Here is a 57,671-nt window from a genome sequence, read left to right as displayed (position 1 = left end):
AGCATCAGTATTCAAACTATGTCTTTTAGCCGATTTTCGTATCGAAACCGGATTGAAGTAAGCACTTTCCAGGAAAATGGTATTCGTCGTTTCGGTAACCCCCGACGATTTTCCGCCAAAAACACCCGCCAAACACAATGGTCCTTTTTCGTCGCAAATCATCAAATCTTCCTCGTGTAAAGTTCTTTCTACATCGTCTAAAGTGGTAAACTTGGTGCCGGCTGCTACCGTTTTCACAATGATTTTGCCATTGATTTTAGCAGCATCAAAAGCGTGTAACGGTTGTCCTAAGTCGTGTAAAATATAATTGGTGACGTCAACAATATTATTTTTCGGCGTAAGCCCAATGGCTTTCAAACGGTTTTTCAACCATTCCGGAGATTCTTTAACGGTAATGCCCGACAAGGTAACACCGCAATATCTCGGAGCCAACTTGCTGTCTTTAACATCCACGTCAATTTTTAATGTTCTTTTGTCAATGCGAAACGTACTTACCGATGGCGTAATCAATTCGATGTTGCTGTTTTTTTGCAACAAACTGGCACGCAAATCACGAGCCACACCCATGTGCGACATCGCATCGGCGCGATTGGGAGTTAACCCTATTTCGAACACTTCATCATTTTCAATATTGAAAACTTTCGCACACGGCGTTCCCGGTTTTAGTTTCTCATCCAAAATCATAATCCCGTCATGACTGTTGCCCAAGCCCAATTCGTCTTCAGCGCAAATCATACCATGACTTTCTTGCCCGCGGATTTTTCCTTTTTTAATTTCAAACTCTTGGCCGTCTTTGTCAAACAATTGGGTACCGATGGTGGCCACAGGTACTTTTTGTCCGGCTGCCACGTTATTAGCACCGCAAACAATCTGCACCGGCGCTCCGTCTCCTAAATCAACCGTAGTAATTTTTAATCTGTCGGCATCGGGATGTTTTTCACAAGTCAGCACATGACCCACAACCACACCTTCCAAACCGCCGCGCACCGATTGGTATTTTTCGACTACTTCCACTTCCAACCCCAAATCGGTGAGTAGGGCTGCCGTTTCTTCTGATTTTAAATCGGTTTTAATGAATTGTTTTAACCAGTTGTATGAAATCTTCATGAGTGTAAATTAAGGCTGCAAATATAAGTATTGCAGATGAGAGATAAAACAAAATTGTGTCGTTTGTCGATAGGTTTATGAGGAGCGGCACATCCTGCGTGTTTACAAAACAGACTCCCGCTTTCCGCAGTGCACGGCACTTGCTGCAATCGGGGCTAGCGATAGCGTTGGTATGCTTTTTACAGGTTGCCCCATAGGCAGTACATTACAGGATTTCTTCCACGTGTCGCTTAATGTTTTCGGCAATTTTCGCTGTGGGCAAATCGTTTTCATCATTCCCGAACGGATCTTCAATCTCCTCGGCAATCAATTCCAAAGAAGCCAAAACATAAAAAATAAACACCACGACCGGAACCACATAATAGCCCAAATTGAATACGTAGCCAAAAGGCAATGTCATGACGTAAAAGAAAATAAACTTCTTAATAAAGGCGCTGTAGGAGTAGGGAATAGGCGTGTTTTTGATACGTTCACAGGCACCACACACTTCGGTAAACGATTGCACTTCGGCATTCAAAATAATCAATTGGTCCCCCGAAATTTTTCCGGCTTGATGCAGGTCGTGTATCTTTTGAAACAACACTTGTGCCACCTGATTGGGTTTGTGTTTTTCCAAATTAATTTTCAGCGCCACATTTTCAAACAAAAGTTGCCCGACTTCTTCGTTGCTCAAATGCTTGGATAGGATGGAAGCGTAGGTTGGAATCAAAAAGCGCAGGTATTTTTTGTCGTGTTCGTCTTTTAAAATGGCCGATAGTTTAATCGCTAAATTCCGACTGTTATTGACCAACGAGCCCCAGAGTTTTCGGCCTTCCCACCAACGATCGTAGGCAGTGTTGGTTCGGTAAGCTAATAACAACGAAATCACAAAACCCAACATGCCGTGCATGATGGAAATGTTTTTCACATGACTGGTATCTGACAGTTTCCAATATTCGACTTCCAAATAGCAAATGGCTGCCGAATACAATCCGATAAAAATCATCATCGGGAATAATTGACGGAAGGTATCGGCTTTGTGAAATCGGAAAATAAAGGTAATCCAGTCTTTCGGGTTGTATTTTACCATGGGTGTCGTTGATTTGAGTTCAAAAATACATTAAAAACTCAAATTCCCGGCCAATTCTTTTAGAGTGATTTCGTGAATTTTGGTTAAATATACCGCATTACTGTAGCGTACTTTAGCATCCAAAAAATTCTGCTGTGCGGTGCGGAACTCAATAGGTGTTATGGTTCCGATTTTGAATTTAGCCATCGTAATGGTTAAGTTTTGCCCTGCGATTTCCAGATTTTTGGCTTCCACTTTGGTCAGTTCCAAATTGGTAGTATAACTGGCAAAGGCTGCATTCAATTGGCTTTCCAAACTTCTTTTTTGCTGTTCCAAAGTAACGATGGCGTTTTCCACTTGTACTTTGGCAATTTTTTCGTTGCGGTTTTGCAGATTGCCGTTAAAAATAGGCAGCGTAGCATTGAAACCATAGGAGAAGCCACGGTTGGAAGATTGAGTAATAAACCCTAACGAGGCTTCCGAGCGCGAAAAATTATAGCCCGAAGTAATACGTATCGTAGGATAACGACCGGCTTTCACTTGCTTCAACTGTTGTTCGGCACTGTTCTTGGCGAGCATTTGGGCTTGCAATTGCGGATTCTGACTTTCGGCAGCCGATTTCAACTCGTCGTATTTCAGTTGCTCGTCCACCGAAATCGCGTCGGCCACTGCAAACTCGGTTTGTACATCGCGCGCTAAAATTTCGTTTAGTCGAATCTTGGTGTTTTTTAAGGTTTCCAGTTGTTGGAGTTGCAAACTTTTATCGGTATTCAAATCGACTTGCGCATTCAACACCTCTAGTTTAGAAGCCTTACCGATACTGAAACGATTTTGCGCCATAGTGACTCTTTCTTGTGAAATCACAATGGCTGTATCAATCGCCGCCAATTGTTGCTGCTGTTGCACCAAGTCAAAATAGTTCAAATACACGTCGCTGATTTTAGTGAGTATGGCCAATTTCAATTCGGCTTCCCCTTGTTTTTGCAGAATGTTGAGTTGCTCTTTTCGGGCAAACATGCGCAATCCGTCGAAAACCGTCCAATCCAAACCTACACCGTAGGTCAGGTTCATATTTCGCGCACCGTCTAAAGTTCTCTCCGAGCCATCGGCTTGGGTTTGTTTGGTGTTGGTGATACTGTTGTTATCGGTCACTAAGGCATTGATGGTGGGCAACATACCGGCATTGCCGACACTATTGTTGAGTTCATCCATCTTAAGTTCGTTTTTAGCCAACTTAATGTCGTAGTTGTTTTCCAACGCTATTTTAACGGCATCTTCCAGTTTCAAAAGTTCCTGCGCTTGTATTTTTGGCATAAGAGCCAAGATCAAAGTGAGGATATGTATCGATTTGATTTTCATAATTACTTCTCTAAAGCTTCTAAATTATCAAACTCCGGACGGTGTTTTTTGGCTCTCGACCACATTAAATAGAAGGCCGGAATCACAAACAAGGTCAGAATTAAAGAGAAAATGGTTCCGCCTACAATCACAACGCCCATTCCGATGCGGCTGGTAGAAGCCGCTCCCAGCGATAATGCAATCGGTAACGCACCCAAAGCAATGGCTAAACTGGTCATTAAAATCGGGCGCAAACGCGCTTCCGAGGCTTGGATAATCGCTTCGTATTTCGGTAATCCTTGTTCCCGAAGTTGGTTAGCAAATTCTACAATCAGAATCCCGTTTTTCGTCACCAGCCCTATCAGCATTACCGTTCCGATTTGACTGAAAATGTTCCAAGTTTGACCAAACAACCACAGTGAAAATAATGCTCCGGCTACCGCCATAGGTACGGTTAAAATGATAATGAACGGATCGATAAAACTTTCAAATTGGGCCGCTAAAATCAAATAAATCAGCAATAATGCCAAGCCGAAAGCAAACGAAGTATTCGAACTACTCTCCACAAAATCGCGCGATTCTCCACCCAAATCGGTAGTGAAGGTATCGTCTAACACTTTGGCTTTGATTTCATCCATAGCTTCAATACCATCACCCATACTTTTGCCCGGGGCTAAACCGGCCGAAACGGTAGCCGACATATAGCGGTTATTGTGGAATAACTGTGGCGGGTTGCTTTGCTCTTCAACTTGTACCACATTGTCTAACTGAATCAGTTCACCTTTGTTATTTTTGACAAACATGGAGGTCAAATCCAAGGGTTCATCGCGGTCTTTTTCGTCAAATTGGCCAATCACTTGGTATTGCTTGCCGTTTTGCATATAATAGCCGAAACGTTGTCCGCTCAAGGATAATTGAAGCGTTTGCGCCACATCTAAAACGGAGATCCCTAAGCTCTCCGCCTTTTCACGATCGATGGTTACGTTGATTTCGGGTTTGTTGAATTTTAAATTCACATCCACGGTGGAAAATACCTCGCTTTTGTTGGCTTCTTCCATAAACTGCGGAATCTTTTCGCGCAATTTCTCAAAGTTCGGAGCCTGAATGATGTACTGTATCGGCAACCCGCCACGACGGTTTACAGCAATGGTAGGCTGTTCTGATATGGTTACTTTGGCTTCGGTATATTTTTTAGTCCATTTCGAAAAATCGTCGGCGATTTCTTTTTGAGAGCGTTCTCTTTCCTCCGGATTTTTAAGAGCCAAACGAATTCGACCCGTATTCACAGATGACGATAGAAACCCCGGCGATGTAATCACCAAAGCGATTTTTTTCTCCGGTATGCTGTCATTCATCAATTTTGACATGTCTTCCATAAATCGGTCGGTATAGTCGAATGTGGCGCCTTCCGGAGTAGTAACCCCAACAATTACCAAACTTCTGTCGTCATAAGGAGCCGTTTCTTTGGGTAAAATTTTGAAGAACAACGCAATCAACCCGAAACAAATGATAACAATAGGAAAGCTCAGCCATTTTTTTTGCATAAAACGTTCTAAAGCCGAGGCATATCCCTTGTTTAAGCCCTCAAAATACGGTTCGGTAAACGTATAGAATTTGGTTTTCTTTTGCTCGCCGCCTTTCATCAAATAGGCGTTCAACATGGGTGTTAGGGTAAGCGACACAAAGGCCGAAACCAAAACGGCCGCACCAATGACGACCCCGAATTCTCGGAACAGTCGCCCCACGAAACCTTCCAAAAAGATAATCGGTAAAAACACGGCCGCCAACGTGATGGAAATTGAGATTACGGCGAAGAAAATTTCATTAGAACCTTTGATCGCGGCTTCTATAGGCGACATGCCTTCTTCGACTTTTTTGAAGATGTTTTCGGTGACTACAATTCCGTCGTCTACCACCAAACCGGTGGCTAAAACAATCGCCAATAGCGTCAGCACGTTCACCGAAAAGCCACACAAGTACATGATGAAGAACGTAGCAATCAACGATACCGGAATATCAATAAGCGGACGGAAAGCAATAGACCAGTCGCGGAAAAACAAAAAGATAATCAAAATCACCAAGATTACCGAAATCAATAGCGTTTCGGCTACTTCCACTATCGATTTCTTAATAAAAACCGTATTGTCTAAAGCCACATTCAACTTGATGTCTTTCGGCAAATCTTTCTGGAATCCTTCGTATTGTTTGTAAAACTCTTCGGCTATCGCCAAATAATTGGTTCCCGGTTGTGGTACGATGGCCAAAGCTACCATTGATTGGTCGTTGGCTTTAAATTGGGTTTCCAGGTTTTCCGGACCTAATTCGGCGCGCCCCACATCACTTAAGCGTACAATTTTGTCGTTGTTGGCTACAATGATAATGTTGTTGAATTCGGTTTCGTTGGATAAATTTCCCAGTGTTTTTACGGTTAGTTCGGTATTGGCACCGGTTAATTTCCCGGATGGCAATTCGACGTTTTGTTTGTCTAAGGCCGTTCTGACATCGGAGACCGTTACACCGTATGCGTTTAGTTTTACAGGATCGAGCCAAATGCGCATGGCGTAACGCTTTTGTCCCCAAATTTGTACTCCGCTCACGCCCGGTATGGTTTGCAAGCGTTCGGCTATGACATTTTCGGCATAATCACTCAGCTCCAATACGCTTTTAGTATCGCTTTGAACGGTCATGGAAATAATGGCATCCGAATCGGCATCGGCTTTCGAAACTACCGGCGGCGCATCGATGTCTTGCGGCAGACTCCGAATGGCTTGTGACACTTTATCGCGCACATCATTAGCGGCTTCTTCTAAGTTTTTTTCGAGTTTGAATTCGATGGTAATGTTACTCGAACCTTGGTTGCTGGAAGAGGTAATATTTCGAATACCATCGATGGAGTTGATGGCTTTTTCAAGCGGTTCGGTAATTTGCGATTCAATAATGTCGGCGTTGGCTCCGGTGTAATTGGTTCGCACGGAAATCTGCGCCGGATCGATCGAAGGAAATTCACGCACCCCTAAATAGCTGTAACCGATGATTCCGAAGAGAATAATCAACAAATTGATTACAATGGTAAAAACCGGTCGCTTGATACTTATAGTGGATAAACTCATTGTAATTTGAGATTTGAGATGGTTGAATTTACTTGACTTTTACTTTAATGTCAGCTTCCTCCTTTAATGACATGACACCGGAAGTCAACACCGTATCGCCGATTTTTAATCCGCTGGTAATGACTACATCTTTATCGGTTCGTGTTAAGGTCTCCACTTTTACTTCTTTGGCTTTACCGTTGTTGGCAATGAATACTTTTTTACCGTCCTGAATTGGTATAATCGCTTCTGTAGGAATAATGATGGCGTCTTTGATGTTTTTCAAGGGTAATTCGATGTTGGCAAAAGTACCCGGCAATAACTTCCCATTCGAATTATCGGTTAAGGCCCTGATTTGTAACGTACGAGTGGTCGCTTCGATGGCAGGCTCTAAAGCATAGATTTTCGCCGTAAAGGTTTCCTTTACATTGGGAACCGTAAACGTAATGGTGTTGTTTTTACTGATTTCAGTAGCGTATTTTTCCGGAATCGAAAACGTGATTTTGAGCGGATTGGTACTCACCAACTTGGCAATTAATGTGGCCGGGGTGACATAGGTTCCGGGAGAAATGCTGCGCAGCCCGATTTTTCCTGAAAACGGCGCTCGCACCGTCGTTTTACCGATTTGGGCCTGTATCAATTGCGTTTGTGCTTTGGCCGTGCGATAATCGGCGCTGGCGATGTCATATTCTTCTTGGCTGATGGCTTCTTTTTGTAGCAACAATTTGGCTCTTCTCTCATTCTCGGAAGCCAAGCTTTCTTTAGTTTTGGCTTGTGCTAATTGGGCGCGTAGCTCGATATCATTGACTTTAAACAACACTTGTCCTTTGTTTACCGAACTGCCTTCGGTGAAAGCAATAGTTTCTACAATACCCGAAACTTCGCTTCGGATGTCAATTTGCTCATTGGCTTCAATGGAACCGGAAAGCGAAATCGTATTGGAGAAATCTTGTCCCTTAACGACATAAGCACTAACTGAAGTAGTCGGTTTTTTACCGTTTTTATCCTTCCCTTTGTCGTTCTCGGCTTTGTTTTTAGTGATTCTGTAGGCTATCATTCCGCCCAAAGCAATAACAATAACGGCGATGACTATGTTTTTTATTTTCATGAAAGATGAAGCGTGTAAGTTAGATGATAGTTGCTATTGCAAAACTAATTCTTACCAATGAAAGCGGCAGTACAGTTAATTTTTATTTAACACTTGTAGGTACAACTATTGATTAGCTGATGTAATTCCAGATATTTTTCTTTTTGGTCAATTCGATGAAAACCGCTCGAAGCGTTTGATGTTCGGGCAGTGCCATGGAAGCATCTTTTTTGAGTAGTTTTAAAGCTTCGTGGCGGGCCAAAAGCAAAATTTCTTTGTCTTTCACCAAATCGGCTATTTGTAAATTCAACACACCGCTTTGCTGTTTGCCCATAATATCACCGGGCCCGCGCAATTTTAAATCGACTTCGGCAATCTCGAAACCATCGTTGGTTTTGCACATGGTTTCTAAGCGAATTTTACTCTCGTTGGAGAGTTTGAACGAAGTCATTAAAATGCAATAACTCTGTTCGGCACCTCGACCTACGCGACCGCGCAACTGATGGAGTTGTGATAAACCGAAACGCTCGGCACTTTCAATAATCATCACACTGGCATTGGGTACGTTAACGCCTACTTCAATGACGGTAGTGGCTACCATGATATTGGTTTTGCCTTCGGCGAAGCGCTTCATTTCGGCATCCTTGTCGGCGGGTTTCATTTTACCGTGCACCATCGAAATGCTGTATTTCGGTAACGGAAAATCGCGGGAAATACTCTCGTAACCATCCATCAAATCCTTGTAATCCATGGTTTCACTTTCTTTGATTAACGGATATACGATGTAGATTTGACGTCCTTTAGCAATTTCATCTTTAATGAATTTCCACACTTTTAAGCGATTGCTATCGTAACGATGTACGGTTTGTATGGGTTTTCGGCCCGGCGGTAATTCGTCGATAACCGAAATATCCAAATCGCCATACAAACTCATGGCCAAGGTACGCGGAATAGGCGTGGCTGTCATGACCAAAATATGTGGCGGGATAGGAGCCCCACCAACCTCCCCGGCGGGGAGGCTTTCCAATATTGCGCTGATTTTTTCAATTACTTTATCTGTATTTCCAATAACTTCTTCATTACTAAATCGTATAACCTTAAAGCCTAATTCATTGAGGATTTGTGTTCGCATTTCATCTGCTTCTTTTTGTTCGATAGTGTTGTGATAGCCACCATCAACTTCCACAATAAGTTTCTTCTCAATACAAACAAAGTCAACAATAAACAAGTCAATGATGTGTTGCTTCCTGAATTTATACCCCAAATTTTTATTTCGCAAACATTCCCATAAGGTTATTTCTGCTTGAGTGTTACTTTTTTTATTCTGATTTTTAAGTTCTTTTAATAGATTATAGGTTGAAGGTCGAGCCGTTTTATATTTTTGAATCACTTTTTCAACTTCCTTCCTTTGGAAGGATTGAGGAAGGCTTCCTTTTTGCCACAACTTCGACCGTTGTTCCACTCCGAAACGGTGTTGTTCATCAATAATAGCCAAACCCAGTTGGTGAAACTGTACTTTATCTTCCAATAAAGCGTGTGTGCCGATAAGAATGTGCAATGTTCCGTTTTCCAATTCTTCATGAATGATTTTGCGCTCGGCAGCTTTGGTCGAACCGGTCAATATCTTGATATTGAGGTTTAAATCTTTGGCTAATTCGGTTAATCCGTTATAATGTTGGGTTGCCAAAATTTCGGTCGGAGCCATCATGCAACTTTGAAATCCGTTATCTAAGGCAATCAGCATTGCCATCAATGCTACTATGGTTTTACCCGAACCCACATCGCCTTGTAATAAGCGGTTCATTTGGGCATTGCTGCCCATATCATTACGAATTTCTTTGAGCACTTTCTTTTGCGCATTCGTCAGTTCAAACGGCAAGTGATTTTGGTAGAAATTATTAAAGTTTTCGCCAACCACGGTAAACGGATGCCCTTTAATTTTGTGTTTACGGATGAGGTTTTTGGTGATGAGTTGCAGTTGTATAAAAAACAGTTCTTCAAACTTTAATCGGAATTGTGCCTTAGCCAACAACTCCGGACTTTTCGGAAAATGGATGTTAAACAGCGCCGCATTTTTGGGAATCAGCTTTAATTCATCTAACAAATAGTGCGGCAAAGTTTCGATAAACTTGGCTTGGGTTTCCAAAAAAAGTTGCTGCATCATTTTATTGATAACCCGATTCGAAACACCGCGATTGGTCAAGGTTTCGGTGGATGGATATACCGGCTGTAAGGCCGTGCGCAAGCTTTGTTCGTGCTCGGTAAACAATTCCATTTCCGGATGCGCCATGCTGTATTGCCCGTTGAATTGGGTTACTTTTCCGAAAATTACATAAGGTGTGTTGAGTTTCAAACTATCGCGAATCCATTTGATTCCCTGAAACCAGGTGAGTTCCATAATGCCGCTTTCATCGGTAAACGTCGCCACCAAACGTTTTTTGGCTTTGCCGAATTCTACTGTTTTGACATGAACAATCTTGCCGATAATTTGAACCTCGGCCGGATTGTTATGGAGTTCTCTGATTTTATAATAACGCGTTCTGTCGATGTACCGATTCGGGTAAAAATTCAACAGATCTTCGTACCGGTGAATGCCTAACTCTTTGCGTAACAATTCACCGCGTTGCGGGCCGACGCCTTTGAGGTATTCGATAGGGGTTTGGAGAAGATTGTTGGACATCTCAGATTGTTAAAAACTATAGCGAAGATAGTTTTTTAATTTAAAATTGGGATACGCATAAAGTGTAATTCTGTATATTCGTAACTACTAATTCACACGAAATGCGCCTACTGTTTTTCCTTTTCATTACGGCTTTTACCTTTGCACAGCAAATCCAAAAGGTGGATTTCAAAACCGCTCGTGGTAATATCGTGATTTCGGCACTCGAACGCAAAGTTACCGGGACTGTTACGTATGTTTTTGAGGTTAAAGAGACGATTGATACCATCAAGATAGATGCGCAAAAAATGACGTTCTCCGGAGTTAAAATCAACGGCAAACCGGTTCCATTTGCCAATTCGGGAAAGTCATTAAACCTTTTTGAAGGCTTTAAAAAAGGAAAAAATACGGTTACGTTTACGTATGAAGCGTTTCCCAAACAAACCCTGTACTTTATCGGAAATCCTGTGCGGCAGGTTTGGACGCAAGGCCAAGGCAAATATACCAGTCATTGGTTTCCGAGCTTTGACGATGTGAACGAGAAAGTGGTGTTTCATTTGAATGTGGAATTTTTTCCAAAACAGGAAAAGGCATCTAATGAGGTCATCATTGCCAACGGGGTTCTAAAAGACCGACTCCAATTCAACAATCGCGAAATTTGGAAATACGAAATGCAAAAGCCGATGAGTTCGTATTTGCTGGCGGTAGCTATAGGTGATTTCAGAAACAAAGTGGTTGCTTCCCAATCGGGGATTCCGTTGCAACTATTTATTCAGCCGAAAGATACTGCCAAATTTGAAGCCACCTACCGTCATTCGAAGCGATTATTCGATTATTTGGAAAAAGAAATCGGGTTTAGATATCCATGGCAAATTTACAAGCAAATTCCGGTAGAAGATTTTTTGTATGCCGGTATGGAAAATACCAGCTGTACCCTTTTTGCGCAAGATTTTGTGGTGGATGACATTGGTTTTAACGACCGAAATTACGTCAATGTGAATGCCCACGAGTTAGCACATCAGTGGTTTGGCGATTTAATTACGGCAAAATCCGGGAAACACCATTGGCTGCAGGAAGGTTTTGCTACCTATTATGCCTTGTTGGCGGAGCGCGCCGTTTTTGGCGATGATTATTTTTACCATCAGTTGTACCGAACCTCTTTGCAATTGCGCAATGCCGCCAAAACCGATACGATTCCGGTAATGCATGAAAAAGCCAGTTCGTTGTCGTTTTATCAAAAAGGCGCTTGGGCATTGCATACGATTCGCGAAGCCATCGGGCCCAAATTATTCCAAAAAGCGGTCAAATCGTATTTGAAAAAGTATCAATATAAAAATGTAGAGACCGATGATTTTTTGGCCGAAATCAAAAAAGCGGCGCCTGCTTTCGATACTGAAAAATTTAAAAAAACCTGGCTCGAAGATCACCGATTTCAAACCGAAGAAGCCAATACTTTGCTCAAGAAAAGCAAGTTTATGCAAACGCTTTTCGAAGTGCAGCAGTTGCGTAAAAAAACGTTGGCCGAAAACAGACAACGTTTTGCCGAGTTGTTACAGTCAGCTGTTTTTTATCCGGTGAAAACCGAAATTATTTATCAATTAAAGGATGTTCCGTTTGAAGACAAAAAAGACTACTTGCAGCTGGCCTTATTAACCAACGATGTCAAAGTCCGCCAGGCGGTGGCCGAATTTACCACCGAGATTCCGACAGTGTTTAAAGCGCAGTACGAATCGCTTTTGGATGATGCCTCTTATGAAACTAAAGAAATTGCCTTGATGAATTTGTGGAAGAACTTTCCTGAGAGTCGCGATTTTTATCTGGCGAAAGCCAAAAATTGGACAGGCGGCAATGATAAGAGTTTGCGAATTTTATTTTTGACGCTTTCCCTGTTACATGATGCCAAAGAAAGTGACGAGAGTATTCATTATTATAACGAATTACTTGAATACACGTCGCCGCTTTACGAAAGCTCGGTCCGTCAGAATGCCTTGAATAATATCGTTCAGGTGAAACAACCGGTTGATATTCCGATTTTAAAAAATGTAATCAATGCCACTACACATCACAAATGGCAATTCACCAAATTTGCCCGTGACTACATTCGACAACTTTTGACAGTTGACAGTTACCGAAAGACCTTTGAAGATTTGTTGCCGTCATTGCCCGAGAACGAGAAAAATCAGTTGCAAAAACTTTTATCCGAAAAACCATGAGAGCATTAGTGATTTCAGGTGGCGGGAGTAAAGGCGCGTTTGCCGGTGGCGTAGCGCAGTATTTGATGCAGGAAAATGGCTGTGCGTATGATATTTTAATCGGCAGTTCTACGGGAAGTTTACTGATACCGCATTTGGCTTTGGGTGAAGTGAATAAAATCTATACTATTTATTCCAATGTCAATATGCGCAGCATTTTTGATGTGAGTCCGTTTGTAGTTAAAAATAAGAATACGCCCAACGAAACGGTTTCCATCAATCACTGGAATGTCATCAAGCAATTTTTCAAAGGAAAACGCACTTTTGGGGAAAGTCACAAACTTTTAGCATACATCAAGGAAAATTTTACGCTGGCCGAATTTACACTATTAAAGTCAACCGGCTGTGAAGTCGTTGTTACGGTGACCAATCTTTCCAAGAACGAAGTCGAATACAAATCGATAAAAGACTTCGATTACGACGAGTTTTGCGAGTGGATTTGGATTTCCTGCAACTACATTCCGTTTATGTCTTTGGTGACCAAAAACGGTTACGAATACGGCGATGGCGGATTTTCCAGTTTGGTGCCTATCCGCGAAGCAATTAAGCGCGGTGCGACCGAAGTAGATGTGATTATCTTGGAAACGGAAGTCCAAATGCGTCCGAAAAAAATTGGACGAAATCCTTTTTCCTTAATGATTGATTTGTTTCAAACGTTGTTGACACAAGTAGAAAAACACGATATTACCATCGGAAAATTAGCGGCTAAAAATAAGGATGCCAAACTCAACTTGTACTACACACCTACACAACTTACCGATAATGCACTCATCTTTAACAAAGACAAAATGAAAGATTGGTGGCACAAAGGCTATGACTACGCCAGAAACAAAAGCGAGTTTATGAGTGATAATTTGCCTTGATTTAAGGTTTGAATTTGATAATAAATTCGGTTCCGACACCCAAAGTAGATTTTACACTAATTTCGCCATCAATTCTTTCCACTAAGTTTTTCACTGTCGAAAGACCAATACCGGTTCCTACGTTGTTAAATCGGTCTACTTTATCCAGTATGGTAAACATCTCAAAAATTTCATCTATTTTGTCATTTTCTATGCCCATACCATTGTCTTTGATACTCAAATGGCAGTAACCGTCTTGGATGTCAGCATCGATGATAATGACAACTTTGGACTTGTCGTTGTATTTTATGGCATTGCTGATTAGATTCAGAAGAATTTGTTCGAAGTATGACTTGTAATTAAAGATTTCAATGTTGTTGCTTAAGCTGATGTCGAATTCTTTGGTCGGATTGAGTAGTTTGTTACAGTTTCTTACAATGCTGTTGATGGTAAAGAATTCTTTTTCTTTGATTGAAGCGTTACCGTCCTTGTACGTTTTTAAAGTAGCATCGATATAGTCTTTTAATTTTAAGGAAGATTCTTTGATGTAATCTATGTATATTTTGTTATCATCATTATACCTCTTGCTATACTCCTGTTGCAACAAATCGGTCAAACTCAGAATGTTGTTTAGCGGAGATTTCATATCATGTGAAATCACACGAGAAAAATGTTCTAAATTCTTGTAATTGGTGTTCAGGATGTTATTTCTTAAATTTAACTGATAATTCAGTTTTCTGAGTTCCAACAGCCGGACTACCTGTCTGCCCAGTGTTTTGAGGGCATTAGTTTGAAATTCATTGAGTTTTTTAGCTTTATTGTCTATTACACACAACGTGCCTAACGAGAATCCTTCCGCATCTGTTAAAGGGATTCCGGCATAAAAAACAATACTGGGGTCGTTAACCACCAGAGGCGAATTTTTGAAGCGCTCATCATCTCTGGCGTTTTCAATCACAAAAAGAGAATCACCCTGAATGGTATGGGTACAAAAGGAAACATTTCGTGGTGTTTCTTTGATAGATAGTCCGTGAGTCGACTTAAACCATTGTCGATTACTATCAATAAATGAAATTAATGAAATAGGGGTATGACATATTTCAGAAGCCAATTTGGTTATTTCATCAAAGTCACTCTCGTTTTTAGTGTCAAGAATTTTGTAGTCCTCTAGCACTCTCAGACGTCTATTCTCACGAAGGATTTGCTTTTCCATTTTCATAAAAAAGAGATTTAAACAAAATTAAGGCTAAATTTTAAAGTAGTTTATTAAAATTATTTTAAACTTCTCAAAATAAATTTGTAAAACATTACTTATATTTGATTTTAATTTATAAGATTTTTCAATGCTTGTTAAAGTTTTCGGAAGCGCTGTTTTTGGAGTGGAAGCCACGACTATCACAATTGAAGTGAATATTGATAAAGGGGTAGGTTATCATTTGGTAGGTTTGCCCGACAATGCTGTAAAAGAAAGCAGTTATCGTATTGCGGCCGCTTTACAAAATAACGGCTACCAATTGCCGGTAAAAAAAATCATTATCAACATGGCTCCGGCCGATTTGCGAAAGGAAGGCTCCGCTTACGATTTATCGCTAGCCATAGGAATTTTGGCGGCTACCGGACAAATCAAAGCAGCCGAAATTGAAAAATATATCATAATGGGAGAATTGTCATTAGACGGCAGTTTGCAGCCCATAAAAGGCGCTCTGCCCATAGCTATTAAAGCCAAAGAAGAAGGATTCACCGGTTTTTTTCTGCCGAAACAAAATGTAAAAGAAGCGGCTATAGTAGCAGGATTGGACGTGTATGGTGTTGACAATGTGTTGGAAGTGATTGATTTTTTTGAGGGTAAGGGAACGTTAGCACCTACAGTTATCTCAGCACAACAAGAATTTACTGATGCAACGGAATTTCACGAGTTTGATTTTGCGGATGTGAAAGGACAAGAGAGTATCAAACGCTGTATGGAAATAGCAGCGGCAGGCGGACATAATATTATTTAAATGGGTGACAATTATATTTGCCCTATCAAGAAGTAATTGTTAAACATTATTTAACCAGCTTTTTGAAGAAGTAGAATAATTTTGTCACCCTAAATAAAGTAAGTATGAAAGCAATTCTATTGGTACGAGTTAGTACAAAGGTTCAAAACTATGAAGCACAAACACAAGATTTAATTCAATATGCCAAATCCAAAGGGTATACTGAATTTAAAATTATTGAAACCAAAGAAACTGGATTTGCAAATCTTGAAGTTAAACAAGGTACAAATGAAATGTTCAAATTCTATCAAGATAATCCAGATTACAATACAGTATTTGCAACCGAACTTTCAAGAATTTCAAGAAGGCAATCTGTATTGCATCAGATTAAAGAATGGTTTGTAAAAAATAAGGTTCAGTTTTATTTGAAAGATACCAACTATTCTTTGTTTGATGATAATGGCAACGTATCACCAGCTGGTGATATTATGTTTACACTTTATGGATTCTTTGCAGAACAAGAAATGGCACAAAAGAAAAACCGTTTCAAGCGTTCCAAAGAATTGCTTATGGAACAAGGTTATTCAATTGCTGGAAAAACACTTTTCGGTTATAAAAAAGTTATGGGTGAACTGAAAAAAAACACCCTATCAGAAGATGATTTCAATGCTGATATTGTCAGAACTATTTACAATTGGTATTTAAACGGAATTGAAAACAAGGTTAAGAACCCTTCAATTAAAACCATTACACTTGAATGTATCAAACGAGGTTTTCCAGCCTATACACATTCAAAACGCAACGTAAATAAACTACTTAAAGAAGAAGGTTATACTGGCTTTAAAATCTCCAATAACAAGCGTAAAAATCCAAACTATACTGGTGAAAAGAATGAAGAAAAGTACATTGTAACCAGTTTCAAAATCAAATACCCACAAATCATTGACCGAGATACATTTGATTTGGTTCAAAAGAAACTTCTATCAAATAATACCAATGTTGAAAAGAGTTCTAAACACACAACATTGTTGGCAAAGCTTATTAAATGTAATTATTGTGGTAGTCATTTCAACGCAAATTATCGAATTGTAAATGGTCAGAATAAATCAACCTACAGATGTAGTTCTCATTCGAGTGCTAAACCTTGTGGTAATACACAAACCATCAGTATGGCAATGATTGATTCAGCAATTTGGAACTTGATTAAAACTGATTTGGAACTCTTAGCTGAACAAATAAAAATCAATGACCCAGATGCTGCTGAAACCAATTACAAACAGCATCTTGAAGCTTTGCTGAATAAGAAGGATGAACTTCAAAACGAATATGATAATGAGTTAAAAAGTCTTGAAATCATTAAGAAAGCTAAGAATGCAAACGTTGGTGATTTCCTTTTAAGATTTGAACAAAACACAACAAAGATTGATAAGGAACTTGGCAAGATTGATAAGGAAATTTCAAAGGTTAAAATGCTTTTGAATGTACAACAAAAGGAAAATAACGATGTTGTAAATGTGATTAGCAAGAATCTTGATAAAATTGAATCTTCAAAGGAACTCTTAAAAGATTATATCAATTTGTTTGTTGATTACATTAGAATAGAATTGCATAATAACAAGTATACAATTTTGAATGTGGTTTTGAAGAATTATAGCAAAGTTGAAAAATACTATTTCAAAAATTCAAATGACTATATTCAAATTGATGATGCCGAACTTGAAGAACTGAATTCAATTTTGTTGGATAAAAGTCAAACGCTGTCAATCAAAATGTATAAATCAACCAAAAGATTTGTTCCAACTGGGAATAATTCAATGAGAATTGGAAGGTTTTCTTTTCCAATCCCAGATATGATAAGGGAAATACAGAATGTGAATAAATTTCCAATCTTGAAAGAAGTTAAGAGGGTTGAATTTTCTAAATTGGGGGTGTATTAAACACCCCTTTTTTTATGTATGCTTTAATCGATTGCAACAACTTTTATGCAAGTTGTGAAAGGCTTTTTAAACCCCATTTGAATGGTAAACCAGTTGTGGTTTTATCCAACAATGATGGTTGCGTTGTTGCACGTTCTAACGAAGCCAAAGCTCTTGGTATCGCAATGGGTGTTCCAATATTCCAAATCAAAGACCTTGTTGAGCAGCATCAAGTAAACGTCTTCAGTTCCAACTATGAATTGTATGGTGACTTATCTAACCGAGTAATGAATATTCTATCAACCTATTCACCCCAATATGAAATCTATAGTATTGATGAATGCTTTTTGAAGTTTGAAGGATTTGAAAAATTCTTTGACTATCAAGAAATGGGTTTGGATATGAAAAACAAGGTTCAGAAATGGGTTGGTATTCCAATTTCTGTTGGTTATGCACCAACAAAAGCACTTGCAAAGGTTGCCAATAAGATTGCAAAAAAGTTTCCAGAAAGAACCAAAGGTGTTTACATTATTGATACAGAAGAAAAAAGAATCAAGGCTTTAAAATGGACTGAAATTGGTGATGTTTGGGGTATTGGTAGACAGCATACCAAACGATTAAAAGCTTTGGGTGTAAACAATGCTTATGAGTTCACCCAATTGGGTGATGAATGGGTTCGCAAAAATATGACCGTACAAGGGTTAAGACTTAAAAATGACTTGTTGGGGATTCCTTCAATCCAGATGGAAGATGTCAAGGATAAAAAGAATATTGCTTGCACCAGAAGCTTTGAAAATATGCTTGATAATTTTAGCGATGTTAGTGAAAGAGTAGCAACATTTTCAGCTAATCTTGGTGAAAAACTAAGAAAGCAGAACAGTCATTGTTCTATGATTAGTGTGTTTGTTCTATCGAACTATCATAGAAAAGACTTGGAACAACACAGAGCCTTTATAAACATCAAAACGGACTTTCCAACCAACAGCACCCTAGAGATAAATAGACTCGCTCAAATCGCCTTAAAATCGATTTATAAGGATGGTATTAAATACAAGAAAGCTGGTGTGATTGTTTCAGCTTTAACACCAGCTGATGAATTTCAATTGAAAATATTTGGTGGTGAAAACCCTAAACATATTGACCTTATGAAAGCCATCGATAAGACAAACAAAAAAATTGGTGGCAATGTAATTAGGTTTGGCAACAATGCTTTCGGAAAACGCTGGAAAATGCGTCAAGAACATCTATCAAAATGCTACACAACAAGAATCACAGATATACTAACTATTAAAATGAATTAGTTATGATAAATGATATAAATAAACAAATTGAAAAGTTGTTTGATTCTAAATCAAAAGATAATAAACAACAAATCCAAATTGAAATTTACCATTTGGTAAACTCAAGCAAATTCGATAACGATTCAGCAGTTGATTTGCATATTAAAAACGCCATTACAAAATCAATAAATGAATATGTTATAAATTCTAATGATGAGAATAAGCAAAAAGTGTTAGATAACTTTAAGTATTTAGGTAATTAGAATGTGTTTTTTTATGGCTCAAAATCAACCAATGAAAAAGGTTGAAGAATGGTTTAATGCCAAAGTTGATAATCCTGATGAATTTCTTCAATCAGATTATATTGTTGGATTCGATTATAAAAATGTACCAATCATAACAAATGAAAAACCAAAAATAATTTCGACTGATTATCATTGGGGTTTAGTTCCTTCTTGGTCAAAGGATATTAATTTCAGAAAAAATACTCTTAATGCACGAATTGAAACCATTGAAGAAAAACCAAGTTTTAGAAACATCGGAAGTAATCGTTGTTTGGTGATTGCTAGCAGTTATTTCGAATGGCGTTGGTTGGATGAAAAGGGAAAACAAAAACAGAAATATCAAATCCATAATTGTGATTCAGAAATATTTGCTTTTGCTGGTCTTTATGATAGTTGGATTGATAAAGTATCTGGTGAAATCTATCATAGTTTTTCAATTGTCACAACAGAAGCTGACCAACAAATGAAATACATACATAATCATAAGGGTAGAATGCCAATTATGTTGAACATCGGTGATGAATCATCTTGGTTAGATTTTAATAATTCAGTTGATGAATTTTCATTTCCAAAATATCAACCTAGACAGATTGGATTTAAAGTTTAAAAACAGTTTTTGAATCTATAAAAGTAACTTCTACTTTTGTTCCATTAAACTTTGATAAAATATTATACTTTTCATTTCTGAGTTCTACTTCATTTTTGCCTTTTGTATACAAAGCATAGAATAAAGTATTATGGTTTTCTTTTAAAGCGTTTATAATATGTTTATCAAATTCACTTAAAGAATTTCCAAAAATTAAAATAGGTGCATTGGCATCCTTAAGTTTTCTTAAGCAGAATGATAAATAAAAATTTTCTTTAATTGATTTTAGTTTCAATTTAGAATCACCTTCAGTTATAAATGTTGGAAATCTATCAGAATTTATTTCAAAAGATATTAAATCTATAAGTTCTTCATTATTATTTTTGATTAGTTTTATGTCATTCCCGTCCTCTTTAAATAGAAATAACGCTCCGTGTAGATAATATATGTGTTTATAAGTTTCCTTTTGCTCATCCATTAATTGTTTAAAACCAACTGGGGCATAATTACCAAAAAAATAGTCTTGATAGGAAATATAATCTTTTATTGTTTTTGCTTTTTTAATATCAACACTTTTCATTACAATGTGATATAAAAATAAATCATAGTTTGTTGTAAAAATGTTATTGAAATTATGTAATTGTTTAGCTATATTTTCAAGTTGTGTAAAATCAACTTCATTTGCTTTAGGATGAACTGAATTGATAGTTTTTATTAACCCAAATTTTAGAACATTTAATGATTCATTCAATTGGTTACATTCAATATTTAATGATGAATTTATAATTTTAGCATATTCCATATATTTTTGTATTTCTTCAAAATTATATGTTTCAAACTCAGGTATAAGTTTTGCTAAATCTTCATTACAATTATCCAAAAAAATTTTAAATAGTGACTTGTAAGCAAAACTTTTCGAGAATTGTAATGTAAAACCATTACCTAAAAGTAAGTCAGGATTCAATTTATCTTTATATAATTCCCAACTAAATATACCATTACTAGCTAATTCTTTTTCGTTTAACATATCAATAAATATAGATTTCAACATCTTTATCATCAACAATCACTTCACGAATTTGGTTTTCTGAAATAACGTTTAAAATCAGATTTAAAACACTTTCTTCATTCAAATTGTAATCAACTTCATCAGTTGTATTTTGGTCAAAATGCAGCGTTATAAATGTGGTTGAATCAATTCTGTCTTGTTCTGAATCATCAACATAATCAGCTTGATTATCCAGTTCACCACCAAAATATTCGATATTGCATAAGTTATTATGAACTAATGAATTAATCAGTTCAACTACATTTGGATTAAATGGTAAATCCAATTTCGGTGTAGATAAAATAAGTGTGTGTGTTTGTGTTATCATTCCCTAAAAATAAGTTACGAAAAGTAAGAAATTAAATTGATTTAAAAAAGTCATCAAGTGCTTTTATAAATTCCTTTTGGTTCTGTTTTGCTTTGTAAATCTGAAAATCAATCATCATTCTTGTTACTTCATCTTCTGTTGGTTTTTCATTTGGTAAATCTTCTGGTTTCATTTTAGTTAAGTTTAATTAGTTTGTTTGTTGTTATGTTAAATGGCACAAATGGTTTTAAAACCTTTTCATTGTAACCCATTGTTGTTACTGGTGCATTCATATATATTGTGCTGTAATATGTTTGTTTATCCAGCCGCTGAAACATACAGTTGCCATCGGTAAAAAAGAAAAACAGTATTGGTTTATGATTCGATTTATCTGATTCTTCAAGAACAGCATCAACTTTCTTCTTTTCAATTATGGTCTGGGTGTATGCAGTTGTTGCTAAATCTCGGCACTTGACTTCAAATACATATTCGTTACCAGTTTTACCAGTATAATACCCTTCTACTCTGTCATAACCATCACTTTTTGTGAATACATAGCTTGTAATCCCGAACTGTTCAAATAAGTTGGTCATCTTTTGTCTTTCATTGTCACCAGCAGCTTTAAAATAATCCATATTCGTTGTTTAATAATAAATATCACGGAAATTTGAAAAAGACAGCTTTTTGATAAAAAAAAATTAAAAAACCACCAATTTCTTGGTGGTTTAATGGTGGTATATCGGTAAAAATTATTGAAGGTCACATTTATCTACAAAAGTAAGAGCAGAAACCCTATTTGCATTACACTTTAACTGTACATTTAAGCTACACCGTTTAATTCCGCTAAAAATTCATCATCCCAGATTGCAATAACATCATCTTCAATTTCAGTACTGTCATTTGAATCTTCAACAAGTGTTTTAACGTGCAAACTTGGGGTGATTCCAAACATACTTTGTGTTTTTTGTTGGAATACATCAATTATTGTTTGTATTTCGGATTCTTTGCATACAAATGAATCGTGAATTGTAAATGGTTTAACCCCTAATTCACCCAACGCTGGCAAAATAACACTAATGATTGTTGTTGATTCAATGGTTGATAGCTTATTGGCAATAACCGCATTGTTTTCAGCGTTATTTTCATTGATATAATTCATAATGTTTGGGAATAAGTGACCGAAAAACTCTTTGATTTTAGGGAATGAACCAGTTTTACTGAAAAATATCTTGAATAGGAATCCCTTCATATCTTTTCTGGTCTTGAATTTACCGCTAAACTCTTTGTATTGGTCAGCTAAATATTCGTAAAAAACACCATCAACAACCAGTTTACCATATTTTTCAAGTTCATCAGCTGGTATTGCATTTTCAACCTTCAACAAACAGTATAAAAAATATGGTTGACTGTTTTTTATATCGATGTTGAATAGTTTTTCATCACTAATCAAAAACTGTCTTAAACCAGTTGGTAGATTGGTAAGGTTAGTATCAAGTCTACCATTGGTATCATTTCGCTTAAAATACAAATAGCCATTATTGATGCAAAGTATTTTGAAGTGTTGGGTGGTGAATCGGTGTAAGATATTATGTAATTCTTTGCCGAACATTAATAATCTACCTCTGTTTGATTTCCATCTACCCTTACAGTCAATTATATCTTTAATCTCGGATTCATTTAAGCCTATTTTATTGTTGATTACAAGTAATTTGATACTTGTTACTGCTTCATTATAAATGTATTCGTAAGCAGCTTTATAATCGATTTTGAATGTATTGAAATAGTTGGTTTTGCTGAACTCTAAACGTTTTTCAAAGAACTTTCTATTTTCTTTTTCAAGTAGTTCAATTCGCTTGTTGATGTTTTTATCAGTTATGGTTACAACAACTTTTTTTGATAGAAGTTCTGGGTTTATCTTATAAGACTTAGAAAATACACCAACATAATAATGTGGGTTAACATCAATTATTTTGTTTTCTACCAAGAAATTTAAACCAGCTGTAATTGAATTGCTATCAGCTACTAGTTTTTTAATAACGCTATTTGGTAGTTCAACATAGCCATAAATTTTTTGTAATTCTGTTTTGTAGTTCACTTGTTTACGGTAAATAAGGTCAATAATACAGTACAAGTCATCTTTGCGTTTGTACTCTAATTTGTCAAGTTGTTCCTTTACAAGTGAAGGGATGAATCTTGTGAATTCTTTCTGTTTTTTTGGTTGTTTTTTCAATTTGGTTAATAATTATTCTCACGTTATTCTTCTTGGCTCTCACTTGGTGTGAGAAGCTGGGCAGTATGCCTACTGTTTACCCCAGCACCCAAGGCAATCATTTCTGACTACATTAATAAATATCCCGACTTTCTAAGAAATTCAAAATATTTTCAAAAATTTACTAAAATCTTTAAAAATAGTCAATAGCTAACTAAAAATAAATTATTTGAATCTCTGTAAGCACCAGTAAAATCAATGCTTCACAGAGTTTTTTATTTAATTTCAGAAACATAAAGAGAGTGTTAGCTCTCGGGCGTCGAGAACGATGTTCTCTTTATGTTTCTGAAATGCACTACTGAAACCTTGTTAACCCCTATCAATAAAGGGCTAACAAGGTTTTTGTTTTTTCACACTTTACTTCAATTTTATAGAAACTATGATTTGGGAAAACCCCAAATCAAATGAATAAAGAACGATTTAAGGAAATTTATACCCACACACTAAAATGGGAAGGTGGTGATAAACTTCACAATGTAGCTGGTGATAGCGGTGGATGGACTAAATACGGTATCGCCTACAATCACAATAAAAAGCATTTTGAATCATTAGATGAATTCAAGGAAATGACACTTGAAAAGGCATCAACTATTGCCTATCAAAATTATTTTAAGCCATTGAATTTAGAATTAGTACCAGAAGACTGTCAAGCAATGTATTTTGATATGGCTTTTAATATGGGTGTTAAGACTGCAATCAAATGTGTTCAGCGTGCATTGAAATTAACAGCTGATGGTATCATTGGTGAAAAGACAAAAGCAGCAATGGAACAACTTGATAAAGAACAATTGTTTTATCAACGAATGCTTTATTATCAGAAAATTGTTGAAAATGATAGAACACAAAATAAATTCTTGAAGGGTTGGAAAAACCGTGCTGAATATTTTTTAAAGAAGGATATTTAAGATGAAGAAAGTTTTAATCCTAATTGCAATATTTCTTATTGGATGTTCATCAAAAAAGAACACATATAAATTTGATTCAAATCAAAAGTTTGATTCAATTTCCTATCAATCAGAACGAATAATTTATCCGAGTTTAAAAGATACTGTTTATATCAAATCACCTTGTGATTCATTGGGTAATTTAAGACCGTTTAAGCAATCTTTCACCACAACACAAGGCAAAATATCAATTGAAGGAAAAGATAATCAGATAACAGCTAAAATTGATTTAAAGGGTACATCAACAACCGAGATAAACACCAACAAAACTTCAAAAGAAAAAAGCAAATCTGAATCAAAATCTGAAAAGATAGTTGTTGTAAATGATTGGAAATTGATAATGGCTTTGGCTTTATCAATACTGTTGAACATTGTGTTTATAATCAACAAAATCAGAGCGTTTAAAAATCCCTAATAATTATTAGGGAACACTTTACTTACCCACCACCAGAAGTATAATTCAACTGTATGAAGGGAATTATATATATAACTGGTGAAATAGGTGTTGATACCACATTGAATGATGTTGTTCAACAAGTAAAATCACAATCATTAGCAACAGAATACTTGGTAAAAATCGATTCAATCGGTGGTTATGTGGATTCTGGGAATGATATATATAACTACTTACTAACTCTGGGAAAACCAGTTTCAACATTTACCACAAAAGCTTACAGTATTGCCTCAAAAATTTTTATGGCTGGTTCAACTAGAATCATTCCAGAAGGTGCTAAAGATGCAATTATGATTCACTTGCCTTGGATGGAGGTACAAGGCACTCATCAAGTGATTTCTGACTATCTAAAGGACTTAAAAGCTATTGAAGATGATTTAGTTGATTTCTATTCAAAGGTTACTGAAATCGATGAAAAAACAATTCACTCTTTACTCTCAAATGAAACTTACCTCGATGCAACCCAAGCCTTTGATTGGGGGTTTGCAACACAACTTCAACCAGCACAATTAGCGGTTGCAAAACTCAAAAATAACATAGAAGAAAAAGAAGAAAGTTTAATGGATAAACTTAATCAAAAGATTGACAGCATAATGAATATGCTGACTGGTAAAAAACCAGTATTCAAAGCAGAATTAATATTACAAGATGGAACAAGCGTTTCAATTGTATTCCCAGATTTAACTGAATCTGATACACCAGCGGTTGATGATATGGCAATGGTTGATGGTCAACCAGCAGAAGGTGAATATACAATGCCAGATGGCACAATCTTCAAATTTGAAATGGGTGTTTTAACTGAAATCGTTCCACCAGTTCAAGAAGAACAATTACAAGAAGAACCAGTTCAAGAAGATTCAGCAGAACCAACTGCAATTGAATCAGAAGTTGAAAACAACGAATCAAGATTGGTTGAATTAATTGAAGTGTTGGCAAAGAAAAATGAAGAATTAGAAGCAAAATATTTGGCTTTAGCAAAACAAGTTGGTTCTGATTTTACAAGTCAAAAAACTGAACCAGTTAGTTCAATTCAAAAGGAAAATATTGAAGGTGTTAGAACCTTTTCAATCAAAAGAAAAAAATAACATAAAAAAAGAAAACTATGAAATAAACAATGGCAAATTTCAATTTCGATAACGTATCGTTATCACCAAAAGAAGTTACTGAATTAAGCAAATGCATTTTTGAAACAGCATTTACTAACCCAGAACTTGCACAAATGCACAAAATTGAAGAAGGGATTGATATGAAATCTCAAATCTTACTTTTTTCTTCAATGGGTATGCAAGGTTTACCAGCCAATGGTACTTGTACACCACAAGATTCAGATGCTGGAATTGTGGCAACTCAAAAATATTGGGAAAATAACAAAGTAGAAGTTAGAATTCCTTACTGCAAAGAAGACTTACCAGCTTTATTGAAAGCATTCGGTCAAAAATCAAACAAATATGATGTTGAAGCATCAGAAGAAGTGAAAATGTTATCATCAAGACTTTTAGAAGCAATTGATGAAACAGTTTTAAGATTGACTTGGTTTGGTGATAAATCAGCTGCTAATGTAGCATCTGGTGGAACTATTGCAAACTCTGTAAATAAAGATTACTTCAAATCAGTTGATGGTATCTGGAAACAAATCTTTTCTGGTGTTACAGCTGGTGAAATTCAAAGAGCAGTTATCGCTGCAAATACTGGTACAACTTATACCGCACAAGAATTAGCTGCTGGTGAAGCTTTAACAGCAATGAGAAAAGTTTACAATCAAGCTGATTCAAGATTGAAAAATCATCCAGATGCAATGTTTATCGTAACACAATCAGTTTATGATAATTTCTTAGACAAATTAGAGGATGCTGGTCTTAACGCTGTTGGTCAATTAGCTATCAATGATGGTGTGATGACTTACAGAGGTAGAAAGATTGTTGTTGCTGATTTTATGGATAGAATCATAACATCTTCACTTAACAACGGTACAAAATACAGCTATCCAAATAGAATTGTATTCACCGTTCCTTCAAACATTCCAGTTGGTACATTGGATTCTGGTGAATTCAAAGAATTGGCAATCTGGTATGACAAAACTGATAGAAAAGTTTACACAGAAAACATTTTCAGTTTAGATGCTAAAGTACTTGAAGGTTACTTAATCTCTGTAGCATACTAAAAATACAAAGTAATGGGTGCTTTTTAAGCACCCAAAGCTTTACAAAATAACACAAAAGATAATACTAACTTTAAAATGTCTTGTATTGAAAAATTAACTCACAATATAACATACGGTTGTAACACATCATACCCAGCACAAGGTGGTTTAGATGGTGGTAGAGCCGTTTTAATTAACCGTGCTGATATTGATGTAACATCATTAACTAGAAGCGGTGCAACCGTTACCAATCTAAGTTTGGTTTCTGGTGCTACAGCTTATGAAATCAGCTTTGTTAAGCAACTTTCAAATACTGCAAATGAATTTACTGTAAACGATGGTTTAGATACTTTCACTCATAGCTTTATTGGTAGAGTTTATACTCAATCAGCTACTGATGCCGAAATTATCCAACAATTATCAAAAGGTGAATTTGTAGCGGTTGTAGAAACTAAATGGAAGGGTGCTAGTGCTGCTGATGCATTCAAAATCTATGGTTTAACCAATGGGTTGAAAATGTCAGAAGGTAGCCAAACTACACTTGAAAATGATGGTTCATTCTTGTTCACTTTATCAAGTGTAGAAAACTTTGGTGAACCATATCCATACAATGTTTATTTGGAAACAAATTACGCAACAACTAAAGCCAAAGTAGATAACTTATTCCAATAAGATACTTTACTTGAAGCAATCCTAAAGTATAATTAAAGGTAGATGGTGTTTAGCTATCTACCTTTTTTTATTAGAAAAAATCAAAGATTAATATGAACATAGAAAGACTAAAATATTTGCTTGAAATTCCATTGGATGAAATCCAAAACAACAAGGATTTGAAAGCCGAATTAATCGAATACTACAAGTTTATATTCAACACTTCTGGGTGTTCAACTTGCAAAGATAAATTTCCATTATATCACAAAAAATTGACTGAAAAAGGATTGGAAAAATTTAATGTTTTAACCAGCGGAAATTTCAAATTAAGAAATGATGTTGGACTGGTTGAAATGGAGTTTGGAAGCGGTCAATTTCTTTCACAAGCAAATGCAACTGATGAATTATGTATTGCTTTTTTAAGAATCAATCCAAACCGTATTTCATTGTTTGAAAGATACCCAGAGAACTGGAAAATATTAATCGAAAATAACATTGTGGAAAATGAGAATGATTAATGAAAGTAAAACTAATTGATGTTGATAATAGATTATCGATTAAATATGACCAAGTAAACGGTATTCATAATTGGGGTGATGATAATTGTTATCCACAACTGATTTCAACCCTTATAAACAGTTCTGTTACAGCCAAACAATGTGTTGATATAAATTCAAAATACATCTATGGTAAAGGATTCAATTTTACCCAAAACATTGTAGATAAAAACAGCCTTATTATCAATAAAAAAGGTCTTAATATCAATCAGCTATTAAGAATCTGTTCCAGAGAATTTTCAAAGATTAACAACTTGTTTCTACATATCAACTATAATGCTTTATATGAAGTAATAAGCGTTGATTTGGTAAATTCTGAAACAGTTAGAATTGGTAAAATAGATTCAACTGGTTATAACGGTAAATATGTTGTTTATAATAACTGGGATAAAAAGAAAACTAAAAAGATTGATAAGAATGATTTCATTGTGATTGACCGATTCAATCCAAATCCAGCAATTATTGAAAAACAAGTTGAAGCTGCTGGTGGATGGAATAAATACAAAGGTCAAATCTTGCACATAACAGCTGATTTTAATGAACTATACAGTTTATCGGATTTAGATTGTGTATTGTATGATGCTAATTCAGAATTTGAAGCTTCAAAATTTAAAAATACTGGTCTTAGAAAAGGTTTTTTTGGGATGAAATTCGTTCATACCAAACCATTTGATGATGAAGATGAAGCCAAAGAATTTGAAGAACTTATTCAAGCTTCAATGGGTGCTGAAAATTCAACAAGCGTAATATTGGTTGAATCAAAACTTACTTCTGATATTCTGAAAGATGAAATATACATACAAGATATTGATTCCAATATTGATGATAAAAAATTCCAAAGTACAGAAGAATCAACTGCAAGAAACATTAGAAAAGCTTTTGGTGTTCCATCGATTCTAATTGAAGATTCTGACCATTCTATTTTCGGTCAATCTGGTGCTTTACTGAAAGAAGCTAAACTTACACATTGGGAAAATAAAGAAGAAGAAAGAAACATTGTTTCTGATGCATTTCAACTTGTATTCAAGAATTTCCATAAACCAATCAACCCATCAAATGATTGGACTATTACACCAATAATAACGCAATCTAACACCCTTTAAAATGAATAAAATCTTATTGGCATCCGAAATATCAAACTACAAGGATATAGGTCAGAAAATTGATTTAAATAAGGTTAATACTATCATTGAAGAAGTTCAAATTACCAATCTTAAAGAAGTATTAGGTGACAAGTTTTATTTCGATTTGATAGGTAATCTTGATAATCCAAACTATCAAGATTTATTATCTGGTTCAACCTTTGAATATTGTGGTGTTACTTATCATCAAGATGGGATTAAAGCATTATTAGCTGATTATTTTATGGCTAAGTATGTTCTTGTAATCAACACCAATTTCACACCATTTGGTGCTACTGTAAAACAATCAAATGATTCAGAGCCAGTAGATAGAAATTCTTTGAAGGATTATTCAAATTTTCAATCACAATTAGCTGGTTCAAGACTTGAAATAATCAAGCATTATTTGAATGCAAACCCTTCAATATTTCCTAACTGGAACAATAACATTTCAACTTCTGATTACGGTTTGATTACTGGCAGAAGATTTAGATTTAAGAAATTGTAATGCAAATTTTTCAATCAACCAATAATCAAAATACTTTCAAGTTTAATGGGTTAACTTACCCAAAGAATTTTATGTGCATCAAACAAGGTGCTGAAAATATTGCCATTCATAATGCCTATGATACCAAACTACAATTATTAGGTTCAACCAACTATTCAGATATTGAAGTAAATGGTGTTGTTTACGGTTCACAAGCTGAATTGATGGCAGCGTTATCATTATTGTTGTTTGCAAAACAATTCAATTATATTGTTCAAGATATTAATGCAACCAAATTAACTTCAATCGGTGAAATCACAGTTGATTCAAATTATGTAACAATTGAACCTGCAACTTGGGTTATTAATGGAGTTGATTTTGAAACAACAACTGATACCGTTTTAACTATTCCATATGCAGCTTCTGGCAAAACCAGAATTGATATTATTGTTGCGAATTCTTCAAATCAAATAGTAAGAATTAGTGGTTCTGAAACAATGGGATTAGCATTAGCGCCTATTACACCTATTGATAGTGTTTACATAAGTCAAATTACTGTTAATGATAATTCAATTGATACGCCAACAATACCAATTATTGGAACGTTGTTTGTCCAAAAGGATGAATTTTATGAAACAACAATAGATGAAACGGGTTCAATTAATCTTCATCTTACAGACAATTCAACTGCTTTCAGATTAACAAATTCAGTAACTCATATAACTGGATTAGTTGGGGATACTAACTTTTTCAATAGTTCATTTTACATTGGAAAAGAGTTGAAAATCGCCAATTCACAACCAACATCAGTAACATTATTACATAATCAAGCTGGTGTTGAAATTCCTATGGTTTTTCCTAACGAAGATGATTTGATTTTACAACCAAATGAAGTTGCATTATTCAAATTCATAAAAACAACTGGAACATTAGCCGAGTTAACAAGTATAAATAGAATCCCATCAACTGGTTCGACCTCATCAATTGATACAAATACATTTTTAACTGGTGGTACATATTCAATTTCTGGTGGTACACTATATCTAAATAGTAATTCTGGAACAACAATTAACATATCTGGTTTTCCAAAAACAAAAACATTCGGTGTTTCATTTGATGGCGGTGGTTCAGCAATATTATCAGGTACAAAATGTGATTTAACTATTCCATATTCAATGAAAATTGAAAGTTGGACACTATTAGCTGATACAATTGGTTCAATTGTTATTGATGTTTGGAAGGATAATTATTCAAATTTTCCGCCAACAAGTGGTGATACTATAACTGGTAGTGAAAAACCAACAATTTCAGCTTCAACTAAAAATCAAGATTTATCACTTTCTACTTGGAATACTATCATAAATGCTGGTGATGTAATCAGATTTAATGTTGATAGCTGTTCAACAATAACAAAAGCCAATTTGGTTATTAAAGGTTATGAAATTTAATGATAGCAAAGTATTTAAATAAACAAATCAATGACAATGTTACAACTTTCGATTTTGTAATAAATGATTCTAATGGAATTGAACTAATAAGGCTAATAGGATGTAGTTTTTATGATGATTTAAACTTTTTAGAACTAGAAGAAAAGGCAATATCAATAGCAAAAGATAATCTTCAAATCGAAGAATTCGAACAATTTATAATTGAAATATAATGGCAATATTACATTCAATACAAAATGGTAATTTAACTTCAAGTTCTACTTGGGGTGTTGTTGATAATACATCATATTTAGATTCAAGAATAAGTACTGCTAATATTACAACATCTGTCAATAGTTCAGCTACGTTTACAACTGGTGCAATAACTGTAGCTGGTATTTCTTTACAATTAGTAGGGATGGTATCTAATCCAACTGGTACTATTACTGTAAGATTGTTTAATAATACCACAGCTTCAACTGTAAAAGATGTAACTATAAATTGTTCTGATTTATTTAGTACTGGTGCAGCAACAACTGGTTTATTGGGTTGGACTTATTTTAAATTTGATTCACCAGTAACTTTAACAGCTGGACAAACTTATAGTGTAAGAACTGTAGGTTCTGTTAGTAACCAAGTAGGTGTATATAGAGATGGTACAGCCAATAATTATAGCCGTGCATTAGTAACAACAACAACAGCTGCACCAGCATCTACTGACACATTTATAATAAGTGGTGAACATACATCAGCAGGTGTTAATTCTGGTTATACTATAACAATGGATTCAACATCTACTTCAACTACTTATGGTAATTTATATGTAGGAACAAGAGGTACATTAAATTATGGAACAAATTCAAGTACTAATTATTGTTTAAAACTTGGTGGAAATGTTATTGTGGGTTTAAATGGTGTATTAACTATTGGTACTTCTGGTTCAACAATGCCAAGTACAAGTACAGCAGTATTAGAAGTATTGTGTGCATCGTCACTACAGTATAATATTTTAGCTTATGGTACATTTACTACTTTTGGTGCTCCAAGAAATTTTGTTAAAACAAAATTAGCAGCTGATGTTAATACTGGTCAAACAACAAGTACAACAACTAATTCTACTGGTTGGTCTTCTGGTGATACAATAGTTGTAGCTTCAACAAGTAGAACCTATACTCAATGGGAACAATTACAATTAAGTGGTGTTACTGGTACTACATTAAGTCATTCAGGATATACAAATACTCACGGTGGTAATTCAACAACTTTAGTACAAGCTGATGTAGTAAATATTACAAGAAACATATCTGTTCTAAGTAGTTCACCAACTCTTAGAACGAATATTCAAATATTCCCACAAGCAGTAGTTAATTGGAATAATACCAGATTTATAGATATGGGTGGTGGTAATGCTGCAACAACTGCTGGATTTGGTTTAGGTACGGCATTTTCAACTGGTAGTTTTAGTAGTAATAATTGTGTGTTTATGAATACTGCACAATTTAATACAACTGTATTTTCATTTGTCAGAACAAGTAATACAAGTATAAATAACAATATATTCTATGCTTTAGGACATCCAAGTTTAAACACTGTTAATTCAATAGGAAGCACTATAGATGATGGCAATGTTATAATTGGTTGTACTGGTGTTACATCAACAATGACTTGTGATTACATTGGTAGCTATAATATTTTCACAAGTAATGCTGTACCCTATACTGGCGGATTTAAAAACAATGCAACTGGTAATAATTTTTACAGTAATCAAGGAACTGGTATAAACTTTTCATTACCGTTGGCTGGTGGTAATCAAAACTTAACTAACTTTTTGGTTTGGCGAAATAGTAATGGTGGTATTATTATAAATGGTTCAAATTCATATCAACGTGATTTTGTCATCAGTTTTGTTGGTATGAGAAATTTTGGAAATTTAGGTGGTGCTATTGGATTTAATGCTAGATGTAACGTTAAAATTTTATTTGACACTAGTTATTTTTATGGTGGTGAAACGTTTGTTCAAACAAATGCAATTGGTGGGGTTTCAGTTCCAATCGATGCCGTATATTTTAATAGATGCTATTTTGGTTATTCTGATTCTGGTTTAACTTCTTCGAATTTTTCAAGTGCTGTATTTACAAATTTAACAAATGGTACAAGCATAAATTTAAATAACTGTTATTTAGGTGGTGCTGAATTTATACCAATTCTAGGCTTACCAGTTTCAAATTTAAATTGTACAGTACAATCATTCAATCATAATGGTATAGTTGGTTCATACAAACAATGGCTTGGTAACGGTGTTGTGTCATCAGACACAACTATTTTTAATAACTCAAGTCCTTCAATAAGAATTACACCTCATACTTCGATTTATAAGGCAAGTAACAGTTTATTAAAAGTTCCAGTAGCTTCTGGCACATCAGTAACTGTTTCAATTGATGTTAGAAAATCCACAATAAGTGACGGAACAGATTATACTGGAAATCAACCAAGACTAATGTTAGCTTTCAATCCTACTTGTGGTATTACTGCTGAAACTGTTTGTGATACAATGTCAGTTTCAAATGGAATTTGGGAAACTTTAACCTATACTTCATCTAATGTGCCAAATGATTGTGTAATGGATTTTTATGTTGATTGTGATGGTACAAATGGCTGGGTTAACATTGATAATTGGGTTACAAATAGCAATATTGACACAAAAGGATTTAAATACTGGGATTCATTTGGAAATTATGTTGATTCATACTTTTCACCAATAACAACTAAAGCTTATACGTTTCTATCTTAATGAAATTGTTCCTTCTAATTCTAATTTTATCTGTTATTGGTTGTGAAAAATCTGAAACCGAAACTTACAATCCAATTATAAAATGTGATTCTTCAATTTCTGAAATTGAACTTGTAAATTATATTAATCTACATAGAGATTCAATTGGTTTGAATAAACTAAAAATTGAAGTATTAGCATCTGATTTATCAAAAGAACACGTGTTATATATGATAGAAAAAGATTCTTTAAGTCACGATTTCTTTTATCAAAGATTTATTGAATCTAAAGCTAAAAGAGCTGGTGAAATAGTAGCATTTGGATTTATTTCAAGTCAATCAACTTTCAATGCTTATATGAATTCTGAACAACATAAAAGTGTGATAGAAAACCCAGTCTACAATTGGATTGGTATAAGCACAATTGATAATTACAATAGTTGTCTTCTACTAAAATACTAATAAAATGAAAAATAGTTTTATTCAAATACAAAATACAAATATGAAAGAATACATATTAATAGCTTTTTTAAGCCTTATAACCATTTTAACGCCAATCAAACCATTTATAATGCTGATTACATTCTTTGTTGCTGCTGATACCATTATGGCTATTGCTGGTAACATTAAGAAGTATGGAATTAAAGCATACAAATCAACCAAACTATTCAATATTGTGGTTAAAACATTATTTTATTGTAGTTCTATAGTAGCTGTTTTTTTTATTGACAAATTCATTTTTGAAAGTTCAATTCTCGGAATAAATTTATTACTAACCAAGATAACAACTTTGCTTTGGTGCTACATTGAAATCAAATCATTGGATGAAACATCAATGAATTATTACGGCAATAAATCACTATGGGTTTATTTAAAAGAGTTATTCAAAAAGGGTAAAGAACTTAAAAAGGACTTGAATGAAATTATTGAAGATGATGAAGAAAAAAAAGAATAAACATCGCGGTTGAGTGAAACGGATAAATAAATCACACAAGTTTCATATGCTTGTAATACTGGGTTCGACTCCTAGAACCGCAACTTTAAATTTGATATGAAAAAACCATCCTGGATCCAGGATGGTTTTTTCCCATTTAAATAACACCTTAATATGTGATTCACAATATTGAACATTACAAAACTTTACTATTCAGCATCTGAAAGTATTATTTCCGTAAACAAGAAATAATTATGAATGAAGATAAAAAAGAAAGAGGAAGACCATTTAAAATGGCTAATTGGATTCCATCGCTTCAACAAGTATTAAACAACAATAGTGTTGTTTTTTTAACTGATGCTGATTTGGTTTTTTTGGTAAACAAGCTTTTACCAATTGAAGATAGAATTACAACAAGAACTTTTAAGAATTGGAAGGCTGGAAAATTTGCACCAAATGAAGAATTGGGTGTTGAATTTTTGGAACTCATTCAAGAAGCATTGATTAAAGAAAAAATGGCTTTGGGTGAAGCATTAAAGAATGATAAAACTGGTCAATGGGTAAGATATGCTTGGATTCTTGAAAGAAAGTTTGAAGAATTCAATCTTAAACATATTTCTGAAAACATCAATAAGAATGAAGAAACCCAAATCATTCAAATCACAGCTGGGAACAATGAACAAAAGGCGTTGATTCAAAATATTCTCAATCCAGATTTTCTTGAATTAAAACCAGAGCAATTACCAGAAAAATCAATTTCAATAGAACCAGAAAATAACATTGATGATAAATATGATTTCTAATAATGTTAACACCTACAACAGCATTCACAAAGATTGCTGCATTAACCAAACCTTTAAGGATTGTACAAGGTGGAACATCAGCTGGTAAAACATATTCAATCCTTCAATATTTAATCATTTATGCACTAAAACGTGAACTTCAAATCTCAATAGTTGCAGAATCTGTTCCAGTACTAAAAAGAGGTGCTTACAAAGATTTCATTGATATAATTACATCAATGGGTTTATATGATGAATCAAATCATAATAAAACTGATAGAATCTATAAACTTAACAAATCAACCTTTGAATTTTTTTCAGCTGATGACCATTCTAAATTAAGAGGTGCAAGAAGGGATATTTTATTCATAAATGAAGCAAACAATGTTCATTTTGAAGCGTTCCAAGAATTAAATATCAGAACCAAAAAATTCACTTTTTTGGATTTTAACCCAACATCACCATTTTATGCACATACTGAATTAATCGGAAAAGAAGATGTTGATTTTGTTATTCTGACTTATAAGGATAATGAATATTTGGATGACAAAATCAAACAAGAAATTGAAAGCTGGGAAATCAAAGGTTTAAGTTCTGAATATTGGGCGAACCGATGGAAGGTAATGGGATTAGGGCAATTGGGTATTCAATCTGGTGCAATTTATACTGATTGGTCAGAAATAGAAATGTTACCAGAAGATGCAGAACTTTTGGGTTCTGGTTTGGATTTTGGATTCTCAAATGACCCAACAGCACTAATTAGTGTTTACAGATATAACGGTGAAATCATTCTTGATGAAGTCATCTATCAAAAAGGGTTGCTAAACAATCAACTGGCAGCTTTAATTAAATCCAACAGAGCGAAAGAAGGTATTATTTATGCTGATTCAGCAGAACCAAAGACTATATCAGAATTAAAGTATTATGGTTTATCAGTTTTACCAGTTGTAAAAGGTAAAGACAGTATCAACTACGGTATTCAATTAATTCAAGAACAACACTTCAAAGTAACTTCAAGAAGTGTAAACCTTATAAAAGAACTTCAAAATTATGTTTGGGCAAAGGACAAAGAAGGTAAAGAACTTTCAATTCCAATAGATGCATATAATCACGGGTTAGACTCGGTCAGATATTTTTTCTTGATGAAATTCCCTAAACAAAATCAATATAAAACGTTCAAATGGAAAAGATAATTGATTATAAAGTTAAGGACTTTTTCAGAATAACAGATTTGAGTGTTATTCAAGAATACACAAGCATTTTAGAACATTTAAACCCTTTAAACGAAATACCTAACCCAAAATACAAATGGTATCATAAATGGTTTAAAAAGCATCCTAAAACACTACAAATAAAAGACATTAGAAGCCTATCATTTGGAAAAGTGAATGAAATCAAAATGAATTTGCTTGAAGCTTCCGATAAGTCAATTTTTGATACAATAAAAATGTTAGTTGATGTTGAAGATTATCACATCTTGAACTTTACTATTACTACTTTCTACGGTATTATTTCAAAGATTAGAAAAGAAATAATTGAAATCAAGAACGCTGAAAACAATGAATTGGTTGATGAATATGAAGATGAATTTTTGGCAGTTGTTAATGCTAAACAAAGACTTGAAAAATTTGGTGTAATCAATGATTTGGATTTATTATCCAAAGAAGATGTTCTAAAATGGAAGGAAATTGAAGAATTGCCATATATGGTAGTGTTTACCAAGTTAAGATTAGAAAAAGAAAAGAATAAAATAAAGCGAGAGGTTGCCGAATTACAAAAGAAAAAACAATCAAAAAAATAATGTTTGAAACATTTAAAAACATAGCTGATTCAAATAATTGGTACTTTGAATATGGTAGACAAGATTACCATAATTTATATCAAGATGTTACCAGCGGTGGTACAATACATTTCTTTTTAGAACCAATTATTACGGATTCAATTTTTTCAGATTCTGGTTATGAAACATTAACCTACTCTGGAAAATTTATGTTGTTTGTTTCATCTGATGTTGATGAAACATATACCGATAAATACAATAATCACATTAAACCCATCATTGAAAATTCACTTAAAACAGTAAAGAATTCATTGTTATGCAATCAGTTTGACATTAACAAATTTCAAGTGCTTGAAGTGATTAATGTATTTGATACAAATGTTGATGGTGTTCTTGTGAATTACAGTTTGAAATCTACTGAATAACAATGTTTGAAAATCAATCAATAATTGCAGAAGAACTTGAACTATTGAAAGCTGATATTATCAAAGTTTACAATGAATCTGGCAAAAGAACTTCTGGTGAATTTGAACAAGGATTGGAAATTACAAATACCAGTACATCTGGAACATTATCTGGTTACTTGTATTTGGGTGGTAGAGCAGCTGGAAAACAACCACCAATTCAAGCAATTGAAAACTGGATTGAATTAAAAGGTATAACACCCATAGAAGCCAAAATGAAAACATCAACATTGGCTTATCTAATTGCCCGAAAAATTGCAAAAGAGGGAACAAGAAAAGAAAACCATTTATTCATTTATGACCAAGTAATAACACCAGAACGCATTGATAAAATCTTTGAAAGATTATCAGAAGTTAACGTGAATGTTTTTATAAATGAAGTCACCATAATGATAGAAAAATTAGTAAAAAATAGATAATGGCAGTAGGCACAATAAATATCAAATTTCTTCAAAATCCACTAAACAATCAAAGCATCAGTTACAGCTTGAATAAAAACGGTGTACCCTATTCCGTTATCAATAAAACATTCAAAACACCAACAGTATTTTCTTCAAGTAGAATTGTTAGAACAAACAAAGCTGATTTAACAATTGATACAAGTTTCAATGTTGGTAGTGGATTCAATAACCCATCATTAAATCAAATGCGTTGTGCAATGCAATCTGATGGTAAGCTAATTGTTGTTGGATATTTTACACAATACAATGGTTCAACAGCAAATGGAATAGTAAGATTAAATGTTGATGGTTCAGTAGATACTTCATTTGTAACTGGAATTGGTTTTAATGGTGGTGTTGAAGATGTAAAAATTCAATCAAATGGTGATGTTATTTGTGTTGGATTTTTCACTTCATATAAGGGAACAACAAGAAATAGAATCATAAGATTAAAACCAGATGGTTCAATTGATTCTACTTTTACAATTGGCTCTGGATTCAATTTTCAAGCTGATAGAATAGCTATCCAATCTGATGGAAAAATTATCGTTGGTGGTCAATTTACTACTTACAATGGAAGTAATGCCAGAGGTCTTTGCAGACTAAATTCAAATGGTACTTTAGATGCTACATTTAATGCTGGAACTGGACTTTTGAACACCACATCAAGTTATGGTGTTTATGGCTTGGAAATTTTATCTTCTGGTAAAATCCTTATATCTGGTTTATTCCCAAGTTATAACGGTAACACTTGTAATTCGATTGCCAGAATAAATTCTGATGGTTCATTTGATTCAACCTTCAACAGCGGTGGTGCTGGTATTGCTGGTTCAAATAAATTGGTTAGAAGTTTATTTGTTCAAGCCGATGGAAAAATACTTATTACTGGTAAATTTTTAACCTACAATACAAATACAGTAAATGGTGTAGCCAGATTAAATTCTGATGGTTCATTTGATTCAACCTTCAATACTGGTGGTTCTGGTTTAAATAACAATATGGGTACATTCATTACCCAGCAATCAGATAACACAATCTTGTTGATGGGTGAATTTTCAACGTTTAATGGAAATAATTTTCAGAATCTTGTAAAACTTGATGTAGATGGAAGTATAATAAATGATAATCAACTATCATTCAATAATACCGTTGTATATGCCTTATCAACTACTGACAAAGTTTATTTTCTAGGTGTATTTACAACTTCAACATCACTTTATCAATCAACAAATGATTTTATCCCAATTGGAAGCGTTGTTTCAAATACACAACAATATTCAAGGGATAATCTTTCAACATTCAATAGTGATTCTGATATTGATTATACAATCGATGGTGATACAGTTCAAGTATCAATTACTTATGATGAATTGAATGATGTATTAACATTAAGCAATGTTATTGATGTTCCATTTTTCGTTGTTATTACATTTAATGATGGGTTGTTAGAACCAGTTGGTGATTTGGTATTTACAGATGATACAATTACGCAAATAATCAACCCAGCATATAATAATACAATCATAAGATATTCAACCACAATAAACGATGTCACACATTCTGAAATTGATGTTAATGGTACAATCTATCGAATTGACCCATTTTTAAATTCTTTCACATTCAACTTTAAAGAAATCGCCAAGAATTTAATCAACCCGAACTATTTTAAAGATGAAGTTGTTCCAGATATTTTGAGTAATGCAATAGTAGATGATTCAACTTTATCATTAACATTAAATGCTGAAATCAAAGTATTCGATATAAACAACGAATTCTTAACTGCTAACAAAACCATCAAGTTCTTGAAGAACGTTGAACAGTTGCCAAATTACATTGATAGATTGGCAGCGGCACAACCAGTTAGAATTCTGTTACCAACTTCAAATTATACTGAATATTATTTACCATATTTTGAAGGTTATCCTACTGACTTTTCAATATTCGGATTGCAAACCAATGATGAATTCTTTTTAAAAAATACATCAAACTATTTCACAACTGAAACATTTACAGCAACTACATCAGAAGTGAAAAGATTCTTTATTAGTGATGGACAAAATGAATCATCATTCATTGGTGATTTGAACCTTGCCAGCACACATAACAATGTTGAATTATGGGTTAATAATTCATTTGTAAGCAATGTGATGATTAACAAAAAAGAATCGAACTGTGGGGTTTATTTAAAGTGGTTCAATAATTCTGGAAGCTATTCTTATTGGCTATTTGAAGAACCATATACAACTACCAATACATTCAAATCAATGGATGATATAACGGGTGTCTATGACAATCTTCAAAACGTTACATCAACATCAAATATCATTGGTAAAAGAGGTGAAAGAAAAATTAAACTTAAAACAAAATATACCAATCAAGAAAAGCAATATATACAATCAATCTTATCAAGTCCGAAAGTTGAAATGTATGCATATAATCAACCGTTTATTGCAACCAACACAAACGCATTTTTCGGGATTACAGTCAATGATGGTTCATTTACTGACAGTTCCAAAAATTCTAATAATACATTAGAAATCACAATAACACTACCAGATTTATTCACTCAAACATTATAATGAATGACCAAAGGCTTTACATAAATAATGAATTGGTTGATTTACTTGATACTGAATCAGAGTTCACAAGAACATTACAAGTTAATAATCTTGCAAATCTGAATACAACCCAAACAAATTATTCAACAAATATCAAGTTACCATTAACCCCAAATAATCAAAGAATCTTTGGTTACTTGGGTAATCTTGGTTCACAATCACAATTACCATACATCAAATCAAGTTGTGATTATTTTGTTGAAAATGATAAGATGGTTCATAATGGTTGGGCAATCATAAATGAAACCAACCCTAAGTACTATGATATTACAATTTATGATGGAAACTTAGATATTTTTAAGGCATTAGAGAACAAAACGCTCGGGGATTTATACATTGGTGAGATAACCCATACTAAGAACCTTACAAGCGTTATAAACACTTGGAACAATAATTTAGATTACTGTTATATCATTGCTGATTATAATGGTAAATCAATCATTTCTGGTGATACTTTGAATATTGATTATTTGATTCCAAGTGTGAAAATTTCATACCTATGGAATCGAATATTTGAAACTTATGGATTCACTTATTCGGGTTCAATATTCCAATCAGAAGATTTCAATAATCTTTGGATGACTTACCCAAAAGGTGTTAACCCAGAAGCTAATGATAATATCATTCCAATTGCTTCATTTACTGGTGGTGCTACAAATTATAACAGAGGTGGTTTATCAAGATATATTTTAGATACAACTGGGTTTACTTCATCAGTTGCAACAACAATATTTACAACACTATCAACTAATGGATATGGTACAACGGATGAACACATCAAAGCACTTGAAGCAAAGAATTTCAACATCAAAATTACTGGTAAAATCAATGCAGTAAAAGTTCAGAATCTAAGTGAAAATGTACCAGTTGATATTTGGTTTGTAAAGAATTGTGAATACAATTCACCAAATGGTGCATTAGCTAGTTCAAGACCAAAAGTGAAGATTGCAGAAGGTGTTACACAATACACCAATTTGAATATCAATTACAACTTTTCTTTGAACGAAAATGAAACCTTTTCGATTCTAACAACATCACCCGTTGGTATTGATAATCTATTTAATAACAGCACAAACTTTACTATTCAATTTGGTTACTATGATGACCCATTGTATGATTTTCAAAATGAGTTAAAGAACTTCAATACTATCGATTTTATAAAAGAAATCATTCATAGATATGGTTTGACTTTATATAAAGATAAATACACCAACAACTATGAATTTAGAACACTCGATGAAGTAATCAATAACCCAATTGTGGTTAACTGGTCAGATAAATTTCAATACATCGAAAAAGAAAAATATCTGTATGGAACTTATGCACAAGAAAACAATTTCAAGTACAAATACAATGAAGAAAATGTGAACTACAATGATGGTGTTCTTTTGGTCAACAACAAGAATCTATCTGAAAAATTGGATGTGATTGAATCAAAAATAACATCGCCAGAAAAAGATACAGTTCCATTACTTGAACTTCAAGATGTACACGTTTACAAAATGTGGAATAAAGAAGTAACCGATACTGGTCAAATCAAATATAAGGGTTTATCTGGGAAGTATTATTTTTTAAGGGCAATTGATTATGAATTCGGTTCACCAGCTAAAATAGGAACAGAAGCAGTTATTAGTGGTGTTACTGGCAGTTCAACAACAGTACTTTCAGCAAAGGTTGAAACCTATCAAAATATTGCTTGGAATGAAACCATTGATTCATATTATGCACCATTGAATTCAATATTCAATAATGCAAAAATCATAACCGCTAAGTTCTACTTAACATCAACTGATGTTGCTAATTTTGATTTCAAAAAACTGTATTACATAGAACAATTGGGTGGTATTTTCTTAATCAATAAAATCAATAATTATAAGATTGGAAAAGTAACTTCAGTTGAACTAATCAAGTTAAACAAGTAAAAGAATATTAACCGCTGTCAATGGCAGCACAAAACATAACAAGATGAAAACATAAAAGCTAAATGGCAAACAAAGTTGAAATCCTAAACTTGGATATTAATACATCAGCATTACTTACCAAGATGGGTGAAACCAGAGCAGAAATCGAAAGATTACAAGCTGCTCAAAAACAATTAACTGCATCAAACCAAACAACAAGCAATGCTTATCAAAAAAATGCAGTTGAATTGTCAAGATTACAAACTTCTTACAACCAACAAAAAGCGGTTGTTATTCAATTATCATCAGCAAATAATTCATTTGCACAAACATCATTGGCAATTGCTGATGCTATTGCAAAAGAAAACCTATCAATAGCACAAGCCAGAGAAAACAATACCCAATTGTTAACCCTCAGAAATCAGTTGAATCTTAAAACTGATGAAGGCAAACAGAAACTAGCCGAAATCAATGCAAAGCTTGATGAGAACAACAAGTTTATCAAAACCAATGTTAGTGCATATGAACAACAAAAAATAGGTATTGGAGATTATAAAAATGCCATCACAAGTGCATTAAATGAATCTGGAATCTTTTCTGGAAAATTGGCAGTACTAAAAGATGGTTTATCAACTACTTCACAATTATTTGGTGCTGTTAAAAATGATGTAGCTGGTGGTGCTTTACAAATCAAAAATGCTGCTACTGCTACAGATGGACTTTCAACAAGTCAAAAAGCAATGGCAGTTGCAACAAACATTGGAACTGGTGCTGTTAGAATCTTTACCGCTGCTTTAGCAGCAACTGGAATTGGTTTAATCATAATTGCAATAGCACTTCTAATTGGTTACTTCAAAACCTTTGACCCACTAATAGATAAAATTGAACAAGGTATGGCAGCAATGGGTGCAGCAGTCAGAGTTGTTCAACAAACACTTGTTGCATTCTTATCAAGTATTACAAGTGTTGGGGATGCAATTTCAAAACTGGGTAACTTTTTATTAAACCCAATCGATTCATTGAAAAAAATGGGTTCTGAAATGGCAAATGCTGCAAAAGAAGCTGCTGCACTTAAAGCAGCACAACAAGATTTAGCCGACCAACAAAGTATTCAAGAAGTTGCAAATGCAAAAGCAGCACAACAATATGCTGAACTTATTCTTCAATCAAAAAACAGAACACTATCTGAACAAGAAAGATTGAAGTTCTTAAAACAAGCAGAAGCAATTGAAACAGCAAACTTTAATCAAAGAACTGCATTGGCTGATAAGGAACTTGCAAACGCTGTTGAAGCTACCAGAATTAAAGGTGCATTGAATGCACAAGAAATTGCAAACCTTAAAAAAAGAGGTACTGCATACGCTATTGAATTATTGAACTTAGGTAAGATTACACAAGATGAAGTTGATTTAATCAAGAAAGCTGAACTGGCAAAAATTGCAATCAAAGATGAATCAACCAAGCGTTTGGAAAAGAATCAAAATGCACAAGATAAATTAGAAGAAGATAGAAAAGCCAAACAAGAAAAAGCTGAACAAGCAGCAGAAGATGCAAGACAAAAAAGAGAACAAGCCAGACAAAAAGCAATTGATGCCAGCATTCAAAAATCGAAAGATGAATTGGATTTGTTCATTCAACAACAAGGGTTTAAAAAGAAATCACTTGAAGAAGAATTGGCATTTGAAAAACAAGTACTGGATAAAAAGCTTGCAATCTTAAAACAAGAATACGATGCCAAGAAAATAACCCAAACAGCCTACCAAGCACAAGCACTTGCATTAACAAATGAGTTTGCAAAGAAACAAGCTGATACCACCATTTCAGAAGCACAAAGGGAATTAGATATATTCAAAAAGAATCATCAAACAAAACTAAATGATGATAAATTCTTTAGTGAACAGAAGCTTCAAAATATCATTGCTGAAAACAATGCCATCCAACAAAAAGAAGCCGAGTTTCAATTATTAAGACTTCAAAAAGGAATCATTAACCAACAACAATACAATGATGCTATTGATTTGATTAATGAGAATACCAGAATCAAAAATGAAGAAGCACAAAAGCAAAGGGATGCAGCCAAAAAGGAACAACAAGCAATAGATTTGGAGAATCAAAGAATACTTGATGAAGAAAAGTTTACCAATGAATTTGATTTGCAAACAGAACGTGAAAGAATCCGTTATGAAGCTGAACTTGCAGCCGCTGAAAAAACTGGTGCATCAAAAGACCTCATCACCAAAAAACACGCAAATATTCAGCAAAAGATTGAAGAAGATAAAGAGAAAGCCAAGCTTCAAGTATATTCAGATACATTTGGTGCAATTGCTGGTTTATTAGGTGAAGCAACAGCCGCTGGAAAAGCAGCAGCAATAGCACAAGCAACAATAAACACTTACCAAGGGGTTACCGCAATCTTATCAGCTAAATCTGTTTTGCCAGAACCAGCTGGTGGTATTGCCAAGATTGCACAAGCTGGTGTTGTTCTTGCAACTGGTTTAATGAATGTTGGAAAAATTGCCGCTACCAAAGTACCTAGCAGAGCATCTGGGGGTATTATCCCGACACTTAGAAGCGGTGTAATTGATAACGGTGCAAACTTATCAGTTCCATTAAGAAATGGTGATGATACCCTTGCATACGTTAAACAAGGCGAAATGATACTTAATGAAGAACAACAAAGAAAAGCTGGTGGTTCAGCCTTCTTTAGAAGCATCGGAGTTCCTTCTTTTGCATCTGGTGGTTCAGTTGGTGGTTATACAAGTTTCGGTGCTTTAAATGGTCTTAAAATGAGTTTTGATTATGACTTATTAGCCAGTAAGATTGCACAAGCTAATACTGCATTACCAAACCCAGTTGTAAGTGTTGTTGATATATCAGATACACAAAACAGAGTTGCCATCATTGAACAAATGGCAAACTTTTAATCATCAATAAAATCAAGGGTGGTGTTGTTTAATTAAAGTTAAATAACACCATTCTTTTTTTTTTACCAAAATCTGTACTTTTTGATTTTCTGACATATTTATAAATAGAATAACATTTATATAATATGCCTATGAAGTGAGATTAAATCAAAACTATTACAAAGACTTATCTAAACTAAAACAGCTAACAGAAGAAGAAACTCAACAACTGTTTAAAGATTATCAAAATGGTGACCAAAAAGCCTATGAAACCCTAATAACATCAAACCTAAGATTGGTGGTTTATTATGCCAAACAATTTTATAAAGAGGTTGAAAAATATGAGAACATCGATTATGATGATTTGATTAGTGAAGGTAACGTTGGTCTTATCAATGCCGTTAAAAATTACAAATTAGAACTGGATGTTAAATTCAGTTATTACGCTGGAATATCCATCAAAAGAACAATAAGCACATACATTCTAACCAACATCCAAAATGTTAGAATTCCATTGAATGTATACAGAAGTGAATACCAAATCAATAAGGTTGCAAATGATTTTCTTCAAAAGAATCACAGACCAATGACACAAAATGATTTGGAAGCAATGAATCTGTTTTCAAAAGACCAAATCAGCGATTACTTTAAACAAGCACAATTTGTTAAGATTGATGATGATATTGATGTTCAAGATACATTAACCCAGTTCGACTTAATATCAGAACAAGAACAAACAAAACTCACCATTGAATCAGCTTTGAATCAATTGAAGGAATCACATCGAGAAATCATCATCAATGTATTCGGAATCGGAACAACAAAAATATCTGATACAGAAATGGCAAAAAGACTTGGTGTGACCAAACAGAACATTGGTGACCTAAAAAGAAAAGCACTTAAAAGCCTAAAAAAGATTTTAAATAATGAATAATTGAAATGACCAGATACGAATTATTAAAGAAGAATGAAGATGTGTTATACCAGTTTGTTAAGGCTGGTATATTAAGCTATCAAGTGATAAGAGATATTGAAATTTATGAAGCATTCAATAACATCGATATACAAAACAAAGAAATGAAGTATATAATGCTATCAGATGATTTTGAACTATCAACCAAACGAATTGAACAGATTATCATTCAGATGCAAAAATGATGCTAATAACAAACAATGTAACACTTTTGTACATTTCAATGATAACCCTTAAATTTGTATTTCTTTATCAGAATATCTAATAAAATGATACCCAAAATTACTTAGTGTGGTACATTTTATTCCGCCTACAATTGGAAGCAAATCAATTCAACTTTATTACAGATATTTGTTCAGTTAGAATAAAAATTATTCCATTTTTATTTTATACCGTCAATTAGACAATGGGATGATAACGGACTTATTAACATTCGCAGCAAGGAAGCTGATTTTGCGAAATTTAGAAAATACTGTTTGAAAGGATAAAAATACTATCCATTATGGGTAAACTAACTTAGTTTAGAGGTTTTTAACCCTTTTGCGCAAGCGAAAATACAGCCGCTAATGTTAATAAAAAACTTTTTGAATTAGTTTCCTATAAAGTATCTTTGAGAAGACAAATTTTAAGAAATGTAGGACGAGCCTACACCATCTGAAAACAAAAAAGCCAAGAACGGCAATTCTTGACTTTATGAATTTAGATGTATTGTTTAACACCTAATTAATATTCCAATGACATACGGAATTTTAGAATTATTGGCTTTTGCATTTTTACTTATGGCGTTTGCAAAAGCTGTGAGAGAAATAAGGAAGCTTTTCAGGTAACACTTATTTATCTTTAGTTTAAAACAGACCTATTAGAAATTCTAATAGGTCTTTTCTGTTTTAAGTTGTACAAATATAAATACTTTTGTATTCAAATATACATCTATGTTAATAATTTAGGATAAATATATTATACCAAATACTGAATTAATTGTATAAATGATTCTTGAAAAGAATGTACATTTAATTGTAAATTTAAATATTATTATCTAAGTCCTTAAGAAGTTCACTAACTTTTACTTCACCAATTCTTGATGATTCATCTGGATTGATTAAATCTTTAATTAGTTTATATTCATAATCGGTTAAACCGTTGTTTTTTGCAATCCTTAATAATAAAAATGTTTGGGCTTTTTGATATTTCAAAAATCTTGGAATACTGAAAATTGCCCTTGTAATAAATACACCAAGAATAAATAAAAAAATAATTACACCAAACATTAATAAATAATCATTGGTATCCCTTTGTGATTCGTAATCACTGATTTGTAAAAAAAATGTTTTCATATTTATAAGATTATTACATTTGTTTTTAAGTAAAACTACAATTAATATTTTAATTCAAATTATATGAATTCTGAAAAACAACCATCAAAACCATCAACTCCACAACCATCAAAACCATCAACACCACAACCATCACACCCATCTACACCATTAAGAGAAGAAAAGAGTTTACCCAGAATACCAGTTAACCCAGTTAAAAAGTAGTTACAAAGAAATATATAAGATAAATTAACCCAAGAAACATTGAAACAATGCTTAATCTGTTAAAAGCCTTGTTTTCTTTATCAGTTCTCTTGGATTTCTTATTTAACTTTTTAAGTATTTTTTTGTATTCATTTGAATCTATACATTTTACTTCACAAGTTACTTCTATATCATAAATTTGATAATCGTAAAAATGTACTTTACTAGATAGTTTTTGTGCTATAAAGTTGAATATTATTGATACTACAAAAAAAATAGACCCAATTTTTAACGAAGGTAAAATTTCAATGTTTTTTTCGTGAAAATACTTCATTGCTTCTAGACTTACATATATGCCAGCTCCAGATATAGTTATAATTAAAATATCCATTCTTTGATGTGCATAAAATAATGCTTCCCATACTCTTTTGTGACGTTCAATGCTAATTTGGCTGATATTAATATTTTCCTTTGTTTCAGTATTTGACATACATAATATTTTTCATATAAAAATATCAAAAATATATTAATCTTGTATTAATTCAATTCGTTTATTTTTATTAGAATAGGCGAATCCCCATAATTATTTCCCAACAAAAAAAGCCATCCCAGAATCACCACATTATAGCGGCAATTCATCACATTAATTCGGAATCAAAAAAGAATAAGAGTGTATGAAAATAAGGTGGTGTCATTTAGCACACTTTCAACCCAGCAAATTCATTAGAAAATATTTTTAAAATGTATCAAAAATAAAGTATACTTTATTTGCATACATTAAAACTTATTTGTAGATTTGTCTTGTTCAAATGAAGGGAACAACAAGTTATTTGAAATATTGAAATACCACCAAAAAAATTAGGGTGCTACGAACACCCTAATGATTTTAAGAACCAGTTTCAGATGAAACTAATTCATATAAACGTATGACAAAGTTAATTAAAAATTTCGATACAATCGAAACATTGTGCCAAAGGGATTTTGACACCAACGAAACTGTTCAACTTCTATCCCAATATAACAAGCCAGTTTATTGGTCTTGGGGTGTAGAAAGATTATTAAACTACAAGAATAAAGGTTTGCTAATGTATGTTAACGGACACCATCACAAGGGTTGGGTTCTCATAGTTTTAGCTTGGAACGATACTTACAGTTACTACTTGTTAGAAGCTGGTAAGACTATCAAGAAAGAGCAGCACGAGGTTTACTTTGACCAGCTGCAAGAATTGATAGATAAGGATATTGAATACATTGAAGATTATAAATAATAAGTAGTTTGAAACTTGGTTCTTAAAATCGGTGGTTATTTCAATTTTAAACCATTAAACCAAACTACAAATGAAATCATTAATTGAATCCTATGAAGATAGCGGAACATATTACTTTATCTTCAACCAGCAAACACCAGAACAAGAAATTTATCTATATGCCTACAAGAAAGCCATCAAGCTTAATTTGAAAGTTGGCAATCTTATTTGCCGAGATAGAATACTTCAAATAACCCTTAACCAATTCTAATTATGAAAGCACGTTATATTAGGGTTTCCAGCTTAACCCAAAACAATGCAAGACAGCTAGCCAAAGCACACCCAGATGAAAGACTATTTATAGACGTTTGTAGCGGTGCAATTCCATTTGCTGACCGTGAACAAGGTAAAGTGTTATTAAGTGCTGTACAAGCCAAAGAAATTGATTTTATAACAGTATCAAGCGTTGATAGATTAGGTAGAAACAGCTTTGATATTCAACATACTTTGAATTGGTTAACTGAACAAGGTGTGACAGTTAAAATTGAAAATCTGGGTAATCTTGAATCATTGGTTAATGGTAAGGCTAACCCAATTTTTAAGATGATTACAGATGTACTGGCAAATGTAAGTTCTATGGAACGTGAAGCAATAAGGGAACGCCAAGCAGAAGGTATTGCAATAGCCAAAGCACAAGGCAAATTCAGCGGCAAAAGAAACAAACCTAGTGCAAGTGATGCTGATATACTACAGAAGTATAAAAGTGTCGTAAAAGAATTGAAATCAAGTAAAAACAGTTTAAGAAATATTGCTAAGTTATGTGATGTTAGTCTTGGAACTGTTCAGAAGGTTAAAGCGGCAATGGATAGACAAAAAGAAAAGGGTATCAGTTAAGATACCCTTTTAAATTTTATTAATCAATATCATATCACTCATACCAACTTTTGCACTTGGTACTTGCATTGTAACAATTCTATATTTCTTGTTATTAATTACAACTTTACTTTCTTTGTAAACATCTGAAATTTTATAGGCATCACAAGCTTTGAAGTAACTTTCTTTATTGAAAAATTCTAGTGTTTGAGAATAACAAATATTTGTTTTTTCATTATAATAGAAAGTAACTTTATAATCATCAGTTAATAGGATTAGATATTGTGAAATGCCGCCAACTTGTTTGTAATTATAGAATCCAATATTGTAACCTTGTTCCTTGTAAAATGTATAAATTGTTCTGGTGGTTTGACCAATGAATATTCTTGTTTGAGATAACCCAGAAAAGCTAACAAGTAAAAATAAAATAACTAATGATTTCTTCATTTTTTAAATTTTTGTAAAGTTCTAATATTGCTTTAAATACCTAAAAATTCCAACAATTGTATTTATCAAATTTAATGATTTATTTGGTCATAAAAAAAAAGTTGAAATCTTCAACTATTAAAGTATTGTAAACTAATATTTAAAGTGTGTGATTCGAGAATTGAATAGTGTGTAATTCCCGAATTAAACACCATAAAAAAAAGGGTATCAATCAAGATACCCTTTTAGTGTTAAAACCAATTAATTTATATCAATTAGAAAGGAATCTAATTGTTCTTTCTGGTAGTGGTTCAAGAAAAGTTTCTTGAACATTAATTATCCTACCAATATTTTGATTCACATCATTTCTGATTTGTGAAAATAAAGATTCTATTGTTTCAAATCCTCTGAATACTTTCAACGCAAGTTCTTCATTAATTACTCTATAATAACCAAGATAACCATCTTCATTTTGGCTAATTGTTACAATATAGATTACTGGGTTATCTTCAATTTGAATACGAAAATTTCTTTGCATAAGATTATTATTTTGATTTAATGAACAAGTAATTTTACATCTGAATATTCAACCCATTCACCATCTCTAAATACTTCAATCTTTTCCCAATTTTCTTTACGAATTGGATAAAGACTACCAAACCATTCTTCTGGTTTTGCACCTAATTCAATTCCAACAATTTCCATTCGTTTGGCAATAAACAAATCCATTTTTGCAAGATGTTTCAATTTTGCCCAAGTATAGAAGGAATTTGGTTTAACCTTAATTCTGGCACAACCAAGTGATTTTGCTTGTTCTTCAAAAGTTAAACTAACTATATTTCCATTTTCATCAAGTACTTGTTTTGATGCTGTATTTTCCCAAACTGGGTTTGATGAAACCCAAGCACAAGCTTTTTCTCTTTTTAGGTAAACATTAGCGTGTGAAAGATTAATTACACCGCTGTTGATAATCTCATTAATTTTTAATTCTGTTGTGTAGTGATACAAGTTCATAGTTGTTATTTTTAAAATTCGGTGCAAATTTATAACCAAAAAAAAGTACCAACCAAATTATTCGCAAAAAAATATTAATTTCATTGACAATACACTCATTTAATTTAATCACTTATGAGAATAACGCAATTAAATTAAATGACTGTTGATAATAATGCAAAGCGGTCATTAAATTTAATGACCACTTTTTATCGAACATATAGAGAGGTTAAAATATTGTATAACAGTAATTTGATTGTTCTGTTAGGAAATATTGAAATTTATAAAATATAAAAAATCCACATCAAATTATGATATGGATTTTGAAAATTAAATTGAAATCTTAGTGAAAATGGTGATATTTTTTATCAAAAAAAATTTTAGTTTTCTAAAAGCAGCATTGCTCGGTTTGTAAGCTCATTCTTATACTTAAGTAAGTCATCAATGTGTTCAAGTATATATTCATTATTATCAATTGCAATTTTCATTGAAGTTGTATTGAACATTAACTTACAAATTACCTTCTTAGAACTGTCATCAACTTGAATATTGAAGAAACCTTTAAAATCTCTGAACCCAATTCTTTCTTTTGGGATTTTCTTATTTTGTATAAGCAGCGTTCTTATTGTGTGGTATGCTTGAATTTCTGATTCAGTTGTTATAACACCTTGTGAATTTGATGTTGATTCAAGTAATACCTTTTTATCATACATACATTTTAGAAAAGGTGAATTGATAAGGTTAATCATTTTACCTTGTGTTTCTTCATTGAACTTGGTGGTGAAAGTCATATTCTTATGTATGATTTTCAAAAAGTCTTTAGAAGGTGCAACCAGTTCTTTGAAGAACGCATTTTCAAAGCTTTCTACGAAAACAATATCTTGTGCTGATTTGATAATTGATTGAACATTAATAAAACGCTTATCGAATTTGATTAAGGCTTCTAAATCATTGTCATTATAATCATTCAACTTGAATGTGAAGAATGGTTTGCTGTCTATCAGATTTGGTTCAACTACATCTGAAAAAAATCTGTATTCAATTCCATTTGTAAGTATAGCAATCTTTGAATTTTTTGTGTTGCCGAAATAACCATTTAATTGACCAGCTTCTTTATCTGTTAATTTGCTGGTTTGTTTTTTTGCTTCAACAAGTATGAATTCCTTTTTATTTATCTTGATTGCATAATCAACTTTCTGACTAACTCTATCACCAAAATCAGCATTGAATTCTGGAATTAAATCGGTTGATTGATAATTCAAGAAATGAAAGAATGGTTCAATAAGAAACTTTCTTGTTTGTGCTTCATTTGTGCTTAATTCAATTGCTTCGGCAAGTTTGAAGTTATCTAATAATTTTCTTAATTGTGTAACGGCTTGTTTAGGGATAATAACTGAACTCATTTTTTGGTGGGATTAGTATTTCAAATATAAAAATTTATTCAATTAATCAGAAAATATATATGTGCAATATAATTTTCGATTTGAAAATCAAATAATTTTCATTTTGTTGATAACTTCTAATCGTTACCTATTTGTATCTTAATCGGTCCGCCCGGTGCCGGAAAAACCATGTTAGCCAAACGATTGCCGAGTATTTTGCCTCCCATGACACTTCAAGAAGCGTTGGAAACCACCAAAATTCACAGTGTAGCGGGAAAAATTAAGGAAGTAGGTTTGCTGCGCCAAAGACCTTTTCGGAGTCCGCATCACACGGCGAGTTCGGTTTCATTAGTAGGCGGTGGCAGTTATCCGCAACCGGGAGAAATATCGTTAGCGCACAACGGGGTTTTATTTCTAGATGAGTTGCCCGAGTTTAAAAGAGAAGTATTGGAGGTGATGCGTCAACCTTTGGAAGACCGGGAAGTGACTATTTCACGAGCCAAATTTACCATTACCTATCCGTCTTCTTTTATGTTGGTCGCCAGTATGAATCCGAGTCCGAGTGGCTACTTTAACGATCCTGCCGTACCGCTCAGCTCCTCACCGGCTGAAATGCAACGCTATTTGAGTAAAATTTCAGGCCCATTACTCGACCGGATAGATATCCATATTGAAGTGACGCCCGTTCCCTTTGAAAAACTTACCGAGAGTCGACTGTCCGAAAGCAGTATTGCCATCAGAGCTCGGGTGACCAAGGCGCGGGAAATTCAGGCCCAACGTTTTGAGGCTTATGATTCCATCCATTATAATGCGCAAATGAATACCCAACACATACGAAAATATTGCGCTTTAGACGATGCTTCGCTACAATTACTCAAAACCGCGATGGAGCGACTGAATTTGTCGGCTCGGGCGTACGACCGTATCTTGAAAGTGGCTCGAACCATAGCCGATTTAGAGGAAACTCCTAATATAAATTCCGCTCACATCGCTGAGGCGATACAATATCGAAGTTTGGACAGAGAAGGTTGGTTGGGGTGATTTAGTTCTCAGTCTCAGTCTCAGTCTCAGTCTCAGTCTCAGTCTCAGTCTCAGTCTCAGTCTCAGTCTCAGTCTCAGTCTCAGTCATGGACAGTTAGGGACACATTACTACTTGCTGTATTTATAATACCGGGCGCCAACCAAGACCGGATTTTCTGTTTCTATGGAATCCAGATAAAATTCTACTTTGGGAACAATTACCGATGATTTCAGTTCTTTTTTATGCAGTTTTTCATAGGTGGTAAAATCGATGGCAGTAGCTTGAGATAAGGCTTTAAAAAGGGTTACTTTTTGAATTACCGTTTTCCATTCGGCCTCCACAGTAGCTTCAAATACTTTTGATTTGGAGCCGCTGCCATAGGCAATAAATCCCAAATTTTGATGGGTTAATTCGGAATTTTGTTGGTAATGGTAACACAACGTCGATAACAATCCCAAGAAAATCGAACCGGTATAGATGTTCCCGATTTGCCCGGATGCGATTTCGGAAGGTTGAATTTTTTGGTGTATCAAGTTCAAATACTCCGTACTTTTCGCTAAAGCTTTCATTTTATCTTTCACCGTATCGCCCGATTGCGCGTTTAACATTGCGGGATTTTCCTGTGCAAAAATGTCGATAAAGGTTCGTCTGCCCTGATAACAATAGGGAAGATGCATCAATATGGCCGCCCATTGCTCATACAATTTTCCGCTTTGCTCACTTTCCTTTTTATAATGTTCATACGCTTCAGTGATGCGATGGATATAACATTGATTCGAATACTGTCCGTCGAAAACGGGTTGTTCTTTGTAAATAGAAATTTCATTCTCTGTAACACCGAACCATTCCGTGTTGTCGGATGAGGATAGTAGCGCTTCTTTTTGGACTGTTCTTCTGGGTTTGAAAAAATCGAATACGCCTTCGGTGGCTACGCCGACTTTTTCGGAAAAACTTAAAACTCGGGGTTCCGAAGTGATAAGCATGGCGATAGCTCCCGCGCCTTGCGTATATTCTCCGGTAGATTCTAAATCGTATTTGGCATTATCAGATGCCACAACAATTGCTTTTTTGGTTGGGTTTAACCGAACGTAATCCAAACAATTCTGTAAGGCATCTACCGCTCCGATACAGGCAAAGGTCAAATCGACCACATCACAATTTCTGAAACTGCCTTTTCCTAAAACACCTTCCAAATTCGATAAAACATAGGAAGCCACCGGCTTGGAACTGTCTACACCGCTTTCGGTGCCTACATAAATGCGGCTGATGTCATGAGGATTGATATTCTCTCTTTGGATTAATGATAAAGTGGCATTGGATGCCATCGTTACCACATCCTGATGTACATCGGGAAAACTCATTTTCAACAAGCCCAATCCTTTAGTGAGTTTGTCGGTTTCAATACCTCTGTTTTCAGCTAAAACCGAAATAGGGAGATAGAGTTTCGGGATATCAAATGCGATGCTGTCGATGCCTACTTTCATGGGTGCTTTCTTTTTTTGACACACAAAAGTAAAAAAGGCAATTTCAAATAGCGTTGAAATTACCTTTAAAATAAGCACTTAAAAAACGATTTGTGATTATGATAATAAATCGGTTTTTAAATTTCAGAATTGTGAATTTAGCGAAAAAAAATTATGAGTTTTTTAATCTAACAAGACAGAAAAAGTGTCACCTTGGTTCATGTCACCGGTTTTATACCCTTTCATAAACCATTCCATCCGTTGTTCGGAGGTACCGTGCGTAAAACTGTCGGGTACCACTTGGCCCTGCATTTTACGCTGTATGGCATCGTCTCCCACCGCATTCGCGGCACTCAAAGCTTCTTCTATATCGCCTTCTTCCAAAAGATTTTTATTGTAGTGCGCCCAAACGCCGGCATAAAAATCGGCTTGTAATTCTAAGCAAACGGAGAGTTTGTTGGCTTCTTTTTCGCTTTTTCCCTGTTGCAATTGGCGAACTTTGCCCGAAGTTCCGAGCAGGGTTTGCAAATGATGTCCCATTTCGTGAGCAATTACATAGGCAATAGCAAAGTCGCCGCCCTGGGCACCAAATCGGGTTTTGAGTTCTTCAAAAAAACGCAAATCCATATAAATTTTTTGGTCACCCGGACAGTAAAAAGGTCCGGCTGCTGCCGTTGCGCTGCCGCAAGCCGTATTCACGCCGTCATCAAATAATACCATACCGGGCTCTTTGAAATTCAGGTCGTTTTCCTGAAAAATCTTTGTCCAAGTTTCGTTATTGTATACAAAGCAAGATTCGGCGAAATCGCCCAGTTCTTTTTCTGCCGCCGATAATTCTCGGGTTGGCGTTGCCTCAGTTGACGTTCCGGTTCCTTGGGTTTGTTCCAGGATGTTCCCAATGGTTTGTCCGGTTTGTCCGCCGAACATATTGAGCAATAAAATAATGATACCTAAAGCACCACCACCCAGAAGCGCTTTCCGCCCGCCCGACATACCACGGCGGTCTTCAAATTGGTCACTGTTTTGTTTTTCCCATTTCATAACGGTTCGGTTGTTAGTTTAACTGTAGTAAATCGGCTATAATTTTTCCTAAAAGTTCTTTGTCAATGGGTTTCGGAATGTAATCGTTCATGCCGTGTTCGATACATTTTTCCTTTTCACCAACCACGGTTCCGGCTGTTAGCGCTATAATCGGTATTTTGTTGGTATCCGGTAGTTTCCGAATGGCTTCAGTAGATTCGTAACCATTCATTACCGGCATTTGAATGTCCATCAAAATCAAATCGGGTAGTGCTGTTTGCACTTTCTCCAACGCTAATTTACCATTTTCAAGTTCCACCACCTCGGCATTGGGTAAAATTTGTTTGACTAATGTTTTGGCCAACAACATATTAATCTTATTGTCCTCTACAATATACACCAGTTTTTTATCATGGGTGAGAACACTGTTTTTTTGAGTTGTCTTTAGTGCAGCATCCTTGTTATTAAAAGAATCAGTACTCTGGTCGGCATATTTCACTTCAAGAATAAAACTGAATTCACTGCCTTTGTTAGGCTCGCTTTCCAATTCCAGATGACTGTTCATTAAGCCCAGTAACTGATTCGAAATCGTTAATCCGAGTCCGGTACCGCCAAATTTTTTGGAGGTCGAATTGTCTTCTTGTGAAAAAGCTTCAAAAATTTTAAGTTGATTGCTTTTCTTGATACCGATACCGGTGTCTTTAACGGTAAACTGCAATTGAATGGTATCGTTATTGATGGTTTTAAAAACGGAAACCGATAATTCAACGGTGCCTTTTTCGGTAAATTTGACGGCATTACTCAACAAATTAATCAAGACTTGTTTTAATCGAATGTAATCAATCCAGATATATTTCGGTACCTTGGAATGAATGTTGAGCGACAGTTCTAATTTTTTATGATTGGCTTCGTATCGCACCAAATCGATGACTTGGTGTAAAACTTCTGAAATATTGGTTTTTTCAATGTTAAGCTCTAATTTTCCCGATTCGATTTTGGAAAAGTCTAGGATGTTATTGATAACTTCCATCAATGAGTTAGCCGACTGATTGATGGTATCCATGTATTTTTTTTGGATGCTTTCAAGATTGGTGTGCATCAACAGTTCGGTAAAACCAATAATACCATTAAGCGGTGTTCGGATTTCATGACTCATATTGGCCAGGAATTCCGATTTGGCGCGGTTAGCGGCTTCAGCATAATTTTTGGCCTTGATGGCTTCTTCCGCTTCCATGCGTTGGGTAATATCGATAAAGATACCTACGATATATTCAATCTCGTCCTCTTTAAAAA

52 protein-coding genes and 2 pseudogenes (2 of these 54 only partly in view) are annotated in these 57,671 nt (G+C 34.3%); 33 read left to right on the top strand and 21 right to left on the bottom strand.

Annotated elements, in window-relative coordinates:
• From pheT to QHT84_RS07760, 6 genes are all read right to left on the bottom strand, one after another.
• A protein-coding gene (pheT, locus tag QHT84_RS07785) for a phenylalanine--tRNA ligase subunit beta (protein ID WP_283238995.1) crosses the window boundary here: on the bottom strand, positions 1-1,107 show its start. The gene continues 1,317 nt to the left of window position 1, outside the view; only the first 1,107 of its 2,424 coding nucleotides appear in the window; the start codon lies at positions 1,105-1,107; its stop codon lies off the left edge, out of view.
• A gap of 205 nt (positions 1,108-1,312) precedes the next feature.
• Positions 1,313-2,176 (bottom strand): bestrophin family protein, encoded by an 864-nt coding sequence (locus QHT84_RS07780; protein ID WP_283238994.1) that lies wholly within the window; start codon positions 2,174-2,176, stop codon positions 1,313-1,315.
• Between the two features lie 30 nt (positions 2,177-2,206).
• The gene (locus QHT84_RS07775) at positions 2,207-3,469 is read right to left on the bottom strand and encodes a TolC family protein (protein ID WP_283238993.1); all 1,263 of its coding nucleotides are present in this window, start codon (positions 3,467-3,469) and stop codon (positions 2,207-2,209) included.
• Positions 3,470-3,516: 47 nt separating this feature from the next.
• Complete coding sequence (locus tag QHT84_RS07770) at positions 3,517-6,603, bottom strand: efflux RND transporter permease subunit (protein WP_283238992.1); 3,087 nt, start codon at positions 6,601-6,603, stop codon at positions 3,517-3,519.
• Positions 6,604-6,631: 28 nt separating this feature from the next.
• Positions 6,632-7,690, bottom strand: coding sequence for an efflux RND transporter periplasmic adaptor subunit (locus QHT84_RS07765; RefSeq protein WP_283238991.1), 1,059 nt, complete (start codon positions 7,688-7,690; stop codon positions 6,632-6,634).
• Positions 7,691-7,802: 112 nt separating this feature from the next.
• Positions 7,803-10,349, bottom strand: a complete 2,547-nt coding sequence (locus tag QHT84_RS07760) for a DUF559 domain-containing protein (RefSeq protein WP_283238990.1) — start codon at positions 10,347-10,349, stop codon at positions 7,803-7,805.
• 101 nt (positions 10,350-10,450) lie between these two features.
• On the opposite strand from QHT84_RS07760, the gene QHT84_RS07755 reads away from it, so the two are divergent.
• Positions 10,451-12,541 carry a M1 family metallopeptidase gene (locus QHT84_RS07755; RefSeq protein ID WP_283238989.1) on the top strand — a complete coding sequence of 697 codons (2,091 nt, stop codon included), beginning with the start codon at positions 10,451-10,453 and terminating at the stop codon, positions 12,539-12,541.
• The gene (locus QHT84_RS07750; protein ID WP_283238988.1) at positions 12,538-13,443 is read left to right on the top strand and encodes a patatin-like phospholipase family protein; all 906 of its coding nucleotides are present in this window, start codon (positions 12,538-12,540) and stop codon (positions 13,441-13,443) included. The genes QHT84_RS07755 and QHT84_RS07750 overlap by 4 nt, the downstream gene beginning before the upstream one ends.
• 1 nt (position 13,444) lies before the next feature.
• Here QHT84_RS07750 and QHT84_RS07745 read toward each other — a convergent pair whose 3' ends face one another.
• A complete protein-coding gene (locus QHT84_RS07745; RefSeq protein WP_283238987.1) occupies positions 13,445-14,635 on the bottom strand; it encodes a sensor histidine kinase in 1,191 nt (396 codons plus the stop codon).
• Positions 14,636-14,765: 130 nt separating this feature from the next.
• Between QHT84_RS07745 and QHT84_RS07740 the strand changes: the two are divergent.
• The 5 genes and pseudogenes from QHT84_RS07740 to QHT84_RS07720 form a co-directional block, all read left to right on the top strand.
• Positions 14,766-15,419 (top strand): annotated as a pseudogene (locus tag QHT84_RS07740) (magnesium chelatase domain-containing protein); the annotation flags it as partial.
• A 107-nt stretch (positions 15,420-15,526) separates the two neighbouring features.
• On the top strand, positions 15,527-17,338 hold the full coding sequence (locus QHT84_RS07735) for a recombinase family protein (RefSeq protein WP_283238986.1): 1,812 nt from the start codon (positions 15,527-15,529) through the stop codon (positions 17,336-17,338).
• A 14-nt stretch (positions 17,339-17,352) separates the two neighbouring features.
• Complete coding sequence (locus QHT84_RS07730) at positions 17,353-18,618, top strand: Y-family DNA polymerase (RefSeq protein ID WP_283238985.1); 1,266 nt, start codon at positions 17,353-17,355, stop codon at positions 18,616-18,618.
• A gap of 2 nt (positions 18,619-18,620) precedes the next feature.
• Positions 18,621-18,860: a hypothetical protein gene (locus tag QHT84_RS07725; RefSeq protein WP_283238984.1), complete on the top strand. Its 240-nt coding sequence runs from the start codon at positions 18,621-18,623 to the stop codon at positions 18,858-18,860.
• 1 nt (position 18,861) lies between these two features.
• Positions 18,862-19,488: an SOS response-associated peptidase gene (locus QHT84_RS07720; RefSeq protein WP_283238983.1), complete on the top strand. Its 627-nt coding sequence runs from the start codon at positions 18,862-18,864 to the stop codon at positions 19,486-19,488.
• Here the strand turns inward: QHT84_RS07720 and QHT84_RS07715 are convergent.
• From QHT84_RS07715 to QHT84_RS07695, 5 genes are all read right to left on the bottom strand, one after another.
• The gene (locus tag QHT84_RS07715) at positions 19,478-20,494 is read right to left on the bottom strand and encodes a DUF4917 family protein (RefSeq protein WP_283238982.1); all 1,017 of its coding nucleotides are present in this window, start codon (positions 20,492-20,494) and stop codon (positions 19,478-19,480) included. The two genes, QHT84_RS07720 and QHT84_RS07715, sit on opposite strands and share 11 nt — an antisense overlap.
• 1 nt (position 20,495) lies before the next feature.
• On the bottom strand, positions 20,496-20,843 hold the full coding sequence (locus QHT84_RS07710) for a hypothetical protein (protein WP_283238981.1): 348 nt from the start codon (positions 20,841-20,843) through the stop codon (positions 20,496-20,498).
• Between the two features lie 31 nt (positions 20,844-20,874).
• Entirely contained in the window at positions 20,875-21,015 is a 141-nt protein-coding gene (locus tag QHT84_RS07705) for a hypothetical protein (RefSeq protein WP_283238980.1), read from the bottom strand.
• 1 nt (position 21,016) lies between these two features.
• Positions 21,017-21,457 (bottom strand): hypothetical protein, encoded by a 441-nt coding sequence (locus tag QHT84_RS07700; protein ID WP_283238979.1) that lies wholly within the window; start codon positions 21,455-21,457, stop codon positions 21,017-21,019.
• 185 nt (positions 21,458-21,642) lie between these two features.
• Complete coding sequence (locus QHT84_RS07695; RefSeq protein ID WP_283238978.1) at positions 21,643-23,052, bottom strand: hypothetical protein; 1,410 nt, start codon at positions 23,050-23,052, stop codon at positions 21,643-21,645.
• Between the two features lie 443 nt (positions 23,053-23,495).
• Here QHT84_RS07695 and QHT84_RS07690 point away from each other — a divergent pair, with 443 nt between their 5' ends.
• From QHT84_RS07690 to QHT84_RS07580, 23 genes are all read left to right on the top strand, one after another.
• Positions 23,496-23,996, top strand: coding sequence for a glycoside hydrolase family 108 protein (locus QHT84_RS07690; RefSeq protein ID WP_283238977.1), 501 nt, complete (start codon positions 23,496-23,498; stop codon positions 23,994-23,996).
• 1 nt (position 23,997) lies between these two features.
• The gene (locus QHT84_RS07685) at positions 23,998-24,450 is read left to right on the top strand and encodes a hypothetical protein (protein ID WP_283238976.1); all 453 of its coding nucleotides are present in this window, start codon (positions 23,998-24,000) and stop codon (positions 24,448-24,450) included.
• Positions 24,451-24,503: 53 nt separating this feature from the next.
• Positions 24,504-25,574 carry a Clp protease ClpP gene (locus QHT84_RS07680; protein WP_283238975.1) on the top strand — a complete coding sequence of 357 codons (1,071 nt, stop codon included), beginning with the start codon at positions 24,504-24,506 and terminating at the stop codon, positions 25,572-25,574.
• 29 nt (positions 25,575-25,603) lie between these two features.
• A complete protein-coding gene (locus QHT84_RS07675) occupies positions 25,604-26,650 on the top strand; it encodes a hypothetical protein (RefSeq protein WP_283238974.1) in 1,047 nt (348 codons plus the stop codon).
• Positions 26,651-26,725: 75 nt separating this feature from the next.
• Positions 26,726-27,301, top strand: coding sequence for a hypothetical protein (locus QHT84_RS07670; protein WP_283238973.1), 576 nt, complete (start codon positions 26,726-26,728; stop codon positions 27,299-27,301).
• A 92-nt stretch (positions 27,302-27,393) separates the two neighbouring features.
• The gene (locus QHT84_RS07665) at positions 27,394-27,798 is read left to right on the top strand and encodes a hypothetical protein (RefSeq protein ID WP_283238972.1); all 405 of its coding nucleotides are present in this window, start codon (positions 27,394-27,396) and stop codon (positions 27,796-27,798) included.
• Entirely contained in the window at positions 27,798-28,940 is a 1,143-nt protein-coding gene (locus QHT84_RS07660) for a phage portal family protein (RefSeq protein ID WP_283238971.1), read from the top strand. Before QHT84_RS07665 ends, QHT84_RS07660 begins: the two co-directional genes overlap by 1 nt.
• A 1-nt stretch (position 28,941) precedes the next feature.
• Positions 28,942-29,466 (top strand): DUF6712 family protein, encoded by a 525-nt coding sequence (locus QHT84_RS07655; RefSeq protein WP_283238970.1) that lies wholly within the window; start codon positions 28,942-28,944, stop codon positions 29,464-29,466.
• 71 nt (positions 29,467-29,537) lie between these two features.
• Entirely contained in the window at positions 29,538-30,893 is a 1,356-nt protein-coding gene (locus QHT84_RS07650; RefSeq protein ID WP_283238969.1) for a hypothetical protein, read from the top strand.
• The gene (locus QHT84_RS07645; RefSeq protein ID WP_283238968.1) at positions 30,893-31,105 is read left to right on the top strand and encodes an ATP-dependent Clp protease adaptor ClpS; all 213 of its coding nucleotides are present in this window, start codon (positions 30,893-30,895) and stop codon (positions 31,103-31,105) included. Before QHT84_RS07650 ends, QHT84_RS07645 begins: the two co-directional genes overlap by 1 nt.
• A complete protein-coding gene (locus QHT84_RS07640) occupies positions 31,105-33,663 on the top strand; it encodes a hypothetical protein (RefSeq protein ID WP_283238967.1) in 2,559 nt (852 codons plus the stop codon). Before QHT84_RS07645 ends, QHT84_RS07640 begins: the two co-directional genes overlap by 1 nt.
• Entirely contained in the window at positions 33,663-34,103 is a 441-nt protein-coding gene (locus tag QHT84_RS07635; protein ID WP_283238966.1) for a CAP domain-containing protein, read from the top strand. The genes QHT84_RS07640 and QHT84_RS07635 overlap by 1 nt, the downstream gene beginning before the upstream one ends.
• 4 nt (positions 34,104-34,107) lie before the next feature.
• Complete coding sequence (locus QHT84_RS07630) at positions 34,108-34,596, top strand: hypothetical protein (RefSeq protein ID WP_283238965.1); 489 nt, start codon at positions 34,108-34,110, stop codon at positions 34,594-34,596.
• 233 nt (positions 34,597-34,829) lie between these two features.
• On the top strand, positions 34,830-35,378 hold the full coding sequence (locus tag QHT84_RS07625; RefSeq protein ID WP_283238964.1) for a hypothetical protein: 549 nt from the start codon (positions 34,830-34,832) through the stop codon (positions 35,376-35,378).
• 2 nt (positions 35,379-35,380) lie between these two features.
• The gene (locus QHT84_RS07620; protein WP_283238963.1) at positions 35,381-36,550 is read left to right on the top strand and encodes a PBSX family phage terminase large subunit; all 1,170 of its coding nucleotides are present in this window, start codon (positions 35,381-35,383) and stop codon (positions 36,548-36,550) included.
• Positions 36,538-37,158, top strand: a complete 621-nt coding sequence (locus QHT84_RS07615; RefSeq protein ID WP_283238962.1) for a hypothetical protein — start codon at positions 36,538-36,540, stop codon at positions 37,156-37,158. Before QHT84_RS07620 ends, QHT84_RS07615 begins: the two co-directional genes overlap by 13 nt.
• A complete protein-coding gene (locus QHT84_RS07610) occupies positions 37,158-37,562 on the top strand; it encodes a hypothetical protein (protein WP_283238961.1) in 405 nt (134 codons plus the stop codon). The genes QHT84_RS07615 and QHT84_RS07610 overlap by 1 nt, the downstream gene beginning before the upstream one ends.
• 2 nt (positions 37,563-37,564) lie before the next feature.
• Positions 37,565-38,020: a hypothetical protein gene (locus QHT84_RS07605; protein ID WP_283238959.1), complete on the top strand. Its 456-nt coding sequence runs from the start codon at positions 37,565-37,567 to the stop codon at positions 38,018-38,020.
• Positions 38,020-40,620 carry a delta-60 repeat domain-containing protein gene (locus QHT84_RS07600; RefSeq protein WP_283238958.1) on the top strand — a complete coding sequence of 867 codons (2,601 nt, stop codon included), beginning with the start codon at positions 38,020-38,022 and terminating at the stop codon, positions 40,618-40,620. The genes QHT84_RS07605 and QHT84_RS07600 overlap by 1 nt, the downstream gene beginning before the upstream one ends.
• Positions 40,620-42,581, top strand: coding sequence for a hypothetical protein (locus tag QHT84_RS07595; RefSeq protein ID WP_283238957.1), 1,962 nt, complete (start codon positions 40,620-40,622; stop codon positions 42,579-42,581). Before QHT84_RS07600 ends, QHT84_RS07595 begins: the two co-directional genes overlap by 1 nt.
• Positions 42,582-42,643: 62 nt before the next feature.
• Positions 42,644-45,484 carry a coiled-coil domain-containing protein gene (locus QHT84_RS07590; RefSeq protein WP_283238956.1) on the top strand — a complete coding sequence of 947 codons (2,841 nt, stop codon included), beginning with the start codon at positions 42,644-42,646 and terminating at the stop codon, positions 45,482-45,484.
• A gap of 136 nt (positions 45,485-45,620) precedes the next feature.
• The gene (locus tag QHT84_RS07585; protein WP_283238955.1) at positions 45,621-46,397 is read left to right on the top strand and encodes a sigma-70 family RNA polymerase sigma factor; all 777 of its coding nucleotides are present in this window, start codon (positions 45,621-45,623) and stop codon (positions 46,395-46,397) included.
• 5 nt (positions 46,398-46,402) lie between these two features.
• Positions 46,403-46,621: a hypothetical protein gene (locus tag QHT84_RS07580; RefSeq protein ID WP_283238954.1), complete on the top strand. Its 219-nt coding sequence runs from the start codon at positions 46,403-46,405 to the stop codon at positions 46,619-46,621.
• A gap of 837 nt (positions 46,622-47,458) precedes the next feature.
• Here the strand turns inward: QHT84_RS07580 and QHT84_RS07575 are convergent.
• A complete protein-coding gene (locus QHT84_RS07575; protein ID WP_283238953.1) occupies positions 47,459-47,770 on the bottom strand; it encodes a hypothetical protein in 312 nt (103 codons plus the stop codon).
• A 193-nt stretch (positions 47,771-47,963) separates the two neighbouring features.
• Positions 47,964-48,443, bottom strand: coding sequence for a hypothetical protein (locus tag QHT84_RS07570; protein ID WP_283238952.1), 480 nt, complete (start codon positions 48,441-48,443; stop codon positions 47,964-47,966).
• 436 nt (positions 48,444-48,879) lie between these two features.
• Here QHT84_RS07570 and QHT84_RS07565 point away from each other — a divergent pair, with 436 nt between their 5' ends.
• Both QHT84_RS07565 and QHT84_RS07560 read left to right on the top strand, forming a co-directional pair.
• Entirely contained in the window at positions 48,880-49,221 is a 342-nt protein-coding gene (locus QHT84_RS07565) for a hypothetical protein (protein WP_283238951.1), read from the top strand.
• 252 nt (positions 49,222-49,473) lie between these two features.
• Complete coding sequence (locus QHT84_RS07560) at positions 49,474-50,094, top strand: recombinase family protein (protein ID WP_283238950.1); 621 nt, start codon at positions 49,474-49,476, stop codon at positions 50,092-50,094.
• A gap of 9 nt (positions 50,095-50,103) precedes the next feature.
• On the opposite strand, the gene QHT84_RS07555 is transcribed toward QHT84_RS07560, so the two are convergent.
• The 4 genes from QHT84_RS07555 to QHT84_RS07540 form a co-directional block, all read right to left on the bottom strand.
• Positions 50,104-50,520: a hypothetical protein gene (locus QHT84_RS07555; RefSeq protein WP_283238949.1), complete on the bottom strand. Its 417-nt coding sequence runs from the start codon at positions 50,518-50,520 to the stop codon at positions 50,104-50,106.
• Positions 50,521-50,770: 250 nt separating this feature from the next.
• A complete protein-coding gene (locus QHT84_RS07550) occupies positions 50,771-51,037 on the bottom strand; it encodes a hypothetical protein (RefSeq protein WP_283238948.1) in 267 nt (88 codons plus the stop codon).
• A 17-nt stretch (positions 51,038-51,054) separates the two neighbouring features.
• Positions 51,055-51,513 (bottom strand): hypothetical protein, encoded by a 459-nt coding sequence (locus QHT84_RS07545; protein WP_283238947.1) that lies wholly within the window; start codon positions 51,511-51,513, stop codon positions 51,055-51,057.
• 359 nt (positions 51,514-51,872) lie between these two features.
• Positions 51,873-52,895 (bottom strand): type I restriction enzyme HsdR N-terminal domain-containing protein, encoded by a 1,023-nt coding sequence (locus QHT84_RS07540; protein ID WP_283238946.1) that lies wholly within the window; start codon positions 52,893-52,895, stop codon positions 51,873-51,875.
• A gap of 135 nt (positions 52,896-53,030) precedes the next feature.
• Here QHT84_RS07540 and QHT84_RS07535 point away from each other — a divergent pair.
• Positions 53,031-53,915 (top strand): annotated as a pseudogene (locus tag QHT84_RS07535) (YifB family Mg chelatase-like AAA ATPase); the annotation flags it as partial.
• 108 nt (positions 53,916-54,023) lie between these two features.
• Here QHT84_RS07535 and QHT84_RS07530 read toward each other — a convergent pair.
• From QHT84_RS07530 to QHT84_RS07520, 3 genes are all read right to left on the bottom strand, one after another.
• Positions 54,024-55,379, bottom strand: coding sequence for a hydroxymethylglutaryl-CoA synthase family protein (locus tag QHT84_RS07530; RefSeq protein WP_283238945.1), 1,356 nt, complete (start codon positions 55,377-55,379; stop codon positions 54,024-54,026).
• A 162-nt stretch (positions 55,380-55,541) separates the two neighbouring features.
• Positions 55,542-56,399 carry a KPN_02809 family neutral zinc metallopeptidase gene (ypfJ, locus tag QHT84_RS07525; RefSeq protein ID WP_283238944.1) on the bottom strand — a complete coding sequence of 286 codons (858 nt, stop codon included), beginning with the start codon at positions 56,397-56,399 and terminating at the stop codon, positions 55,542-55,544.
• A gap of 13 nt (positions 56,400-56,412) precedes the next feature.
• Positions 56,413-57,671, bottom strand: the final stretch of a protein-coding gene (locus QHT84_RS07520; protein WP_283238943.1) for a PAS domain S-box protein. The gene runs 2,701 nt beyond the window's last position; the window shows 1,259 of its 3,960 coding nt (coding positions 2,702-3,960); its start codon lies beyond the right edge, outside the window — the gene reads right to left on this strand; the stop codon is at positions 56,413-56,415.

It is taken from the genome of Flavobacterium sedimenticola, from assembly GCF_030053345.1.
Taxonomy (GTDB): Bacteria; Bacteroidota; Bacteroidia; order Flavobacteriales; family Flavobacteriaceae; genus Flavobacterium; species Flavobacterium sedimenticola.
This window is presented reverse-complemented; position numbering and strand designations above follow the sequence as displayed.

What these genes read in the sequence shown, in the direction of transcription:
- QHT84_RS07780 (WP_283238994.1), bottom strand. Translation starts at nt 2,176, where the DNA reads ATGGTAAAATACAACCCGAAAGACTGGATTACCTTTATTTTCCGATTT.
- QHT84_RS07775 (WP_283238993.1), bottom strand. Translation starts at nt 3,469, where the DNA reads ATGCCAAAAATACAAGCGCAGGAACTTTTGAAACTGGAAGATGCCGTT.
- QHT84_RS07770 (WP_283238992.1), bottom strand. Translation starts at nt 6,603, where the DNA reads ATGAGTTTATCCACTATAAGTATCAAGCGACCGGTTTTTACCATTGTA.
- QHT84_RS07765 (WP_283238991.1), bottom strand. Translation starts at nt 7,690, where the DNA reads ATGAAAATAAAAAACATAGTCATCGCCGTTATTGTTATTGCTTTGGGC.
- QHT84_RS07760 (WP_283238990.1), bottom strand. Translation starts at nt 10,349, where the DNA reads ATGTCCAACAATCTTCTCCAAACCCCTATCGAATACCTCAAAGGCGTC.
- QHT84_RS07755 (WP_283238989.1), top strand. Translation starts at nt 10,451, where the DNA reads ATGCGCCTACTGTTTTTCCTTTTCATTACGGCTTTTACCTTTGCACAG.
- QHT84_RS07750 (WP_283238988.1), top strand. Translation starts at nt 12,538, where the DNA reads ATGAGAGCATTAGTGATTTCAGGTGGCGGGAGTAAAGGCGCGTTTGCC.
- QHT84_RS07745 (WP_283238987.1), bottom strand. Translation starts at nt 14,635, where the DNA reads ATGGAAAAGCAAATCCTTCGTGAGAATAGACGTCTGAGAGTGCTAGAG.
- QHT84_RS07735 (WP_283238986.1), top strand. Translation starts at nt 15,527, where the DNA reads ATGAAAGCAATTCTATTGGTACGAGTTAGTACAAAGGTTCAAAACTAT.
- QHT84_RS07730 (WP_283238985.1), top strand. Translation starts at nt 17,353, where the DNA reads ATGTATGCTTTAATCGATTGCAACAACTTTTATGCAAGTTGTGAAAGG.
- QHT84_RS07725 (WP_283238984.1), top strand. Translation starts at nt 18,621, where the DNA reads ATGATAAATGATATAAATAAACAAATTGAAAAGTTGTTTGATTCTAAA.
- QHT84_RS07720 (WP_283238983.1), top strand. Translation starts at nt 18,862, where the DNA reads ATGTGTTTTTTTATGGCTCAAAATCAACCAATGAAAAAGGTTGAAGAA.
- QHT84_RS07715 (WP_283238982.1), bottom strand. Translation starts at nt 20,494, where the DNA reads ATGTTAAACGAAAAAGAATTAGCTAGTAATGGTATATTTAGTTGGGAA.
- QHT84_RS07710 (WP_283238981.1), bottom strand. Translation starts at nt 20,843, where the DNA reads ATGATAACACAAACACACACACTTATTTTATCTACACCGAAATTGGAT.
- QHT84_RS07705 (WP_283238980.1), bottom strand. Translation starts at nt 21,015, where the DNA reads ATGAAACCAGAAGATTTACCAAATGAAAAACCAACAGAAGATGAAGTA.
- QHT84_RS07700 (WP_283238979.1), bottom strand. Translation starts at nt 21,457, where the DNA reads ATGGATTATTTTAAAGCTGCTGGTGACAATGAAAGACAAAAGATGACC.
- QHT84_RS07690 (WP_283238977.1), top strand. Translation starts at nt 23,496, where the DNA reads ATGAATAAAGAACGATTTAAGGAAATTTATACCCACACACTAAAATGG.
- QHT84_RS07685 (WP_283238976.1), top strand. Translation starts at nt 23,998, where the DNA reads ATGAAGAAAGTTTTAATCCTAATTGCAATATTTCTTATTGGATGTTCA.
- QHT84_RS07680 (WP_283238975.1), top strand. Translation starts at nt 24,504, where the DNA reads ATGAAGGGAATTATATATATAACTGGTGAAATAGGTGTTGATACCACA.
- QHT84_RS07675 (WP_283238974.1), top strand. Translation starts at nt 25,604, where the DNA reads ATGGCAAATTTCAATTTCGATAACGTATCGTTATCACCAAAAGAAGTT.
- QHT84_RS07670 (WP_283238973.1), top strand. Translation starts at nt 26,726, where the DNA reads ATGTCTTGTATTGAAAAATTAACTCACAATATAACATACGGTTGTAAC.
- QHT84_RS07665 (WP_283238972.1), top strand. Translation starts at nt 27,394, where the DNA reads ATGAACATAGAAAGACTAAAATATTTGCTTGAAATTCCATTGGATGAA.
- QHT84_RS07660 (WP_283238971.1), top strand. Translation starts at nt 27,798, where the DNA reads ATGAAAGTAAAACTAATTGATGTTGATAATAGATTATCGATTAAATAT.
- QHT84_RS07655 (WP_283238970.1), top strand. Translation starts at nt 28,942, where the DNA reads ATGAATAAAATCTTATTGGCATCCGAAATATCAAACTACAAGGATATA.
- QHT84_RS07650 (WP_283238969.1), top strand. Translation starts at nt 29,538, where the DNA reads ATGTGCATCAAACAAGGTGCTGAAAATATTGCCATTCATAATGCCTAT.
- QHT84_RS07645 (WP_283238968.1), top strand. Translation starts at nt 30,893, where the DNA reads ATGATAGCAAAGTATTTAAATAAACAAATCAATGACAATGTTACAACT.
- QHT84_RS07640 (WP_283238967.1), top strand. Translation starts at nt 31,105, where the DNA reads ATGGCAATATTACATTCAATACAAAATGGTAATTTAACTTCAAGTTCT.
- QHT84_RS07635 (WP_283238966.1), top strand. Translation starts at nt 33,663, where the DNA reads ATGAAATTGTTCCTTCTAATTCTAATTTTATCTGTTATTGGTTGTGAA.
- QHT84_RS07630 (WP_283238965.1), top strand. Translation starts at nt 34,108, where the DNA reads ATGAAAAATAGTTTTATTCAAATACAAAATACAAATATGAAAGAATAC.
- QHT84_RS07625 (WP_283238964.1), top strand. Translation starts at nt 34,830, where the DNA reads ATGAATGAAGATAAAAAAGAAAGAGGAAGACCATTTAAAATGGCTAAT.
- QHT84_RS07620 (WP_283238963.1), top strand. Translation starts at nt 35,381, where the DNA reads ATGTTAACACCTACAACAGCATTCACAAAGATTGCTGCATTAACCAAA.
- QHT84_RS07615 (WP_283238962.1), top strand. Translation starts at nt 36,538, where the DNA reads ATGGAAAAGATAATTGATTATAAAGTTAAGGACTTTTTCAGAATAACA.
- QHT84_RS07610 (WP_283238961.1), top strand. Translation starts at nt 37,158, where the DNA reads ATGTTTGAAACATTTAAAAACATAGCTGATTCAAATAATTGGTACTTT.
- QHT84_RS07605 (WP_283238959.1), top strand. Translation starts at nt 37,565, where the DNA reads ATGTTTGAAAATCAATCAATAATTGCAGAAGAACTTGAACTATTGAAA.
- QHT84_RS07600 (WP_283238958.1), top strand. Translation starts at nt 38,020, where the DNA reads ATGGCAGTAGGCACAATAAATATCAAATTTCTTCAAAATCCACTAAAC.
- QHT84_RS07595 (WP_283238957.1), top strand. Translation starts at nt 40,620, where the DNA reads ATGAATGACCAAAGGCTTTACATAAATAATGAATTGGTTGATTTACTT.
- QHT84_RS07590 (WP_283238956.1), top strand. Translation starts at nt 42,644, where the DNA reads ATGGCAAACAAAGTTGAAATCCTAAACTTGGATATTAATACATCAGCA.
- QHT84_RS07580 (WP_283238954.1), top strand. Translation starts at nt 46,403, where the DNA reads ATGACCAGATACGAATTATTAAAGAAGAATGAAGATGTGTTATACCAG.
- QHT84_RS07575 (WP_283238953.1), bottom strand. Translation starts at nt 47,770, where the DNA reads ATGAAAACATTTTTTTTACAAATCAGTGATTACGAATCACAAAGGGAT.
- QHT84_RS07570 (WP_283238952.1), bottom strand. Translation starts at nt 48,443, where the DNA reads ATGTCAAATACTGAAACAAAGGAAAATATTAATATCAGCCAAATTAGC.
- QHT84_RS07565 (WP_283238951.1), top strand. Translation starts at nt 48,880, where the DNA reads ATGACAAAGTTAATTAAAAATTTCGATACAATCGAAACATTGTGCCAA.
- QHT84_RS07560 (WP_283238950.1), top strand. Translation starts at nt 49,474, where the DNA reads ATGAAAGCACGTTATATTAGGGTTTCCAGCTTAACCCAAAACAATGCA.
- QHT84_RS07555 (WP_283238949.1), bottom strand. Translation starts at nt 50,520, where the DNA reads ATGAAGAAATCATTAGTTATTTTATTTTTACTTGTTAGCTTTTCTGGG.
- QHT84_RS07550 (WP_283238948.1), bottom strand. Translation starts at nt 51,037, where the DNA reads ATGCAAAGAAATTTTCGTATTCAAATTGAAGATAACCCAGTAATCTAT.
- QHT84_RS07545 (WP_283238947.1), bottom strand. Translation starts at nt 51,513, where the DNA reads ATGAACTTGTATCACTACACAACAGAATTAAAAATTAATGAGATTATC.
- QHT84_RS07540 (WP_283238946.1), bottom strand. Translation starts at nt 52,895, where the DNA reads ATGAGTTCAGTTATTATCCCTAAACAAGCCGTTACACAATTAAGAAAA.
- QHT84_RS07530 (WP_283238945.1), bottom strand. Translation starts at nt 55,379, where the DNA reads ATGAAAGTAGGCATCGACAGCATCGCATTTGATATCCCGAAACTCTAT.
- ypfJ (WP_283238944.1), bottom strand. Translation starts at nt 56,399, where the DNA reads ATGAAATGGGAAAAACAAAACAGTGACCAATTTGAAGACCGCCGTGGT.